This is a genomic window from Microbacterium sp. SL62, from assembly GCF_026672635.1.
In the GTDB taxonomy this organism is placed as follows: Bacteria; Actinomycetota; Actinomycetes; order Actinomycetales; family Microbacteriaceae; genus Microbacterium; species Microbacterium testaceum_A.
In genome coordinates, this window is the sequence record NZ_JAPPRM010000003.1 from 1 (window position 1) to 54566 (window position 54566).

At 64.5% G+C, this 54566-nt stretch carries 64 protein-coding genes and 2 pseudogenes (1 of these 66 running past the window's edge); 29 read left to right on the plus strand and 37 right to left on the minus strand.

Translation table 11 applies throughout. From position 1 onward, the window contains the following. The coding region (locus tag OVA26_RS16855) for a hypothetical protein (protein WP_268105162.1) at positions 1-1078 on the minus strand (1078 nt) is incomplete at its 3' end. A gap of 688 nt (positions 1079-1766) precedes the next feature. Here OVA26_RS16855 and OVA26_RS16860 point away from each other — a divergent pair. Next, positions 1767-1973: a hypothetical protein gene (locus OVA26_RS16860; RefSeq protein ID WP_268105163.1), complete on the plus strand. Its 207-nt coding sequence runs from the start codon at positions 1767-1769 to the stop codon at positions 1971-1973. A 332-nt stretch (positions 1974-2305) separates the two neighbouring features. On the opposite strand, the gene OVA26_RS16865 is transcribed toward OVA26_RS16860, so the two are convergent. From OVA26_RS16865 to OVA26_RS16885, 5 genes are all read right to left on the minus strand, one after another. Continuing rightward, entirely contained in the window at positions 2306-2491 is a 186-nt protein-coding gene (locus OVA26_RS16865; RefSeq protein ID WP_268105164.1) for a hypothetical protein, read from the minus strand. Beyond that, positions 2492-3154: a BON domain-containing protein gene (locus OVA26_RS16870; RefSeq protein ID WP_268105165.1), complete on the minus strand. Its 663-nt coding sequence runs from the start codon at positions 3152-3154 to the stop codon at positions 2492-2494. Between the two features lie 298 nt (positions 3155-3452). Further along, entirely contained in the window at positions 3453-4025 is a 573-nt protein-coding gene (locus OVA26_RS16875) for a BON domain-containing protein (RefSeq protein WP_268105166.1), read from the minus strand. Between the two features lie 57 nt (positions 4026-4082). Continuing rightward, a complete protein-coding gene (locus OVA26_RS16880; protein WP_268105167.1) occupies positions 4083-4748 on the minus strand; it encodes a BON domain-containing protein in 666 nt (221 codons plus the stop codon). A 62-nt stretch (positions 4749-4810) separates the two neighbouring features. After that, positions 4811-6535, minus strand: a complete 1725-nt coding sequence (locus OVA26_RS16885) for a GAF domain-containing sensor histidine kinase (protein ID WP_268105168.1) — start codon at positions 6533-6535, stop codon at positions 4811-4813. 273 nt (positions 6536-6808) lie between these two features. Between OVA26_RS16885 and OVA26_RS16890 the strand changes: the two genes are divergently transcribed. The 5 genes from OVA26_RS16890 (at position 6809) to OVA26_RS16910 (ending at position 11650) form a co-directional block, all read left to right on the plus strand. Further along, entirely contained in the window at positions 6809-7681 is an 873-nt protein-coding gene (locus OVA26_RS16890) for a universal stress protein (RefSeq protein ID WP_268105169.1), read from the plus strand. 19 nt (positions 7682-7700) lie between these two features. Continuing rightward, complete coding sequence (locus OVA26_RS16895) at positions 7701-8246, plus strand: pyridoxamine 5'-phosphate oxidase family protein (protein ID WP_268105170.1); 546 nt, start codon at positions 7701-7703, stop codon at positions 8244-8246. Continuing rightward, the gene (locus OVA26_RS16900) at positions 8243-10141 is read left to right on the plus strand and encodes a heavy metal translocating P-type ATPase (protein WP_268105171.1); all 1899 of its coding nucleotides are present in this window, start codon (positions 8243-8245) and stop codon (positions 10139-10141) included. The genes OVA26_RS16895 and OVA26_RS16900 overlap by 4 nt, the downstream gene beginning before the upstream one ends. A 4-nt stretch (positions 10142-10145) precedes the next feature. Further along, positions 10146-10769, plus strand: coding sequence for a response regulator (locus OVA26_RS16905; RefSeq protein WP_268105172.1), 624 nt, complete (start codon positions 10146-10148; stop codon positions 10767-10769). A gap of 62 nt (positions 10770-10831) precedes the next feature. Next, entirely contained in the window at positions 10832-11650 is an 819-nt protein-coding gene (locus OVA26_RS16910) for a universal stress protein (RefSeq protein ID WP_268105173.1), read from the plus strand. Here OVA26_RS16910 and OVA26_RS16915 read toward each other — a convergent pair. After that, the gene (locus OVA26_RS16915) at positions 11627-12478 is read right to left on the minus strand and encodes a universal stress protein (RefSeq protein ID WP_268105174.1); all 852 of its coding nucleotides are present in this window, start codon (positions 12476-12478) and stop codon (positions 11627-11629) included. The genes OVA26_RS16910 and OVA26_RS16915 overlap by 24 nt on opposite strands. A gap of 165 nt (positions 12479-12643) precedes the next feature. Here OVA26_RS16915 and OVA26_RS16920 point away from each other — a divergent pair, with 165 nt between their 5' ends. Further along, a complete protein-coding gene (locus OVA26_RS16920) occupies positions 12644-13417 on the plus strand; it encodes an SDR family NAD(P)-dependent oxidoreductase (protein ID WP_268105175.1) in 774 nt (257 codons plus the stop codon). A 65-nt stretch (positions 13418-13482) separates the two neighbouring features. Then, complete coding sequence (locus tag OVA26_RS17455) at positions 13483-13893, plus strand: pyridoxamine 5'-phosphate oxidase family protein (protein ID WP_442786082.1); 411 nt, start codon at positions 13483-13485, stop codon at positions 13891-13893. Here the strand turns inward: OVA26_RS17455 and OVA26_RS16925 are convergent. Genes OVA26_RS16925 through OVA26_RS17460 form a run of 3 tightly spaced genes read right to left on the minus strand, consistent with a single transcriptional unit; the run spans position 13801 to position 15957 of the window. After that, positions 13801-14295 carry a DUF1003 domain-containing protein gene (locus OVA26_RS16925; RefSeq protein WP_326493382.1) on the minus strand — a complete coding sequence of 165 codons (495 nt, stop codon included), beginning with the start codon at positions 14293-14295 and terminating at the stop codon, positions 13801-13803. The genes OVA26_RS17455 and OVA26_RS16925 overlap by 93 nt on opposite strands. Beyond that, entirely contained in the window at positions 14292-15659 is a 1368-nt protein-coding gene (locus OVA26_RS16930) for an MBL fold metallo-hydrolase RNA specificity domain-containing protein (protein ID WP_442786078.1), read from the minus strand. Before OVA26_RS16930 ends, OVA26_RS16925 begins: the two co-directional genes overlap by 4 nt. After that, positions 15544-15957: a BON domain-containing protein gene (locus tag OVA26_RS17460; protein ID WP_442786083.1), complete on the minus strand. Its 414-nt coding sequence runs from the start codon at positions 15955-15957 to the stop codon at positions 15544-15546. Before OVA26_RS17460 ends, OVA26_RS16930 begins: the two co-directional genes overlap by 116 nt. A 234-nt stretch (positions 15958-16191) precedes the next feature. On the opposite strand from OVA26_RS17460, the gene OVA26_RS16935 reads away from it, so the two are divergent. After that, on the plus strand, positions 16192-16623 hold the full coding sequence (locus OVA26_RS16935) for a universal stress protein (RefSeq protein ID WP_268105177.1): 432 nt from the start codon (positions 16192-16194) through the stop codon (positions 16621-16623). A 161-nt stretch (positions 16624-16784) separates the two neighbouring features. Here the strand turns inward: OVA26_RS16935 and OVA26_RS17465 are convergent, their stop codons facing one another. Together OVA26_RS17465 and OVA26_RS16940 are read right to left on the minus strand one after the other, a co-directional pair. Then, positions 16785-16946, minus strand: coding sequence for a DUF6518 family protein (locus OVA26_RS17465; RefSeq protein ID WP_442786079.1), 162 nt, complete (start codon positions 16944-16946; stop codon positions 16785-16787). 290 nt (positions 16947-17236) lie between these two features. Next, positions 17237-17407: a chemotaxis protein CheY gene (locus OVA26_RS16940; RefSeq protein ID WP_268105178.1), complete on the minus strand. Its 171-nt coding sequence runs from the start codon at positions 17405-17407 to the stop codon at positions 17237-17239. A 504-nt stretch (positions 17408-17911) separates the two neighbouring features. On the opposite strand from OVA26_RS16940, the gene OVA26_RS16945 reads away from it, so the two are divergent. The 3 genes from OVA26_RS16945 (at position 17912) to OVA26_RS16955 (ending at position 21889) form a co-directional block, all read left to right on the plus strand. Continuing rightward, positions 17912-21082: an AAA family ATPase gene (locus OVA26_RS16945; protein WP_268105179.1), complete on the plus strand. Its 3171-nt coding sequence runs from the start codon at positions 17912-17914 to the stop codon at positions 21080-21082. A gap of 218 nt (positions 21083-21300) precedes the next feature. Then, the gene (locus OVA26_RS16950) at positions 21301-21687 is read left to right on the plus strand and encodes a hypothetical protein (protein WP_268105180.1); all 387 of its coding nucleotides are present in this window, start codon (positions 21301-21303) and stop codon (positions 21685-21687) included. Between the two features lies 1 nt (position 21688). After that, a complete protein-coding gene (locus OVA26_RS16955; protein WP_268105181.1) occupies positions 21689-21889 on the plus strand; it encodes a helix-turn-helix transcriptional regulator in 201 nt (66 codons plus the stop codon). A gap of 55 nt (positions 21890-21944) precedes the next feature. Here OVA26_RS16955 and OVA26_RS16960 read toward each other — a convergent pair whose 3' ends face one another. Then, a complete protein-coding gene (locus tag OVA26_RS16960) occupies positions 21945-22520 on the minus strand; it encodes a hypothetical protein (RefSeq protein WP_268105182.1) in 576 nt (191 codons plus the stop codon). 643 nt (positions 22521-23163) lie between these two features. On the opposite strand from OVA26_RS16960, the gene OVA26_RS17470 reads away from it, so the two are divergent. The 3 genes from OVA26_RS17470 (at position 23164) to OVA26_RS16970 (ending at position 26181) form a co-directional block, all read left to right on the plus strand. Beyond that, positions 23164-23358 (plus strand): DUF4913 domain-containing protein, encoded by a 195-nt coding sequence (locus OVA26_RS17470; RefSeq protein WP_442786080.1) that lies wholly within the window; start codon positions 23164-23166, stop codon positions 23356-23358. A 109-nt stretch (positions 23359-23467) separates the two neighbouring features. After that, on the plus strand, positions 23468-24688 hold the full coding sequence (locus OVA26_RS16965; RefSeq protein WP_268105183.1) for a GNAT family N-acetyltransferase: 1221 nt from the start codon (positions 23468-23470) through the stop codon (positions 24686-24688). 755 nt (positions 24689-25443) lie between these two features. Then, positions 25444-26181 carry a DUF3800 domain-containing protein gene (locus tag OVA26_RS16970; protein ID WP_268105184.1) on the plus strand — a complete coding sequence of 246 codons (738 nt, stop codon included), beginning with the start codon at positions 25444-25446 and terminating at the stop codon, positions 26179-26181. Between the two features lie 79 nt (positions 26182-26260). Here OVA26_RS16970 and OVA26_RS16975 read toward each other — a convergent pair whose 3' ends face one another. Next, positions 26261-26497: a relaxase domain-containing protein gene (locus OVA26_RS16975; RefSeq protein WP_326493383.1), complete on the minus strand. Its 237-nt coding sequence runs from the start codon at positions 26495-26497 to the stop codon at positions 26261-26263. A 72-nt stretch (positions 26498-26569) separates the two neighbouring features. Between OVA26_RS16975 and OVA26_RS16980 the strand changes: the two genes are divergently transcribed. Then, complete coding sequence (locus tag OVA26_RS16980) at positions 26570-27643, plus strand: M15 family metallopeptidase (protein ID WP_268105185.1); 1074 nt, start codon at positions 26570-26572, stop codon at positions 27641-27643. Between the two features lie 97 nt (positions 27644-27740). Continuing rightward, positions 27741-28316, plus strand: a complete 576-nt coding sequence (locus OVA26_RS16985; RefSeq protein WP_268105186.1) for a hypothetical protein — start codon at positions 27741-27743, stop codon at positions 28314-28316. On the opposite strand, the gene OVA26_RS16990 is transcribed toward OVA26_RS16985, so the two are convergent. Next, a complete protein-coding gene (locus tag OVA26_RS16990) occupies positions 28313-28501 on the minus strand; it encodes a hypothetical protein (protein ID WP_268105187.1) in 189 nt (62 codons plus the stop codon). The genes OVA26_RS16985 and OVA26_RS16990 overlap by 4 nt on opposite strands. 483 nt (positions 28502-28984) lie before the next feature. Here OVA26_RS16990 and OVA26_RS16995 point away from each other — a divergent pair, with 483 nt between their 5' ends. From OVA26_RS16995 to OVA26_RS17005, 3 genes are read left to right on the plus strand one after another with little or no spacing between them, the layout of a single operon-like run. Further along, entirely contained in the window at positions 28985-29398 is a 414-nt protein-coding gene (locus OVA26_RS16995) for a TIR domain-containing protein (RefSeq protein WP_268105188.1), read from the plus strand. Between the two features lie 38 nt (positions 29399-29436). Beyond that, on the plus strand, positions 29437-29871 hold the full coding sequence (locus OVA26_RS17000; protein ID WP_268105189.1) for a RipA family octameric membrane protein: 435 nt from the start codon (positions 29437-29439) through the stop codon (positions 29869-29871). Next, entirely contained in the window at positions 29868-30155 is a 288-nt protein-coding gene (locus OVA26_RS17005; RefSeq protein WP_268105190.1) for a DUF7701 domain-containing protein, read from the plus strand. Before OVA26_RS17000 ends, OVA26_RS17005 begins: the two co-directional genes overlap by 4 nt. A 172-nt stretch (positions 30156-30327) precedes the next feature. Here the strand turns inward: OVA26_RS17005 and OVA26_RS17010 are convergent, their stop codons facing one another. Then, positions 30328-31185 carry a phosphotransferase family protein gene (locus OVA26_RS17010; protein WP_268105245.1) on the minus strand — a complete coding sequence of 286 codons (858 nt, stop codon included), beginning with the start codon at positions 31183-31185 and terminating at the stop codon, positions 30328-30330. 191 nt (positions 31186-31376) lie between these two features. Between OVA26_RS17010 and OVA26_RS17015 the strand changes: the two genes are divergently transcribed. From OVA26_RS17015 to OVA26_RS17025, 3 genes are all read left to right on the plus strand, one after another. Further along, the gene (locus OVA26_RS17015) at positions 31377-31568 is read left to right on the plus strand and encodes a hypothetical protein (protein WP_268105191.1); all 192 of its coding nucleotides are present in this window, start codon (positions 31377-31379) and stop codon (positions 31566-31568) included. Positions 31569-32367: 799 nt separating this feature from the next. Then, positions 32368-32613 carry a hypothetical protein gene (locus OVA26_RS17020; RefSeq protein WP_268105106.1) on the plus strand — a complete coding sequence of 82 codons (246 nt, stop codon included), beginning with the start codon at positions 32368-32370 and terminating at the stop codon, positions 32611-32613. Between the two features lie 65 nt (positions 32614-32678). Continuing rightward, positions 32679-32948: a hypothetical protein gene (locus OVA26_RS17025; protein WP_143017933.1), complete on the plus strand. Its 270-nt coding sequence runs from the start codon at positions 32679-32681 to the stop codon at positions 32946-32948. 559 nt (positions 32949-33507) lie between these two features. On the opposite strand, the gene OVA26_RS17030 is transcribed toward OVA26_RS17025, so the two are convergent. Continuing rightward, entirely contained in the window at positions 33508-33738 is a 231-nt protein-coding gene (locus OVA26_RS17030; protein WP_268105192.1) for a hypothetical protein, read from the minus strand. 171 nt (positions 33739-33909) lie between these two features. Here OVA26_RS17030 and OVA26_RS17035 point away from each other — a divergent pair, with 171 nt between their 5' ends. Beyond that, positions 33910-34149 carry a hypothetical protein gene (locus tag OVA26_RS17035; protein ID WP_268105193.1) on the plus strand — a complete coding sequence of 80 codons (240 nt, stop codon included), beginning with the start codon at positions 33910-33912 and terminating at the stop codon, positions 34147-34149. 50 nt (positions 34150-34199) lie between these two features. Here OVA26_RS17035 and OVA26_RS17040 read toward each other — a convergent pair whose 3' ends face one another. Beyond that, the gene (locus tag OVA26_RS17040) at positions 34200-34373 is read right to left on the minus strand and encodes a chemotaxis protein CheY (RefSeq protein ID WP_268105194.1); all 174 of its coding nucleotides are present in this window, start codon (positions 34371-34373) and stop codon (positions 34200-34202) included. A gap of 761 nt (positions 34374-35134) precedes the next feature. Between OVA26_RS17040 and OVA26_RS17045 the strand changes: the two genes are divergently transcribed. Beyond that, positions 35135-35287 (plus strand): hypothetical protein, encoded by a 153-nt coding sequence (locus tag OVA26_RS17045; protein ID WP_268105195.1) that lies wholly within the window; start codon positions 35135-35137, stop codon positions 35285-35287. Positions 35288-35295: 8 nt separating this feature from the next. On the opposite strand, the gene OVA26_RS17050 is transcribed toward OVA26_RS17045, so the two are convergent. After that, complete coding sequence (locus tag OVA26_RS17050) at positions 35296-35805, minus strand: GNAT family N-acetyltransferase (RefSeq protein WP_268105196.1); 510 nt, start codon at positions 35803-35805, stop codon at positions 35296-35298. A gap of 106 nt (positions 35806-35911) precedes the next feature. Between OVA26_RS17050 and OVA26_RS17055 the strand changes: the two are divergent. Then, a pseudogene (locus tag OVA26_RS17055) lies at positions 35912-36016 on the plus strand (AAA family ATPase); the annotation flags it as partial. Between the two features lie 146 nt (positions 36017-36162). On the opposite strand, the gene OVA26_RS17060 reads toward OVA26_RS17055, so the two are convergent. The 3 genes from OVA26_RS17060 to OVA26_RS17070 form a co-directional block, all read right to left on the minus strand. Next, positions 36163-36603 (minus strand): effector binding domain-containing protein, encoded by a 441-nt coding sequence (locus tag OVA26_RS17060; protein ID WP_268105197.1) that lies wholly within the window; start codon positions 36601-36603, stop codon positions 36163-36165. Between the two features lie 101 nt (positions 36604-36704). Continuing rightward, complete coding sequence (locus OVA26_RS17065; RefSeq protein ID WP_268105198.1) at positions 36705-37103, minus strand: antitoxin HicB; 399 nt, start codon at positions 37101-37103, stop codon at positions 36705-36707. After that, the gene (locus OVA26_RS17070; RefSeq protein WP_210110524.1) at positions 37100-37306 is read right to left on the minus strand and encodes a type II toxin-antitoxin system HicA family toxin; all 207 of its coding nucleotides are present in this window, start codon (positions 37304-37306) and stop codon (positions 37100-37102) included. The genes OVA26_RS17065 and OVA26_RS17070 overlap by 4 nt, the downstream gene beginning before the upstream one ends. Before the next feature lie 114 nt (positions 37307-37420). Between OVA26_RS17070 and OVA26_RS17075 the strand changes: the two genes are divergently transcribed. Further along, positions 37421-37681, plus strand: a complete 261-nt coding sequence (locus OVA26_RS17075; RefSeq protein WP_268105199.1) for a hypothetical protein — start codon at positions 37421-37423, stop codon at positions 37679-37681. A gap of 209 nt (positions 37682-37890) precedes the next feature. Here OVA26_RS17075 and OVA26_RS17080 read toward each other — a convergent pair. Beyond that, positions 37891-38100, minus strand: a pseudogene (locus OVA26_RS17080) (glutaredoxin domain-containing protein); the annotation flags it as partial. 837 nt (positions 38101-38937) lie between these two features. On the opposite strand from OVA26_RS17080, the gene trpS reads away from it, so the two are divergent. Next, the gene (trpS, locus tag OVA26_RS17085; protein WP_268105200.1) at positions 38938-39972 is read left to right on the plus strand and encodes a tryptophan--tRNA ligase; all 1035 of its coding nucleotides are present in this window, start codon (positions 38938-38940) and stop codon (positions 39970-39972) included. Between the two features lie 91 nt (positions 39973-40063). On the opposite strand, the gene OVA26_RS17090 is transcribed toward trpS, so the two are convergent. From OVA26_RS17090 to OVA26_RS17105, 4 genes are all read right to left on the minus strand, one after another. After that, on the minus strand, positions 40064-40561 hold the full coding sequence (locus tag OVA26_RS17090; RefSeq protein WP_268105201.1) for an RES family NAD+ phosphorylase: 498 nt from the start codon (positions 40559-40561) through the stop codon (positions 40064-40066). Between the two features lie 16 nt (positions 40562-40577). After that, the gene (locus tag OVA26_RS17385) at positions 40578-40916 is read right to left on the minus strand and encodes an SH3 domain-containing protein (RefSeq protein ID WP_326493384.1); all 339 of its coding nucleotides are present in this window, start codon (positions 40914-40916) and stop codon (positions 40578-40580) included. Positions 40917-41106: 190 nt separating this feature from the next. Continuing rightward, positions 41107-41685: a leucine-rich repeat domain-containing protein gene (locus OVA26_RS17100; protein WP_268105202.1), complete on the minus strand. Its 579-nt coding sequence runs from the start codon at positions 41683-41685 to the stop codon at positions 41107-41109. A gap of 224 nt (positions 41686-41909) precedes the next feature. Beyond that, positions 41910-43352, minus strand: coding sequence for an MFS transporter (locus OVA26_RS17105; RefSeq protein WP_442786081.1), 1443 nt, complete (start codon positions 43350-43352; stop codon positions 41910-41912). 37 nt (positions 43353-43389) lie between these two features. Between OVA26_RS17105 and soxR the strand changes: the two genes are divergently transcribed. Beyond that, positions 43390-43848, plus strand: a complete 459-nt coding sequence (gene soxR, locus OVA26_RS17110) for a redox-sensitive transcriptional activator SoxR (RefSeq protein ID WP_268105203.1) — start codon at positions 43390-43392, stop codon at positions 43846-43848. Between the two features lie 1529 nt (positions 43849-45377). Here soxR and OVA26_RS17115 read toward each other — a convergent pair. The 10 genes from OVA26_RS17115 to OVA26_RS17160 form a co-directional block, all read right to left on the minus strand. Continuing rightward, complete coding sequence (locus OVA26_RS17115) at positions 45378-45827, minus strand: single-stranded DNA-binding protein (protein WP_268105204.1); 450 nt, start codon at positions 45825-45827, stop codon at positions 45378-45380. Continuing rightward, positions 45824-46564 carry a hypothetical protein gene (locus OVA26_RS17120; protein ID WP_268105205.1) on the minus strand — a complete coding sequence of 247 codons (741 nt, stop codon included), beginning with the start codon at positions 46562-46564 and terminating at the stop codon, positions 45824-45826. Before OVA26_RS17120 ends, OVA26_RS17115 begins: the two co-directional genes overlap by 4 nt. After that, positions 46540-47028 carry a hypothetical protein gene (locus OVA26_RS17125; RefSeq protein ID WP_268105206.1) on the minus strand — a complete coding sequence of 163 codons (489 nt, stop codon included), beginning with the start codon at positions 47026-47028 and terminating at the stop codon, positions 46540-46542. Before OVA26_RS17125 ends, OVA26_RS17120 begins: the two co-directional genes overlap by 25 nt. Next, positions 47025-47441, minus strand: a complete 417-nt coding sequence (locus tag OVA26_RS17130) for a hypothetical protein (protein ID WP_268105207.1) — start codon at positions 47439-47441, stop codon at positions 47025-47027. Before OVA26_RS17130 ends, OVA26_RS17125 begins: the two co-directional genes overlap by 4 nt. Next, a complete protein-coding gene (locus OVA26_RS17135) occupies positions 47438-49237 on the minus strand; it encodes a type IV secretory system conjugative DNA transfer family protein (RefSeq protein WP_268105208.1) in 1800 nt (599 codons plus the stop codon). The genes OVA26_RS17130 and OVA26_RS17135 overlap by 4 nt, the downstream gene beginning before the upstream one ends. Next, positions 49234-50472 (minus strand): hypothetical protein, encoded by a 1239-nt coding sequence (locus tag OVA26_RS17140; protein WP_268105209.1) that lies wholly within the window; start codon positions 50470-50472, stop codon positions 49234-49236. The genes OVA26_RS17135 and OVA26_RS17140 overlap by 4 nt, the downstream gene beginning before the upstream one ends. A gap of 230 nt (positions 50473-50702) precedes the next feature. Next, positions 50703-52211 carry an SCO6880 family protein gene (locus OVA26_RS17145; RefSeq protein ID WP_268105210.1) on the minus strand — a complete coding sequence of 503 codons (1509 nt, stop codon included), beginning with the start codon at positions 52209-52211 and terminating at the stop codon, positions 50703-50705. After that, entirely contained in the window at positions 52208-53230 is a 1023-nt protein-coding gene (locus OVA26_RS17150; protein ID WP_268105211.1) for a hypothetical protein, read from the minus strand. Before OVA26_RS17150 ends, OVA26_RS17145 begins: the two co-directional genes overlap by 4 nt. A gap of 1 nt (position 53231) precedes the next feature. After that, complete coding sequence (locus tag OVA26_RS17155; RefSeq protein ID WP_268105212.1) at positions 53232-53447, minus strand: hypothetical protein; 216 nt, start codon at positions 53445-53447, stop codon at positions 53232-53234. An 838-nt stretch (positions 53448-54285) separates the two neighbouring features. Next, on the minus strand, positions 54286-54566 hold the final stretch of the coding sequence (locus OVA26_RS17160) for a hypothetical protein (protein WP_268105213.1). Its footprint extends 868 nt past the window's final position; the window shows 281 of its 1149 coding nt (coding positions 869-1149); its start codon lies beyond the right edge, outside the window; the stop codon is at positions 54286-54288.

Here is a 54566-nt window from a genome sequence, read left to right on the forward strand (position 1 = left end):
CCTTCTCAGACATGCTTCGTCGTTTGGTCGAATCGAGAAGTTCGTCGAGGCCATCCAGTAGAACGGTGACCTTCCCGTGTCGGAGGGAATGTTCGATTAGACCCGCAGGCGGCGCGGGAAGTTCGTAGCGGGCTGAAATGGTCCGTTCGATGAAAGAAGCGATCGATTCTTCGCCCATTGTCTTTCCGTAGTCGCGGAGTATGACGACGAACGGGAGACTGCCGCTTGCATCAGTGGAGAGCAGGTGAGCAATTGCATTGGTAGCGGTAGATTTACCCCCTCCCGGATCGCCCAAGACGACGTGACGATCAAGTGAATCGGCAAGTTCTAGGACAGTCTGAGGTTCGTTCCCACGCTCCGGGTCGCCTTTAAGGCGACCGGGGACATATATGTCCTCGAGCGGAACAGTGGTTCGTTTGTTGTTATCGGGAGGGGTGATGTACCCGTGCCGCCTCGCGCATTGCGATCGGAACCGAGCCAGCCATTCCGTGTCTTGTGCCTGATTTCTCGTGCGGCGAACTTCCATCAAAGAGATGTCTTGCCTGATTGACTCTAGAGTTGCTTGCATCAGGACCGTTCGCGCCGCTTGCTCAGCGATAATGGACGCTTCCGCAGACGTCTTGATCTGATCTACCAAATTGGCAGAGACAGAGTGTATGGCGTCAACAATTACAGCGGCTTCTAATGCGGCAAGCGTCACGTTCTGCTCAGCAAAGGCTTGCTGCAGCAGGTGCGCAAAATCGTCGGCGTAGCTGTCGTACTCATCCAGGAAGCTAGCCGCGGATATCTGGCGAACGACGGTGCGAGACGCTGGCGAATGGAGCGACTTTCGAATGGTTGCTGCATCGGTCGAAAGAGATGAGAGAAGTGCTAGGCCGGGTGCCGTCGGAACGAATTTTGATAGATCGATATTCAGGTATTCGGCAGCCGACATTGACTTACCCGAACGGGTGGCAGTTTGTGCAACGTGGCGGATGACGCGCTGCGCAGTGTACGAGCAAGCGTCGACTACCAGACCTATCACCACTTGATCCAGAAGACCTTGGCCAGCGGCCTCGGACGCAGCTTCGGCCGTCATCGTTCCCCCTAGGTTCGTTCGCCAAGCGTATCGGCGTCTGGGCGCATTGGCGGAGCGTCGCGACCTCGCCGGCATCTGTCTCTTAGAAGGCCGTGCACAACGGGCCGTCTGACAAAGTTCCCGGTTGCGGGGTCCGGCAGAAGGTGGATTAGCACTTTCACACGCCTCGTGCCGGGTCCGCGAACCTGCCCCGCTGGACGCCAGCGCTCGAAGGCGCGCTGGCTCCTCAGGCGCCGGCCGCTTTTCGCCGAGCTGGGTGAGGCCCTTCATCTCACATTGACGGACGTGAGAACCATGATCGGTGTACGGGGCAGATGACGGGTCCTGTTTCTAAAGGCCATCACGTCGCGGAGATGGAATATCTCAAGAGACGGAAATAGCGTCATCTATCGGGGCGAACTCGTGCACCCCAACATCGCCTCGGATGAACACCACAGCGAGTGCTCGTGCATTTCTTGGGCGACCGAGTTGACCCAGACGAATGGGCCGCGAGCAGCGGTGGCTTGCGCCCCGTGCCTTTAGAGCACCGCGTCAAGGTCGGTGGTGCACCGTTCGATCGCAGATCGCGGTCATACGGATGCCTGGTCCACACGTCGGGATCGAACGTGCGGAAACGGTGAGATTTTCTGGTGAAGCGCCGGTGGGCACCGCCTACCCGCGCGCCTCGCGGCGGCGTACAGTCCGGAACATGGGCGATACGGAGAAGGATGACGACGTCGCCGCCGAGAATTGGGATGACGAAGGCGGCCACCTGGCTGCGCAGCGCCGCAAATCCCGCTGGGATCAGGCGACAGGCGAGCACTGGTACGGCTACGCGCCGACCGCCGAGACCCCGGCCAGACGGGATGCGGAAATCGAGCGCGATCAACAGCCCCCGGCGACCCGCGAGCCTTAAACGTTGACAACGAGGTAGACCAGGGTAAGGGCGTGAGTCAACCCCTCAGGTTGCGGGAACCCAGGCGATACCTTCCTGGTCGAGGCCCCCGCCGCCAGTAAGAGGGCATCAAAGGTGCCTGACGGCGGGGGTCTTCGCACAGTAGCGGGTATGTCCCCCAGATGGGGGGGTCGTATCTTCCACGCATTGAACCTGGTAAAAATTTCTGGTGCTCTCCCGTCGAAACTGAGCTACCAGACTCCTCTTCGACCGCCCGGCTACCGGGCTCAGCTGAGTGAGCGTAATGTCCAGACATGGACGGCAACTCGAAACTTCCCGACGACGAGGCCGCGCTAGAACACTGGGATGACGACGGCGGTACCGAACCTCGAGTCCCCGTCGACGAGGGCGCCTTCGTAGCCTTCGACGCGGAAGCTCTCCAGGTCGGTCACTGTGAAGTTGAGCCCGCGGGCGATCTTGGTGGCGGCCTTGGCGGCGACACGGTCGCTTTTGTCTGTGAGGGGCCCTCTCGCGTGCATTTAGTACGCCTGGACCACGATGTGATTGTCGACGTGAGTCACGTGGGGTGACGCCCACGCTGCATTCCCTGCTTGCGACTTTTCGGCCCAGGACTTGACGGTGCCGGTGAGCGTGATCTTCGTCCCGGCCGCGTTGACGTGAATCTTCGCTGCGTCGAGCTGAGCGTTACGCGTGAGCGCGTTCTTGATGCGTTCTTCGGTGTCTTCTGCAGATGGTTTGGCTTTCAGGGTGATCATGCTGTTTACGGTGTAGACCCCGCGAAGGTGCTGCACGGCTCGCTTTGCAGCGGCGCGCTGAAAGTCCCAGTCAACTTCCCCGGTCAGAGTGACATTGTGACTCTTCACTTCGGCTTGAACGGTGTCGGGAATGTCGCTCGCACTGCGCAGGGTGCGCTGCACTTCCTTAGCGATGTCGGTCTCAGTGATGGGCCAGTTGGCTTTGGGGTGGACTGCCAGGTCGTCTACGACAGTTCTCACCCCCCGAACACGGAAGGCGGCGTGCTTGGCGGCGATCCGTTCGGCGAAACTGTCCACTTCGCCCGACAGTGTCACTGTTCCTCGGTCTGAGCTGACGCCGATTTGTGCGGCGTCCACGTCCGGAGTCCAGGCGAGTTCGTCTTGCACGGCCGCCTGCAGATCGACGTCTGCGATGATAATGGTCATTTCGTGCTCCTTGTGGCGAGCGGCTTACGCTCACCTTCGTTCGGGCGAGGTGGGATCTGAGGCTCAGGGACTCGGCTGATGCCACTTGTCAAGGCGAGTGGAGATGTCGGTCCTGTGAGGCGTGTGCCCAGGGTTGACGGACGCGGGCGCCGCCTCTGGCGGGCGCGCCTCTGCGGAGATGAGCGACACGACGAGTCCCGTGATATCGATGGGCTGCGTTGGTGGGAGGTGCAGATCGGCCGGACCGACGACCGCTGATGCGTCCGCCGGCAGCGGCCGGCGGGTTAGAGGCACGGGGTCACCGTTTCCGTGACGTGGCCGGTTGTCCGGCGGGCGTTTGTGCAACTAGGTGAGAGTCAGAGTGAACCCGGTCAATGCTGGACTGCCCGGCAGGGGTGATGGCTTGCGATTCTGCGGCGCCCCCGTGTCCTGCAGCGTTTACGACGATGCGGTCATCGACCTGTTGGACGTGAGGCGACACCCACGCCGCGGCGGCTGCCTGCGACTTCTCGCCCCAAGAGGTCACGGTGCCGGTGAGTATCACTGCGCCGCCGCATACAGCAACGTGAACCCGCTCGGCAGACAAGCCGAGGAAGGTCTTTATGCGGTGGTTGACCTTCGCTGCCGACGGTTCGGTCTGAACAGTGATCGCGTTTGCGATGGTGTAAAAACCGGGACGGAGAGTGCGAACAGCGCGTTCCGCAGCTTGGCGTTGATAGTCCCAGTCAACCTCTCCCACGAGGGTCAGGGTGGCGCCAGTTACTACGGCGTGGACTGTGTCAGGAATGACAGCGATCTGACGCAGGACGCGCTCCACCTCCGTTTCAAAGGAGGATGCTCTTCCGATCACGGTCGGGGCGGTTGTGATCACGGGACGATCACCATCCGAGCCGGCACCGCGCCGCGCCCGACCAGGTCGTTGTTGCCCTCATCGGGACGCCACGATGATCTGATTCTCGACGGCGGTGATATGAGGTGAGCCCCATGCGGCGGCGCCTGCCTGGTACTTCTCCGCCCAGGACCTCGCCGATCCTGTCAGAGTCACTTTGGTCCCCTCGACGATGGCGTGAATGGTCTGCGAATCGATTTCCGCATTGCGGGCTAAGGCCTGGCGGATGCGCTCCTCTGTGTCGTTGGCCGAAGCACGCGCTCGAAGGGTGAGGTTGTCGATGACCTCGCTAACCCCGCGGAGATGCTCGGCAATGGCTATGGCACCGCGTCGCTCGTATTCCCACCCAATCTCTCCGCTCAAGGTGACGGCGTGGGCGTGCACGGTGGCTTGCACGGTGTCGGGCACGTTGACGGTGGCGTGTAGCGCGCGCACAATCTCTCTCGCGATGTCGACGTCGCTCGCTTGCCAGCCAGCGACTGGGCGGACTTCCAACTCGTCGACGAGGGCCCGCACGCCTCGAACGCGAAGGGCCGCCTTCGTTGCAGCCACATGTTCTGCAGCGCTCTGAACCTGCCCCGAGAGGGAGACGGTGCCGTTCTCGACGGCCACCCCGATACTTGCTGCGTCGACTTCCGGCGTCCACGCGAGTTCGTCTTGGACATCTGATTGCAGGTCGTAGTCCGTGTCGATGGGGATAGTCACGATCAACTCCTCTGTGTGTCGGAGCGTTTAGCATCGTGCGCGGTTCTGCCTAGAGGTGGGGCTTAGGTCCCGTCGTTGTCTGCGTGGTCCGTGCGTGCACTGGTGTCTCCCGGTGTTGGAACGCGCCAGAGCAACGTGAGCCCGCCATCAGTGTTCGGGCGAAGTTCGCTTGTTCCGCCACGCGCGAGTGCTCGTGAGCGCAGGTTCGCGGTGCCGCTTCGCGCCCCCGGTGCGTCTCGCAGCCCGACGCCGTTGTCTTCGATAAGGACGCGGATTTCGCTGCCTGTGGCGTTGATGGAGATCGCGCAGCGAGTTGCATGGGCGTGACGTGCAATATTGCTGAGACCCTCGCGTGCGACGGCGAGCACGTCCTCGACAAGTTCGTCCGTGATGAGGGAGTCGACGGGGCCATCGAAGTGAAGATGGGGTCGTATGCGAAGCGCGGCGGCCATTTCATCCACGAGTGAGAAGATCCGGTCACGGAGTTTTCGCTGGGTCCTGGCGGCTGGCGTTCGGATGGCAGAGATGGCGGTGCGGATGTCGGAAATCGCGGCGTCAATGTTCTCGACCTGTCGTCGCAGGATGGCGGCGTGTTCGGGAGTTGTCGCTGCGGCGTGCTCGAGCGCGAGCCCGGTGGCGAAGAGTCGCTGAATGACGGTGTCGTGAAGGTCACGTGCGATGCGAGCGCGATCTTCAAGCAGGTGGAGTTTTTCTTGGTCTTCTCGTGCCGCGGCGAGGGAGATGGCAATTCCTGCCTGCGCGGCGAAGTCGCCGACGATGTCGATCTCCTCGCCCGTGAACGGTGGGGAATGGAGCTCTTTAGACACGCACAACGCTCCGATGTTCCTACCGCGTGCGACGAGGGTCACAGCGGCGGTCGGGCCGAGGCGCACTTCTCCGGGAGGCAGATCGCGAATGGGAGCGTCGTCGGAAACGACTTCGCCGAGCTCCATCGCCCGGAAGGCGAGCGATTCAGCTCGAGCAAAGGTGGTGTGCAGGAGCGAGGCGGCGAGTGGGCCGCTTGCGACACGCACCCTCATCAGATGCGGATCGTCGTCGGGAACGACGACAGTGACGGCCACAGAGGGGATGACCGACGCGCACTGCTTGGCGATTACTTGCAAGGCATCCACGTCGTGCGGGTCAAGAAGCGCGCTACTGATGTGAGAAAGAGCGTTACTCAGCCGGCGTTGGCGACGCGCATCTTCGTAAAGTCGGGCGTTTTCGATGGCGATGCCAGCGGTAGCGGCGAGGGCTTCGATGATGCGTTCATCTTCTATGGAGAAGTTTCCGGGCTCCGGTTTTGTGAGGTAAAGATTGCCGTACACCTCCGTGTGGGTTCGCACAGGGACTCCGAGGAACGCCCGCATCGGCGGGTGATGCGCGGGGAGCCCCACAGACCGGGGGTCCTGTAGAAGGTCGGGCAATCGGATGGTCTGGGCGTCTCGCACGACGGCGCCTAAGAGCCCGCGCCCTTTGGGAAGTTGGCCCATTTCTTCCACTGCCTGTGGGGGCACGCCGACATGAACGAACTCCGAGAGAGAGCCGTTCGGACCGATGACACCGAGCGCGCCGTAGGGCACGCCCACGAGACGGGTGGCGGCGATCACGACTTCGCGAAGGACGGCCGGTAATTCAAGGTGCGAGGTGATCAGTCTGGATGATTCCAGCAAGGCGCGAAGCCGGTCTTCCGCCACCTGAACCCGGGCGGCGTGGGTCCGCAATCGACTCAGCGTGGCCTCCAGATCGCGCAGGGGGCTTCCATCGCTGTCGTTGTCGCCGTCCATCGCTATCTCCTTCCGGAGGTTGTCCTGAGGCTACGCGTGTTGTGGATATGTGTCAGCAGCCGCGACGGGACGAAAGTCTCTTCGAGGGCCGTGACCTTTCCATATCGTCTGTCAGTACGGGTCGCGCCCGGGCAACCGTTTCGTACGCGGTGAAGTCGACCACTGCATCGGCATGGCCGTCAGGTTGCGCAGCGGGAAGACGCGGGAACGTTCCTGCGTCTTCCCACCAAGGCTTTGCGTCGGCCCGCGTCGTTTCAGGTGAGGAGAAGGTCCGTGGAACACATAGTGGTGGGCTTTGACGGCAGTGAGGCGTCGGTGGCAGCCTTGGAGTGGACGGCGCAGCGAGCACAGCATGTGCCCTCACACGTGACGCTCACATCGGTTGGCGAGTTCTTCGAGTCAGAACGCGAACTGCGCAGCGTCAGCCACGAAGGCGCGGACATGTGTCGGCGGCTTGCCCCATCTGCGACGATCGACACAAAAGTCCTTCGCGGATGGATGCCCGACACGTTGCTGGAGAGTAGCAAGGCGGCAGACCTCCTGGTCGTCCGATCGCACCTGCATGCCCCGGTGCGGTCCATGCTCAAAGGGTGGATCCCGCTCCGCGTGAGTGTGAGATCCGCTGTCCCGTCTTGCGTTGTTCCGGCGGGATGGCGTCAGCGAACTGGACCGGTGGTCGTCGGCTACGACGATGACGGGTCCTCAGAGGCAGCCCTTCGCTTTGCCGCCTCCGAGGCGGCCCGTACGAAGCAGGAACTCCTGATCGTTCACGCGTGGCCGGAGAAAATGTTCCACTCGGGCACACGGGCCGAGCACGAGGCCGTAACTCATCGGGCAGCTCTCGCCGTCTCTCGCACCTACCCTGGCCTCCCCCTCGAGCAGGTAATGATGGCCGATGATCCGGCCTTGGTGTTAGAGGCTCTGGCGCAAAAGGCAGCCCTCGTCGTCATCGGCAGCCACCGCCACGGGGCCCTCGCGGGAGGGCTGTTAGGAACAGTCGCCTGGTTCGTCATTGGACAGATGACCGCACCGCTTTGCGTCGTCCCCCCTGACTCGCTCGCTCCCCTCGAACCGAGCGTTCAGCGTGGGCAATCGGTCGCAACGCCCGCGGGATGCGAGTCGGACCCAAGCTCGTCGAGACGGTGATGCCAAAGGAGAAGCGCCGATGACGTCAGAAACCCACGAAGGGCCGCAAGAGGAAGAGGGAGCTGTGCGCGTCCTCAGCCCTGCTGTGTGCTGGAACCTCTTGCGCACGCAGTCTCTCGGTCGTCTCGCGATGAACGGGGACAATGGCCATCCGGCGATTTTTCCGGTCAACTATGCCGTGTCCGGGCTGGGACTTTTCATCAAGACGGCCGCAGACTCGAAGCTTCGTCTGATCGCGAAAGATTCACGCGTCACCTTCGAGGTGGATGGTCGAGACGGCGCCGACTGGTGGAGCGTCGTGGCTGTGGGACTTGCGCATCAGGTTGTGCTCGACGCCGAACATCGTCAAGCGCGACACGCCATGCCCCTTTCCGCTAGTCCCGCCGCCAAGGTTTACGTCATCCGTGTAGAAGTCGGAACCGTCACGGGCCGTCGTTTCGCCGACGCGGGGACGGCCGAGACCCAGCGCGCACACGAAACCCAGCGCACGGCGCAACTTGCCGAAGAAATGGCGGCCTTACGTCCGTCACCGATTCCCCATACGCCCCCGCGCAGCCAGGAATGACCACTTTCGGTGAGCCTTCACGCAGTGGCCTCCTCGCTCCCTCACTCATCTTTGCTATGTCGGGGGTCGCCCTCGTCTTCACCGCATGGGTTGTCGGCAGGGGCGACGTAGCGCTCGCCTGCGCCGCCGGCTCGGCGGTAGTAGCTGGCGCAATCTCCGCCATCGAATCTATTCGCCGGCTCAGCAGCGGCCTCTTCGGGGTGGATGTCCTTGCGACCATCGCTATTGCCGCCGCACTGTTCTCTGGTGAAGTGTGGGCCGCATTCGTCGTCGGGCTCATGCTCGCAAGCGGTGAGACCCTCGAGAGGTATGCGAACTGGCGGGCACGGAAAGATCTTCGTCAGCTGATCTCCAGCACACCCACCCATGCCTTCATCGAACGCGTGGACGGTACGTCCGAAGAAGTGCGCATCGCAGACGTACACGTGGGTGACACAGTCCTGGCCCGTCAGGGCGAGGTCGTCCCCGTCGACTGCGTGTTGCTTGATGACGCCATCACACTTGATCAGACGTCGTTGACCGGTGAGAGCCTGCCGCAGCAGGTCACCCGCAACCAACCGGTGGCCTCGGGCGCCATCAATCTGTCGGGTCTGACCCGAATGCGTGCTGTCCGCGAGGAAGCGGACAGCCAGTACCAACGCATCGTGGCGCTGGCAACGCAGGCCGCCAACCAGAAAGCGCCAATGGTGCGACTCGCCGACAAAGTCGCCGGACCGTTCACTCTCCTGGCTCTTGCCATCTCCCTTGTTTCGGGCTTTTGGAGCGGCGAGTGGGCGCGTTCCGTGGCCGTGCTTGTCGTTGCCACCCCGTGCCCCCTCATCATCGCCGCGCCCGTGGCATTCGCGGGAGGTATCAGCCGCGCAGCGCGAGAGAAGATCGTTGTCCGCAGTGGCGCCGCGTTGGAGCTGCTGGCACGCTCGAGGACCATTGCGTTCGATAAGACCGGGACACTCACCCGGGGAATGGTCAGCGTCGCCAATGTCGTCTGCAGCTCCTCACTCACACCTGAACGTCTTCTGGCGCTGGCGGCAGCGGCCGACAGCGTCTCATCTCACGTCTACGCCGCGGCCCTGCGACAAGCCGCACCCATCCACCTCCTCCCCACCATTGCAAGAGAGGATCCCGGGCTTGGCGTGGAAGCTGTCGTTGATGGCCACAAGATCACCCTCGGGTCCGAAAGATTCGTGCGCCGCGATCTGTCGCAACAGGAAAACAACCCCGAGATTGCAGATGGAAACTCCGTCATCTACGTCAGAGTCGACGGCGGCGGGGTCGACAAGATCGTTCTGGCCGACTCGCCCCGACCCAACGCGCGAGCCGTCATCAACGTGCTCACGCAAAAAATGGGACAACACGTCCTGATGCTCAGCGGTGACGCCCGCGACGCCGCGCAACGCATCGCCGACGAGGTGGGAATAGATATGGTCCACGCTCCCTGTTCCCCCGCACAGAAAGTCGCCATCCTCGGCATGCAATCGGGGCGCCCTGTGGTGATGGTCGGCGACGGCATCAACGACGCTCCCGTTCTCGCCAGCGCAGATGTAGGCATCGTCATGGGCGGCAGCCGGGCAACTCTCGCCAGCGAGGCGGCAGACATCGTCTTGCTGAGTGACGACCTCGCCGACGTTCCCCGCGCGCGCCAGCACGCACGTCACACCGTAAGGGTCGCAAGGCAAAGCATCTTGCTCGGCATCTCTTTGAGCGTCATATTGATGCTTATCGCTGCGGCAGGAATGCTCCCGGCACTCGCTGGTGCATGGCTGCAGGAACTCGTCGACGTCGCGACAATTCTGTGGTCGCTCAGAGCGGCGACTGCTTCACACGAGGGGACGGGATCGTTGATGACGGCGAGCTCCTCCCCCCTCACCCAGCCTCAGCCCAGTGGAAGAAGGTGAGGACATGATCGGTGTCTTCCTGGTGGACGATCACGAGCTTGTGAGACGCGGACTGGCTGATCTGATCGGTCGCACCGCGGGCATGGAAGTGGTCGGAGAGGCGGCGACGGCGCAGCAGACCCTCAAACGCGTCGAGGCATGCCGCCCTGACATCGTGGTGCTTGACCTTCGACTCCCCGACGGTAACGGCATCGAACTCTGCCGGGATATCCGCTCACGCATGTCCATCCCGTGCATCATCCTCACCGCGTTCGATGATGATCACGCCGTGCACGCCGCGATCCTTGCCGGCGCCGGTGCCTACTCCCTGAAGACGGTGACAGGAAGTCGGCTGATCGAAGACATCAGGGCGGTGAGTGCCGGAAAGACGCGATTGAACGCATCCCGTTTGCCTGCGCTGCACGATCGGCGTGCATCGGAGAGCGATGATCCGCGCGTTGGCGCTCTCGGAATCCGGGAGCGGCAAGTGCTCGACGGTATTGCACGGGGTCTGACGAATCGCCAAATCGGATCAGACCTCGGCATAGCTGAGAAAACGGTGAAAAACTACGTCTCATCCCTTCTCATGAAACTGGGCATGACCTCACGCACACAAGCTGCGCTGTTTCAACGCGATCAACACTTGTGAAGTCGGGACTAATTGCTCCCGTCTCCCCCGCCGAACCTCCTACGGTGACAGTGGAGGGTCGCATGGAGCACATTGTTCTCGCCTATGACGCCAGTCCCGGTGCAGAAGCCGCCCTGGACTGGGTGTCGTGGCGGATCCAGAACGAAGCCGCCGTTGTTCACCTCCTTTTTGTGACCAACCCGCTCTGGGCAGAGAAGACGCAAGCGACCCGTAACCTCCATGCCGCTCGAGATCAGTTGCGGCGGCATAACCCCGCCCTCACCGTTCACCTTCTGCTTCTGGATGGTCGGAAGATTCCCACCCTTACGCGCGCCGCACTCGACGCGGACCTCCTGGTGATGGGCGCCTCGCAGCGGGCACGTGCACCCCACCAAGGCAGTGCGGCGCTTCCGTTACGCGTAGCGAACCGGGTGATCTGCCCTACCGTTCTCGTCCCCGAAGGATGGACGAGTGGGTCCGGGGAACCTCGGGTGATGGTGGGCATCGACGACGACTCGTCCTCTGACACGGCCGCAGCGTTCGCTGCAGACGAAGCCACACGTCTGCACGCGCCGCTGCACCTCGTGCACGCGTGGAAGACACTCCCATCCGCCCCGGGGCGCGTCCGCGACCAGGTCAGCGGCGACGCGGAGATCGAGGATGCCCACCGCCGACTACTCAACGAGGTTGCTGCTCGCATCCGGACGGGCTGGCCAGGCTTGCCCCTCGAGCTCACGTTGGTCCACGACAATCCGGTCAGCGCTCTCGCCACTGCAGCTCGCCACGCTGATGTAACGGTGATCGGCAGTCATCGGCGGGGCGCCATCACGGCGGTCATTCTGGGTTCGGTCGCCCAAGACCTGAGCCGCGACCTGCACTCACCGCTGTGCATTGTGCCGTGACAATCCTTCAGCCCTGGCGGTGGGAGGAACGACAACGATCGGGCATCCCGCCCGCCAGAACAGGTCGGCCCCGGTAGCCCCTACCAGTCCACCCTCGAGAACTCCGAGGCGGTGGGAACCGAGCACGATTAGCGATGATGAAGGCGCGTAGCTCAAAAGCGCTGCGGACGGCCGCGCGCTCGTCAGATCCGTTTCGAGCGCGACTCGGGGATATTCCCTGGCCATTGTGTGCCGAACGGCCTCCAGAGCATTGCGACGTTCCGCCAGAATCTGTTCCGGGCGGGCGAGAACGGCGATTGAACCATCAGTGGTGGGTTCGGGCAGATGCCACGCGTGGACGAGTCGAACCCTCCGCCGTGTTTTGCCGGCTTCCTCAGCGGCCCATTGCAGAGCGCCCCGCGCGGAACCGTCCAGGTCTACCCCCACCGTGATGGGGTCATCGCTCGGCCGCCATCCCGCGGGGATGACGGCCACAGGAACAGGTGATGCCGCGCACACCCGCACCGGCAACCAGCCGGTGAATGCCGCTCGCAGGGGGTGGTGCGGGTCAGCCCCCAGGACGAGCAGATCGGCTCCTCTGGCCAGCTCCGTCAGCACTCGGACGGGTCGACCACTCACGCGATGCGTGGAGACAGAATGAAGGCCGTCCCACCCGTTGAGCTGTCGTTCGGCGTACTCGAGGTCGGTGCGGACTGCTCGATCCGCCATCAGCTGCGACAGCTGCGAATGGGCGGAAACGAGATCAATGAGGGTAGGCGTATCACCCAACCAGTTCACGAGCCACTCGACAGCGGAGATCGAAGCGTCCGAGCCATCGACACCGATCACTATGCGATTCATCGTTCGACCTCCGCAGACGCTCCTCCAAACGACGTTAGGTAAGTCGTCCGGGCGCGATAAGTGCCAAAGGTCCCCCTTGTCGCCCCTTGCGCACAGGACTTAGGGCCCCTAACGCCCGCGAAACCTTCGCGAGGATGGCGTCGAGGTGATGTGATGAGCATTTACAGAGGTCGATTTTCCGCGCGGACAATCGTCGTCACAGGGGCGGGGTCGGGTATCGGCCGTGCCGTCGCGATGCGCCTGCTTGAAGAAGGGGGTCGCGTTGTCGGTGTCGATATCGACGCGGGGCGCTTGTCTTCACTGGAGCAGGAGCTTCGCGCCGTCGCGACGCCACCACCCGGAGACTTCATTCCTGTCGCCGGAAGCGCTGGCGACGAGACAACGATCGGCCGTGTCCGCGCAGAAGTGGGCGCACATGCGGACGGACTCGCCAACGTCGCGGGCATCATGGACGGCTTCGAACCCGCCGCAGAGATACAGAACGAGACCTGGGACCACGTGCTCGAGGTGAACGTGTCCTCACTCATGCGTCTAACGCGGGCGCTACTGCCCGAGATGTTGAGACACGGCGGCGGGAGCATCGTCAACGTCAGCAGCGAGGCAGCTCAACGAGGCTCCGCCGCGGGCACGCCATATACAACATCGAAGTTCGCAGTGAACGGGTTCACCCTCAGCACGGCGTTCTTCTATTCTCCGCATGGCATCCGATGCAACGCTGTCGCGCCGGGACCGGTGTTAACCAACATCGACGCGCGGTTCCACTCTGAGCATGCGCGCGCTCGCCTCTCCCCACTGCTAGCGACAAACGTGCCTCCACCAGCGCAGCCAGAAGAAGTCGCAGCCGCGATCTGTTGGCTACTCAGTGACGACGCATCCAATGTGTCCGGGGCAATCCTCCCTGTCGACGGCGGATGGGCGGCCGTGTGATGCTGCCAGAGAACAGGGCCCACCTGCCCGCGCACGCTTCCGCGCACCTGAGCGTCGGAATGACGATGGAGGACCTTCCCCTTCGTGAATGTTGGCGCCTGGCCGTGTCGGGGACCGAGGACGGGGTGGGACGAATTGGGTTCATCGCCCCCGATGGCGGCCCGGACATTGTGCCCATCAACTACATCGTCACGCGACGGCAGATCTACTGCCGGACGTCGCGGGGTACCAAGGCCACGGCGATTATGAAAAATCCCCAGGTCGCTTTCGAAGTAGACGGAACCGATGGGGTGAAGAGATGGAGCGTCGTCTTCCGCGGTGTCGCCTGGCGGATGGAGGATGAATCCGAGATCTACGACAGCGGCATCACGGGCGCGGACCCACTAGTCCCTCTGCCCACCACCGTTTTCCTGCGGATCGCTCCCTTGCGCGTGTCGGGCCGCCGGTTCACCGCGCGTGTCGAGAACCACTCCTGAGTGTTCAAGTCGACGAAGGATCGCCAGTTGCTCGGCGTTGATACGCGCAAGCTCTTCGATCTCAAATTTTGCCGCTCTATTCGTCTCGAAATCGTGCTGGGCAAGGGCGGCTGCGATCTCGTCCTGGCGCCGAGCGGCAATCAGGAGGATCGCGCCCTGCATGCCAGCCAACATACTCAGCATGAGGTTGAGGAAGATGTAGGGGAACGGGTCGAGCGCCTGGGCGGTGGTGTTGAGCAGAGCCCATCCCAACATCACCCCGCAAAAGCCGAAGATGAAGCCCCACGACCCCATGTGGTTTCGCAGCCAGTCCGCCGCCCGTTCACCAACCGTGAGGGACTGTGCATGCCTGTCATGCCAGTTGGTGAGCGGGCGATGGGGACGATGCACGCGCTCTGTCACGACGAGCGTGGCTCGAGGTCGACGCATTCGCCGAGGTCGGGCACCCGGGCCTGCCAGTGAAGCTCATGTGCAATACGTGCTCGGAGCACGTCCACAGACGACGGCTCCCCGTGCGTGACGAACACCGCACTCGGAGCGGATGGGCAGCTGCGTAGCCACCGCAAGATCTCATCGCCGTCCGCATGAGCCGACATCGTCGTGACCTGCACAACCTCCGACCTCACATGCAGGTCTTTTCCGAACAGACGGACGGTGCGCTCCCCCGCCGCTAAGGCTGCGCCCCGTGTCCCCTGCGCCTGGAACCCTGTCAGGATGATCGTGTTCCGCTCGTCGACGCCAAAACGCGCAAGGTGGTGAAGGATGCGTCCCCCACTCAACATGCCACTCGCGGAGATGATGATCATTGGCCCCGACTCGTTATTTAGCGCCTTCGATTCCTCAACGCTGTGCACCGGGCGCACGTGGGAGTACATGCGGTGGAGCTGCTCCTCAGGAAGCCGATGCTCATCAGGATGCCGGCCATACACGCTGAGGACATCCGTGGCCATCGGACTGTTCACATAGATCGGCACCGCCGGTAGCTGTCCCCGCTGGCGTAATTCGTCCAAGACAAGGAGCACGTGCTCAGTTCGCCCGACCGCGAACGCGGGAATGAGCACCACGCCGCCCCGGTTCACCGTCCGCGCGATCGCCTCACCGATGAGAATGAGGGGGTCGCCGACCGGATGATGACGATCTCCATAGGTCGACTCCGTGACAACGTAATCGGTCTCCGTCCGCGGCGCCGGCGGTTTCAGAAGCGGATCGTCGGCCCGGCCAAGATCTCCCGTGAACAGGACCGAGGAGCCCCCTGTCTCCACAAGAACCTGCGCCGCCCCCAGAATGTGACCCGCATGGAGGAGGGTGACCCGGATGTCTGTCGTCGCAGACACTTCCCGCCCGAACTCGACAGGTTCGAGCTGTCGGATGGTGTCGACGGCGTCCGAAGTCGTGTATAGAGGCTCAGGGTGCTCATGGATGGAGTATCCGTGTTTCTGCGCGTGGCGGGCCTCCTCCTCCTGCAGATGCGCACTATCCATCAACACGATGCGTGCCAACTCCATCGTCGCTGGGCTCGCAAAGATGCGCCCACGAAACCCCTCCCGAACCAACCTGGGGAGATATCCGCAGTGATCCAGATGCGCATGCGTTAGGACGACGGCATCTATGCTGGCCGGTGCGACGGGGAATGGAAGCCAGTTCCGTCGTCTATTTTTCTTCACGCCCTGAAACAGCCCGCAGTCGACGAGCAGCTGCTGCCCCTGCGGTCCCTCGAGCAGATATCGGGAACCGGTGACCGTGTCTGTCGCTCCCAAGAACGTCAAGGTGGCAGGCTGTACGGCGGTCGTAGCGATATGACCCTGGTTCGTTTCGGTAGCCTCGATCATGGCAGCTGGACCATGAGTTGACAGATCGAACTCCGCGAACCCGGAACGCGGATCTGAGAACTGCCTCTTTCTCCGCCTCGCTGTCCACCTCGCCCGTGAGACGCACGGTCGCGTCCTCAACAGCTACTCCCACACCCGCGTCATCGACCTGGGGGTCCCACTGCAGCTCTTCTTCCACGTCCTGTTTCAGGAATCCATCGGAAATCATGTCGGCCGCCTCCTCGCCACCCACCATGCGCCCAAACGATTCGCCGACGTGGGACCTAGGTCCCCGCCAGCGAGAGGACGAAGGTCCCGAGACAGGTGAAGCACCGCGCTTAGCGTCGACGGTGAGCACCCCGCGGACCGTGTCGGCGATTAGGGCTCGTGTTCACAGGCACTCGCGGGGTGCGGGAGAGCGACGCCAACGGCTTCGCGTCGCTCTCCCACTTCGCCGCCTGAGTGATGACCAAGACACCCGGGAGATCCCATGGACCAAAACAGCGGCGAAAGCATTGTCGTTGGCGTGGACGCCTCCCCGCCGGCCATTGCCGCTCTCCGGCTCGCAGCACAGCTCGCGGACGCCCTCGACGCACCGTTGCACGTGGTCACGTCATGGTCCTATCCACCCTTCTCGGAATACTCCGCCGTCTCTGTATGGGATCCGGAAGAAGACGCCGAGATCGTGCTCACCGAGTCAATCCGCGACGCATTCGGCGACGCACCGCCTGCGCGGATCACCCGCGAGGTGATTGAAGGAGCCCCCTCCCCCGCCTTGATTCACATCAGCGCGTCAAGCCGAATGCTTGTCCTTGGCAATCGTGGCCGAGGCGGATTCGCGAGCCTCCTGCTCGGGTCTGTGAGCGCCGCATGCGTTGCCCATGCGGCCTGCCCGGTTCTGATTGTCCACGCCAACGATTAGCAGCACAGGCTCAGATGCACCGTGACATAGCGTCGATTATCGGCCGATCTAGTGCCCAAGTGGGAAAACGATTTAGCCAGCAGAGCCAAGCGTCCCCAGCCACACGTAGAACGCCACGAATAGCGCGGAGCGACCGAGCGTCGCGATGACGCCGGGAGAACTCAGTGCGATGCAGCGAATGCGGTGGCCGCAATCAGAGCGACCCCGAGTACGAGTTGAAGGATCCAGTACACGGGATTCGTGGACGCGGAGACAACAGTCAGTCCGTATAAGCCCTCCCCAGTCAAGACTGCGGCGACGGGGCGACTGTGAGTGCTCTCCATGGCGAGGGCCCTGAGCGGACCAGGGTGGCCGACACCCCACGACAGGTCCCGCGAAGAGCGCGACGATCGTGAAGGGGTCTTGAAACAGCTCGACCTAATAGGAGCCTCGCCAGCCCATCTGCGCAACGGCTAGCGAGTGGGTCGACGGCACCATCGATGTGGCTCTCTTTGTGAGGTGTGGCGTACGCGTCCGTCATAGGGAGTGATGATGGCGCGGCGGGCCGAGGCGACCGCTCGTGTGCCCGGAGTGCGGGGTAGTCCCCCTGGAGGGGGGATCGTGCGATGCCGCCCTACTTCTCGGACCAGATTCGTTCCACGACGGGTCGATGGTTGGGGTGCAGGAAGAGGGTGTCGCGTCCGTGGTGGTAGCTGTCTGGCCGGATTGCGAAGGTGAACCGGATGGCGATCGTGGGCTGCTCGTTCAGGATCCGCTGAACGACGTCGGCGACTCGCTCTGTCATTGGTGCTCTCCCCCCAGAGTTTCCGGGGGCAGCGTAGTCGAGAGGGGCGCCGAAGTTGTAACTGCGCTCCGTTTACTTCGGTCGGGAGGCGTTTTCGTTTTCAGAGTGTGTGAGGTGTCCGGCACGCGCCGGCCGGGTCCGAGACACCACTGCAGCTCCGGCTGGAGGTGACTGCTGCGGCGGGGCGGTTTCGATCGTCAGCGCCGTGTAGGGGTTCTTGACGCGCTGTGTGAGCGGGCGCTCCATCCGCAAGATGACGGAGGCCAGCGAGCTCCAAGGGCGACCAAGGACTGTAGACGCTAGGCGGGCAACCCAGAGGAAAGCAATCTGCGAAGCCGCGACGCGCAGCGAGCGGATTGAGAGCAATGCACGCAGGCATCATTGATGCGCGGCGCTACGATTTGGGGTGTGCGTGGCGGGCTTGAGCGGTGGAAGCGCGGTGTCGGTGGGCGGGGTATCCGCCAGGCGACTGCGTATGCGCTGCAGGGTGAGTGTGATGCGCACGTGGAGTCGTTTACCGCGGCGGAGGGTATTGCGCAGGCGGAGAAGTACGCTGCGGATCGCACGTACCGGTTCGTGGTGGAGGACGGGCGGTTCTCGGTCGATGCGTTGGATCGGGGGCAGCTGCAGCGGTGGATTGCCGGTGATGACCCGATCGATGGGTCGCCGCGGGGAATGGATCGCACCTCCCCCGATGCGGACCTGCTGTTGGATGCGACGGTGAATGGGCCGAAGACGTTCAGTCTCGCTGCGAAGCTCGATGGTGAGCTCGAGGCGGCGTTCGAGGCGATGCAGGACCGGTTGCGGGATCGGGTTCTGTCGATGTGGCAGGCGGAGTTGAACACGCGCCGCGGTCGCAACGGTGTGCTCCGGGAGGCGCTGTCGCGTATCGAGGTCGTGGAGTTGAAGCACGAACGCTCGCGTGCACTGGATCCGCATAAGCACCGGCATTTGTGGTTGTCGATCAAGGTGCGTGGGGTGGACGGGAAGTGGTCCCGGGTGGATTCTCGGGTGGCGATGAAGTTTCAGAATGTCGTCAACGCTGAGGGGGATCTCGCCGCGCGCACTGACCCGCAGTGGGTGGCGGCGTTGGCGGCGAAGGGGCTCACGATCGATCCGGTGTCCGGGGAGATCGTGGAGCTCGCGCATTTGGTGCGGCCGTTGTCGCGTCGGGCTAATCAGATCGACGCGAACCGGCAGATGCGGCTCGAGCGGTGGCGGGGTGAGCATCCGGGGCAGGACCCGTCCCCGAAGGATCTCGCGGCGATCGACCGGTGGGCGTGGTCGCACAACCGGCCCGGGAAACCCGTCGGCTTGGACGAGGCGGTGTGGGCGGACACGGTGCGGGCGGAGATCGCTGCGATCGATCCGGGCGCGCTGCACCTTGGCGGGCCTGACGGCGGCCGGCCGGTGGGGGTGGGCGTGCGGGGGTGGGACGGTCCCCCGAACGTTGACCTTCTCGCGGCGCAGGCGGTGGTGGAGGCGGATGCCCGCGCCGCCGGATACGGGGGTCGGTTCTCGGCGTGGGATGTGCGGGCGGCCGCGGTTCGTGCCGTTGCTCGCGCGGTGCCGGCGGTGGAGCGGGCGGAGCTGGATCCGATTATCGAGCGGGTGCGGGAGGTCGCTGCGGAGCGGTTCCTCACCGACCTGGTGCCCGGGGAGGCCGCACCGGAGCACGTGAAGGTGTTCTTGTCGAAAGACGTCGCGACGATCAAAACGGATCTCGCTGAGCGGTTGGAGCGGCTGTCGGTGGCGGGGGTGCGCCTGTCGGCCGCGTCCGTGCAGAACGTGGCCCGTGACGTCGTCGATGAGGGGGTGGTCCTGGATGCGGGGCAGGTGGCGTCCGCGGGGGTGATCGCGGGGAGCGACCGAGTGGTGACCGTGGTGGGGCCGGCGGGGGCGGGAAAGACGACCATGCTGCGCGTGGCCGTGGCGGCGCTTGGGCGGCAGGGGCGGCGGAGTGTGGTGTTGGCGCCGACGAAGAAGGCGTCGAGTGTCGCGGGTCGGGAGGCGCAGACTGCGGCCGCGAGCGTGCACCGCTTCCTCCTGGATCACGGGTGGACGGCCACCACGGATCGTGCGGGGCGGACCCGATGGGTTCACACCCCCGTCGGCTCTCCCCTACCGGGGCATGATCAGCCGTACCCGGGTCCGGTGCGGTGGCCACTGCGCCCGGGCGATCGGATCGTGATCGATGAGGCCGGGATGCTCGACGCCGACACGGCCCGGATCGTCGCGGCGGTCGCCGAAGACACCGGCGCCGGCCTTGCTCTGATCGGGGACCCGTGCCAGGTGATGCCGGTCGGGTTGTCGGGGGCGATGGAGCTCGCGCGCCGCACCGCGACCGCGACCGCGGAGCTGGATTCGGTGCACCGGTTCCGCACCCCGGACGGGGCCGTGAACCAGGCGTACGCGGATCTGACGTTGCGGATGCGTCAGCCCCGCGACCGGCGGGACGCCGAAGCCGTCGCGTACGCCCTCGTCTGCGGGGTCGAGGGGGCGGTGGTGACCGCGGCCGAGTCGACCGTGGCGGCGCAGCGGATCGCTGTGGACCGGTGGTGTGAGACCACCGCGGCGGGTGAGGCGGGCGGCCGGGGGAAGACTGTCGCGATCGTCACCTCCACAAACGAGCAAGCCCAGACCCTCAACGAGGCGATTCAGGCCCGGCGTATCCAGGCGGGTGAGCTGGATGCGCGTGTGAGCGCGGAAGGCCTTCAGGGGCAGCTGCTGCTGCGCGGGGATCTGGTGCAGACCCGGCAGAACTCCACCGAGCTCGGGGTGGAGAACCGGGCCCTGTGGCGGGTGCTGCGCATTCACGACAACGGGGCGATCGATCTCATCGCGACCGATCACGGCAGCGTCACCCGCACGGTTCCCGCGGACTATGCCCGGGAGCACGTGCACCTGGCGTACGCGTCCACCGTGCACGGGATCCAAGGGGAGACGGTGGACGCGTCGATTGTGATGCCGGGGGTGGATGCGGCGGGCTTGTATGTGGGGATGACCCGCGGCCGCGAGGTCAACGAGGTCATCACGCTCGCATCGACTCGAAACGCCCAGGTGGAGGAATTGGCGTCGACGATGCTCCGCGGTATGCCGGAGGCGTCCGTCGGCGATGCGCAGACGGCGGCGCTATCGGATCTGCGGGCCGCGGCCCGGGCGCCGGAGCCGGCTCGGGCGCCGCTGCAGGTGCCGCGCTGGGATGACCCGGCCGCCCGTCCTTTCGGCCGCGTCACGGATCTGCCGGCGCTGATCGCCACGGTCCGGGGGGACCTCGAGCGCGCCCGCACGGAGATGTCTCACGCGAGTGATCAGTTGCACGCGCAGGAGCAAGCGCTGGTGGATTTGGAGCGGCGGATCGCCCACGACGAGGCCCGGGCGCATGCTCGCGTCGATGACGTGGAACTCGACCGGGCGCGGGAGCTCGCGACAGTGCTCCGAGCGCGTCTCCGCGCGGCGCAGGAGGAAGCCCGGACGGTCAACCGTGCGTACGGGCAGGCGTTGGCGCGGTGGGAGTACGCGCAGACGGAGGCTCGCGTCCGCCAGGACCTTCCTGTGGAGCTTCGGCACGAGGAGGAGCGGGCGCGAGTCGCCACGCGTCGGTCGGAGGACGCCGGGGGTCCCCTCGTCGCGCCGGCGCACGGGCCCACCGCATCCGGTCCTCGGCTCGGGTGAATCCCGGGAGCCAGCAACAGTGCTCCCGGCGTCATCCGCGGGGACGAATGGTGGCGGGCCCGGTGCGTGAGCGGGCTCTGCGCGGCTGTTACGAATCAGGGCGTCGACGTGGTCCGGGTGCACCGGGTGGCGCGGTCAGACGGGGCGCCCCTTGCGAATGTCAGATCGATGCGACATCGTGGAGTGACAAGCACGTTTGACATTCGAGGAGAAGGCTCATGAAACGCTTCGCACCTGTGGTGATTCTCGCCGCCGGAATTGCCCTGATCGCCATCCTCCTGGGGGTGGCGCAGGCCACCGGCACGGAGTGGCTGCGTTACGCCGCTTTCGCGGTCATCCCCGTGGCGGGGCTCGCCGTCGTGGCGGTGCGGAAAAAGCGTGAGGCGGGCACCCGATCCTTCGCGGAGGAGGGCGTGGAGGCTGACCTGGACCGCAAGGCGCGAGCCTCCGCGTTCCGCGACCTCCTCGTGGCGGCGCCCCTTCTTCTTCTCGCCGCCGTCCTCGTCACGGACGTCGCGGGCTGGCTGTGGCTCGCGGGACTGCTGATCATCGCCCTCGCGGACTATTGGGTCCGTATCGCCATCACTCGGCCGAGGAGCGCGTGAGGTGAAAACCGTCAACAGTGTCCGCGCTATCCGCCGGGAGCGCGGGCTTACCCAGGAGGCTCTCGCGGCGCTGTGTTTCGTTTCCCGTCAGACCATCGTGTCTCTCGAAGCGGGGCAACACGATCCCTCGCTTGTGCTGGCCCTCCGCGTGAGCGACGCGCTCGGCGCTTCCGTTCACGACGTCTTCCGTCTCAACGACTGAGCCGGGCACCGCTGGTCACGGTGCCCGGCCCGGGCGGTTGCGCGTGGAATGCGGCTTAGGTCACGCAGGCGTACTGCGGCTCGTCCCGTGCACGGTTGAGGTAGATGCGGAACTCCCCCTTGCACTTGCCGTTGTGCGCGAGAGCGACCGCCGCGATGGTCAACGCGGCGGTGATCGCTGCGCAGCTGACCCAGCCCACGGCCGGGATCGCGCACGCGGCGAGCCCGATCGCTGCCGCACCACCGCTGATGACGAGGTCCTGGTCGAACTGGTTCAGATCCAGGTACGGGCCGTGCTGGTTGGAGCCGCCGGCCAGCATCGGAACGATGGCGCCGTCGTCGTGGACTTCGACGGTGTAATCCATCACGTATCCGGCCGGTACGCCCTCACCCTCGGGAGTGAGCTCGAACGAATAGCGGGTGACGCCGTTTTCTTCCGTGACGGTGCGGGGCAGGTCGCTGGCGACGAGGGCCTCCACCTCCGCCTCCCATTCCGCTTGCGTGGCCCCGACGGATTCGAGCACCGTGTCACCGGAGGACGCCGGCGTCGTCGATGACGACGCATCCTCCACGGGCGGGGCCGCAGTTGCAGGTGTCGCCGTGAGGAACGAGGCGACGAGGGCGGTCAGCATTGCCCCACCGGAAACAGACAGTAACGATTTTGTTTTCATGAATGATCTTTCACTTCGGTCTCAATAGATATGGTCACGCGCGCACAGTGAGAGGTCGGGGCGCGTCGTTTCACGGTATGCGAGGAGGCTGCAGCCCGTAAGTGATGTTCGTGAACCGGCCGTCGCACCCGACCTTTCGTAGTGCGCTCCTTGGGGCGAGATGACGGTCGCATTGTTGCCTTGTGTCGGGTGCTCGTTCTGTGGCGCTGCCGTCGCAATCCGGCCCGTCACGTCGGCGAGCCCGTTACGGTTGGGCGCACCTGGACTGCGCCCAACCGCCCCCAGGACGTCAAGGTGTGCTTACTAAACCGGTACTCGTGTCCCTCGGAGTCGATCATGGACACCCGCGACGTGGACTCCCTCAGCCTCGGTGGGACGATCGTGTTCGCCGTAGGACGCCAAACCCACGCTCGTGCGGATGCGGCCCTTCGACAAAAACAAGCGGTTGCCCATGGTCGCGGCGATGACCCCCATCAACGAGTCGGTAGGGAGCACGTCGAACGTCTGACGAAGACGAGTACGACGCAGAGGTCGTCGTCAACGATGATGGCGAGCAGCTCATGGTGATGCAGCTGCCGCTGTCTCACCCCTGCCGGCCGCGTTGGTGGAGTTCGTCGACCGTCCGCTCATGGAGTACTTTTTCGGCGGGGCTCGCGACTTGGAGAATAACCAGTGGTGCCCGCGTTGGGTGGAGCACCCGGACGCCGTGCACCGCCTCGCCGCAATTTACGACGAAGGGGTCTTGCTCGCATCGGCGGAGACGGAGCGCCCCGGCTTCACGCGGTTAAATGCGACGTGATCGACTACCACCGCCCGCACCTGACCAGTGGGGACGGTGTGCTCTCCCGCTGCGGCCGCGATGGACACGTTCCGTATTCACCCGTTGACCACGGAAACAGGAGGGTGTGATGGTGCAACGCACATCACGACAGGCAAAAGAACAGCGCGCGAGAGCGCAACGTGAGGCGCGAGCGTCCTATCTAGCGCAGAAAGCGGCGCTGGCCCGGAGTACCTACTGGCACGGCGGAGTCCCCGGGCTGAAAGTGGGAACAGTTTTGCTGTCCCGGGCAGAGGCTCGACGCACAGGGGTCGACCTCAACGCTGACGGACTGCGCAACGGCCAATCGGAAGACGTAACCCATCCGGAGCGCGTGTACTTCTCAACCGAGAAGGAGTTCGCTCGCGGTTTTGCCGCGATGCATCAGATCGCGGAACACACGACCGGGATCGTCTACGAGCGCGGCACGCTCTACGAGGTTGAGCCCATTGGCCCCGTGGAGACGGACACCGATTTCCGCGTCGGAGGTGTGTCGTGGTGCGCTCCCGCAGCGCGTGTGACCGCGGTTGCTGAGGTCAACGTTCAGCTGAGCGCATTCGAGGCGAACCAACGAACCGGTCCATACATGACATGGCAGGACGGTTCGCCTATCTACACCCCCACGGGACGGTACATCCCGAGCCCCGAGCAGAAGGCTCAGATGAACGCAGCCGATTTGGCGCTGCTGTCCGACACCCTTGTTCCGTGGACACCTATTGAGTTGATCAACGGGTTCCTCTCGCGCCAGCCGACGCTCTACCGTCCCGGCCCCGAAACACACCCAGGTGTGCAGGTCCAAGGGGCCGACCCGGTGGAGGTATGCCTGAAACACCGCCACCGAGCGACACAGTTTTCAAAACTCGGCGTGCAGGTAACGAACGATTGGGCTCCACACCGAGCCGCGATCAACGAGCTCCTGTCGCACGCAGGACACACGAGAGTGTCCGATAAAGACACTCGAGGTGTAGCGGCAGCGGTCGATCGCCGCGGCGACGTCATTGGAACAGTCGTGGTGACCGCGGTCGACATTGCGGGGAAAGCCGTGATGTTGATCGACGCCGTTTCGGTAAGACCCGAGTGGCAGCGGAAAGGAATCGGCGCGGTGCTTCTGCTGAGCGTGCAACAGATCATCCCTGAGGCCGTCTATTTCGCGGCGGGGCACTGCGCTCCTGAGGTCGCCGGATTCTTCGCCGAGATGGGATTTACCGTGCTAGCAGAGGGCACTCCGCTGCTCATCCCCTCGAGGAGCGAGCCCGAGCCGGTCGGACTGTCGCCTGGCCATGTCTGGTTCTACCGGATGGGGCCGGTGTGACAGGTCTCGACTGAAAGCTATTCGCCGCGCGCCCCGTTACAGTTCGGGCCCGCGGGGCACGAGGGTGCGTGGGGCTTGATCCGGAGTCGGGACGGGCGGAGTCGGAGGGACTTTGCGGGGGCTATGGTCGTGCCCGACAGCAAAGTGCCGTAACGAGAAGCGAGTTGGAGCCGATGGATATCAATTGGACGACGTTGATCCTCGGAGGCCTCTCACCCGTTGCAGCTCTCAGCGGCGTTTTCCTCACCCTCTACTTTCAGGCGCGCCGTGATCGCGTGGGCGCAGGCCTTGACCTCGCCACCGATCTTCTCGTGAGCGCCTCGCCACCGATCTTCTCGTGAGCGCCGACACGTACTACTACGCCGTCAAAAGGTCAGCGAGCGACGTCCTCCACCGGGAGCTAAACGACGAAACAGTGTCCCGGAAGCGAACGGCTCTAGATGCGGAAGACGCCAAAAATGCTTCCAGGCGCTGGGACGAAGCAGCTGCCCGCGCCAGCGTCTTGATTCGGTCCCGGCGGCTTCGATCTCAGATTGAGACCGTGACGACGGCCATAGGGCAATTCGAGCGTGCTTACTTCTCGGTAGAGAGAGACTCGCGACGCCGGGGCGTCTGGGCTGAGTTTGAAACGGAGCGCCAGGCGGCGAGGGCGGCCATTGACGAGCTGAGGCGCATGTTGCGCCGACGTCTAGCACGAAGGTTCTGAGGTCGTCGCTTTCGGGCGCCGCAACGTAGACGTTCCCTCAGGAGGGGGAGTGTCCGTGGTTCTCGTTACGATTAAGTGCGTGTTGCACGCCTACATTGACGAGTCCTATACGGACGCTCGCTACTACATTGCGGCAGCACTCGGTGATGCCGCGGGGTGGGCGTGCTTCTCGGCCAAGTTGACCTCCATCCGGGAGAGAAACCATGCCGAGCACGGGCTACCCCTGGACATCGAGTTCCACGCCGATGAGCTTATGAACGGGCGCAAGGACTGGGCACCGTTGAAGGGCAAGCATCGTGAAGCCGCCGGCATCTATGCCGCCGTCCTGGACGCCGCCGTTGGCTGTGGAGTACGTGTGATACTCCGTGGCCTGGATATCCCGCGGCTGCACGCGCGCTACAGGTACCCCGACCAGCCTCACAAGGTCGTTCTCGGGCACACGCTGGAACGTATCCACGAGCGCGCCCGAGACTTCCACTCTGGTGAGCGTGTAACGGTCGTCGCCGATGAGATTGCAACACAGGCGCAGCACCTGAGGCAGTTCGAGGGGTACCAGCAATGGGGTACGCCGGGGTACCGGAGCTCCACGCTTTCGACCATCGATGCCCCGATGAGTTTCGCTTCGTCGAAGCAGGTCGATGGACTCCAAATTGCGGATTTTGCTGCGTACCTTCACCGTCGACGCTCAACCCATGTCGAGACTCATCCTCAGTCGAGACGTGTGATGGCCCGCCTGTCGGGAAAACTCGACGCAATGGTCGTCCACAACCTCACGTGGGTGCCGTAGACGCTGCCGCAAAAAACTAGAGCCCCGCATCAGCGAGGCCCTAGGCGTGCAACGTTCCGGTATCCGGCCCGTCGCTGCATCAATTGTATCGCTTCCATGCAATAGGCGCACCACCCGCGGCAGGGTGCAGCCGGTCACAGTTCAGGTCCGCGGGGCGTGATGGTTCGTGGGGCCTGTTCCACGGTCGGCGCAGGCTGACGGGCGGTGCGGTGTGCAGCCCGCGCCATTGGCCCTCCGCGAACACGCGCGTTCCCCACTGCATGTGCACGTGGCGGTGCGGGTCGCCGGCACGGGATGACCGGTGCACGACGGCCACGGATTCGATGCGCTCACCGGCACCAGGCGCTGCTCTCCGCGTGGTCCGACGCGGGTCACGGAGTTCTGCGCCATGAGTGTCACCCTCATCGTGGGCCTAGTGGTCGGGCTGACCATGAGCGCGAACGCGTGTGGTCCGAGCGTTGCAGCCAACGCCTCCGCCACCTCTGGCAGCGTCGCCGGCTACAGCGGTGACCAGCTGCAAAACGCGGCGACCATCATGAACGTCGCCACACAGCGCAAGCTCCCCACGCAAGCGCAGATTGTCGCCGTGACGACGGCCATTGGTGAGTCGTCGTTGCACAACATCGGCTACGGCGATTGGGAGACGAACGGCGTCACCAATCCTGACGGCTCCCCCACCACCTCGATCGGGTTGTTCCAGCAGCAGGACTCCTGGGGCACGCGCGAACAGCGCCTCGACCCCGCGACTGCCGCCGGCTTGTTCTATGACCGGCTCGTGGCCGTGCCCGGGTGGGAGACGATGACGGTCACCCTCGCCGCGCACAAGGTGCAGCGCAACGCCAACCCCGACCACTACGCCAAGTACGAAGCCGCCGCTCGAGAAATCATCACGGCGCTGTCCGGCAGCGACCCCGGCGCGTCGGCCGCGTCGTGTTCCACCGGTTCCTACCCTCCTGCAAACGGACAAGAACCCGGCCCCTGGGGCGGGTACGAAAACGGTCGCCTACCTACCAACCTGCTCACCCCGATCCCGTGGGCGTCGAACTACACGCTCCGCTCCGACGCGACCGCAGCTCTGATCGCGATGAACAGCGCCTACCGGCAGCAGTACGGCCGGGATCTGTTCATCAACGACGGCTATCGCGACTACGCCGGCCAGGTCGAGGCGAAACGCATCTACGGCGGCAACGCCGCCGACCCCGGGAAGTCGAACCACGGGTGGGCCATGGCGATCGACATTGGCGAACCCATCGGGGGCGCGGCGATCGGATACGACAGCCCGACGTATCTCTGGCTCACCCTCAACGCCGGCCGCTACGGGTGGGCGCATCCCGACTGGGCACAGCCGGGAGGGCGCGGACCGCACGAAGCGTGGCACTGGGAGTACTACGGCACCGCCCAAGCTCCCACGGCAGAGGGCATGGCCGTGGACAACGCCTCTCGGTGGGACCTCGCCGCATGACTCGCCCAAGGGAAGTGCGCTAGTGGGCCGCTCGGCTGAGCGGGGCCACGTTCCCGGGAACCCCGCGCCCGGGTCTCTGTGGGCCGACGTCGAGTGGGTGCCGGCAGACGAGCGCCGACGACTGAAAGTCGGCATGGCGGCGGTGATCGGGATCATGATCGTGGGTATCGCTGTGGATCTCACCGGGATGGTCCTGGCGCGAACGGGTGTCGGTGTTCCGCTCATGCTGGTCGGCATTGCAATCGTGGCTTTGTCGCTGCCGGCAGCGGTGGTCATCAACTCTTACCGTGGCGTTGAACCGGGCACACATGGGCCCCTGCGAATTTTCCACCTCTCATCAGCCGAGTGGGAACCGAAAGACATCGTGACCCTCGAAGCCTCGCGCAGTCGCGGCCGACAGTTCCTCGTCGATCACGGCAAACGGCGTCGTCAGTACAAGCGAATGGTCTTCTTCTTTCCGCAGCGGCCGACGTCAAAGCACATGCGAGAGCAACGCCTCGCCGGCAAGAAGGCGCAGCTGTACTTGTACGAACTGGAACCGCTGACACCCATTGCCCGGCAGTACCAGCGGGGCTCCGCGATGGGCGTCCCTCACGACGTCACCGCCCGCGTATTGAACCGACAGCCCCTTCCCCGCGCAAGCCGTTCCCGGCTTGCGCGGGGTGGGCGTTAGGCGTTGGAGCGTCGGAAGCTCCAAGAGACCCACGCCGTGATCAGGCATCCCAGCCCGCTCCCGAGTCCGAGGGTTCCGACTAGGAGGACGGTGGTGGTGTTCCAGGTCAGGATGCCGAGAAGTGCCGTGATCGCGAGAAGGATCGTGCCGGCGATGATGCAGCTGAGTTCGAACTTCTTGGACATGGTGTGAGTCTCCTTGGCGGTGGTCGGTGCGAAAGCAGCGAGAACGAAGCGGAGAAGCGGAGTGACCCGTCGTAGCGGTAAGCGGACTGAGGAGCGCAGCGACGAGGGAGCATTAAGGAGCGGAGACGTGGCACGCAGCGCCGGAGCGTAGTTATCGTCGCGCAGCACCGAACCACCGGCGAGGAGACGACCACGCTGACCAACGACGGGCGCGCCGTCACCGTGTGCCGGTCTTTCGGGCCTGAGGCCGCCGAGGTAGATCCCGAAAGCGCAGCGTGGCGCTCGGGCGGGGCTGGCGGCCTGGCGGCCCGCGATGAGCGCGATCATGCATGTTGTCGGACGTATCGCCCCTTCCATGTCATGCTTCACTTCCATTTGGGGTGTACCTCAGATGGGAGCGTCGGAAAAGTGGGCACAGCCGAGAACGTGAGCCAATGTCGGTGCCGCCTGCTATAGATGAGGCAACTACCCGAAGGAGCAATGATGCCCAACCCCCGCGCTTTCCTTAGCTTCGACTTCGACCACAACCAGGAGTCCAAGATCCTGTTCGCTGGACAGGCCGATTCGAAGTCCCCGACTCCGTTCACCGTCGAGGACTGGTCGAGTAAGACCGCACTTCCGCAAGCCGTATGGGAGCAGCGGATCAAGGAGAAGATCGCACGAACAAACATGCTGATCGTGCTTGTCGGTCGATCCATGGGGACCGCCTCCGGCGTAGCAAAGGAGATCTCGATGGCCACGGCGCTCAAGGTTCCCGTGTTCGGCGTCTACGTCGACAACGCCTCGTCTACGTCCACACTGCCCACCGGTCTCTCCAGGAACCGTGTAATCACGTGGACGTGGCCAGGCGTAGGCGCCGCGATCACTCAAATGATGGGTGAGGGCAAGAACGCGTGATGCCCAGTCGGCGCCGCACTGCGGACGCCCCTGCGGACGTGCTTGAGCTCTACAAGCTGACAGTGGAGATGGCGGACCGCATCTCTGCGAGACGCGGGCAAGCCAATCAGTTCTACCTCGCTTTGCAGAGCACGCTCCTCGGCGTGCCAGCCATCTTCAGTTTCTTCGCTAGGGATGAGTTCGATCCCCTTCGAGTAACAATCCTCGCTGCCATCGGAGCCCTCACCAGCATCACCTGGTGGCTTCAGCTGCGGTCGTATCGCGACCTGAACCGTGCGAAGTTCAGTGTCATCAACCGCATCGAGCGAGACCATCTGCCGGTCCAACCGTTCAGTGACGAGTGGTCGTCGCTGAAACAAGACCCACTTCCGAAGTGGCAGGGTCGCTATGCGGAACTTGGCACAGTCGAACGGTTGGTCCCGCTTGCGTTCCTTGTTCTCGAGGTGCTCGTCGGCGTTACCGTGTGGCTATGAACTACTTGGACTCTTTGGCAGGCCGGATCCGAAAGGAGCTAGCTCCCGATCTGCGGCCGGAGGCGCGGGAGGATGAGCTGTATCGTCTCTACGCCCTACTCGTGCTGGTCATGGGCCACCGCTGCACACTTGAGAACGTGCACGACGCTTGGTCCACGTGGATGACGGCTGACCAACCTGAGCACGAAGCGTTGATCCCCTTCGATCAGCTCTCACATGAAGCGCAGCTCAAGGACATGCCTTACCTGACAGCGATTCGCCGGGTAGCCGCGTCTCGACGCTGAGCACGGCTCATTGTCGGCCTGCAGGCAGGGTCACGACTGCGCGTCCCGCGGCTCACGGCGGCTACGCGGTTGCGCCGTGGAGTTGGGTGTGTGTCGGTGCCCGGCGCCCCGGGGCGATGTCCGAACCTCTCCCTAGACTGGAAGCAAGCCAATGGCCCCCACATCGTTTCCGTCAGCCCAAACGCGTCATACGTGCGTTGGCCTTCTCCACTGCGCGTTGCACCTCTTGCGCCGGGCGGTCATTGACGAGGGCGAAACAGATCAGCTGAAGCGGGAACGTCGCGGCGATAATGCGCGCCCGCGCCACGATGTCCGCCGTGCAGGCTTTCTCGAGCGCATCCCATCCATGCCACACGGCCAACGCTGCGACGTCCTCAGCCGGGTCGTCAGCGCTTGCAAGGTCCCAATCCAACACGCCTACGACGCGCCCGTTCTCCCAGAGAACGTTTTCGCCGGCGAGATCTCCATGGATGAGGGATGTCGCGTGGCCTTGGAGAGCTGCGAGGCTGTCCGCGGCGTCACGGGCCGCGCGTCGAACTGCCGGGTCGAGTCGCGGGATTGCTTCCTCGACCATGATCGAGTGCCAGCCCGCGCCGCCCATGAACGCGTGAGACTGGGCGAGGTGCTGCTTGAGTGGAGCGACGGTCACGGCCTGCAACGCCTCGAGCAGTTCTGCGATGCTCCGCGGGTCGCCCTCGCCCGGTCGGTGCGCTGCCCCAGGGATGCGGTGTTGCGCGATCGCGACGATGCCGCTCTCGGCGATGGGTTCTGCGAGCGATCGGGGTACGGCGAACGGCAGCTCGGGAAGCGAGTCGATTACTTTCTGGGCACGAAGGGCAACGGCTGCCGCGTGGGGGCTCCGACTCACGCGCACCGCGACGCTGCCTGCGAGAACAACCAGGTTGGAGGAGCCGTGGTTCACAAGCTCCCAATGCGACGGCGGGACGCGAACGCCTGATCCTTGCAGCGCGGCAGTCACCGCCGCGTCCACGATCTCTCGCTCCGGCGCGATGTATGTCGGACATTCCATGGCAATCACGATAACGACGCGCTACCTGACCGCGTCGGAGGCAGGGAGCTCGTTCAAGCCCCGGAGTTAGGCGTGGATCACGGGTCTCTCACTCAGTCGCGATGAGGCCGCGTTCTCCGCCAATTCCTCATCAACAGCGGAAAGACTGGCTATACGATCGTCTTACCAAACTCGATCGAAAGGAAAGAAGCGTGTCCTCCGAGAACTCGCTTCGGTCTTCCCGTCTCGTGGCCGCCGCTGTTCCCGTGGCCCTTGCCGTCGGAGCGGCCCTGACTGTCATCCCCGCGGTTTCCGCCGCGGTCGCCCCCGTCACCGTGCAGGCGGAGGTCGTCCACTACCGGCCCTCGCTGCCGATCGCGAACGGTCCGTCCATTCATTTCTGACGCGAGCCCATTTCTCGCGCGCTCCCGATACCTGGCCGGCGGACGCGATTGGCGATCCTCGCCAGTCCCCTGACGGTGCGGGCCTATCCCATTTCCCTGCCGTGGTCTACGATCCCGGCTAGGCCGGAGGTTCCTGATCAGATCCCCTCGGCTAGGCCCGGCGGTGAGACCGCCGGGCCGCTCGCCTTCTACGCGTCGACCGCTTGGTTCTGTTGGCGCGAATTACGTTCTCACGGCCCATATCGGTGCAATACTCCATCTCATCGGAAACGCAAAGGAGCGACTCATGTTCCGAGCGGGAGGTTTCACCACGCAGCCGAATTGGAACTGCGTGGAAGACGACTTCGTGCTCGGGGCCTGCGCCCATAGGCCCTTTGGCTTCATCAGTCGAAGTCCCACCGGCGTGTGGACAGCCTTCAATAGCAACGCGCACCCCGTCGGCGAATTCGACACACTTTCCGACGCCCAAAGCGCTTTATGGGCCACACACCAGCCGACTCACACTATTCGCTGCATCGGAACACAGCGCTCGTGGTTGAGCCTCTGCCGACGTGGTGGGCGTCGAGGTAGTGAAGGGGTTGTCAGCTGAGCGGACCCGCCGCGATACGAGGTCTCGTGGGCGGCCGCCCTTCGTCGGCCCGGTGTTTCGCTCCCCGTCCAGCTCGCTTCCTCCCGCCACGTGACTCGATAGGTTCGACTTGTGACCATCCCCCCACTGCCGCCCACCCCGCAGACCGCCCAGACGGCCTCCGTCCGCCCCGCCTGAAACGGTCTCGCGACCTCGGCAACAGTCCTCGGAGTGGTCGCTCTCGTCTTCACGGCATTCAACATCGTGCCGCTCCTGGGGCTCTTGTTCCTGCCGTTGGCCATTCTCAGCGCGATCGCCGCCATACTCCTTGGCCACTTGGGGTTCAGCGCCAGCCGCCGGGTGGGCGTCGGCCGGAAGCTCGCGATCGCCGGCCTCGTAACGGGGTACATCGCCGCGGCGGCTCTCGTGTGGTACCTGGTCTCGTGGGCGGTCGGCGTCACCACCGCATTCGGATAGGCGTTGCGAAACGACTGCTGCCTCGACAGGATCGGTGTCAAACCGTTTCCAGGGGGGACAACGAAATGAACCGTTTCAAGAAGAAAATGGCCGCAGTGGGATTCGCAGGCGCAGTCGTTATGGGATCCGTCTTGGTGGCTTCGCCGGCTCAAGCCGCGGTGCCAAACGGATGGGGTTTCAGCACCCCTTCGCAGGTCATGTGCGTCGCCAAGACGGCCTTGAAGGAAGCGGCGGTGGCTGCGGAGGGAAAGAAGATGCTGAGCAGCTCCACCCGTTGCGTGAAGAGCATCCGAAAAGGCATGGCCTACTACGACACGCGCCTGTGGTGGAACTGAGCGAGTCGCGACTCTCGCGCACATAAGCACCACCAGCGCCCGCGCACGCATAAGGCGTGGGCGTGTCAGCGAAAACGACCGGTCCCACACCTTGACTAGTGGGACCGGTCGCGGCTTTGAGCCCAGGGCATGACCCCGGCGATGAGCGTAATGGCCTAGTGGCATCAGTAGCGGCGGGAGCTGCGGCGCCGCGTCAGCCGAACGGATAGCGATCCCCGGGTGGTCACCTGGACCTTTCCCGTTCCCTCCCGCTCCCCCGGATTTCACGCTCAGCAGGCGCGACCAACACGCCACCAGTCGGCGGGCTGCCACGCAGCGTTTTGTCCATCGCGACGAATCTCGAGGAACCGTTCCGCGTGATCACGCGGCTCTTGTTGCTCAGCCCCATCTCACTTCACCCCCCTGCCACGAAGGCCTCGATAGTTTCGGTTATCAGGACTATCGATCGAGACTGGGGAGGAATCGGTGTCTTGGCCGCGGAGATTGAGAGAGGTCGACCTGGAAAGACGAAGCCCCCGCCAGCCGAGAGGCAGCGGGGGCTTCGTCGTGTGCGCCGTCGCTAAACGACCGTGTAGTTGAGCGTCCTGCAGGCTTCCAGGATGACTGGATCGCACGCCGGGTCCGTGAGCAGTTCGTTGAAGTCGGGCCGCTTGGGAAACGAGTCGTTGCTCCGCTGGAACAGGGTGATCATCAGCTCGTTGTCGACCGACGAGCGGTGAAGCAGCCCGTCATCCCCAATGCGTTGCGCGGTGTGGGTCTGGCCCTTGTCTATCCGTGCTCGGACGACCAACTACTCACGCTTCACAATCTCTGCCACAACGGATTCATAACTGCGTCCTCAGAATCTATCGACGCGAAACGCCTCCGGCTAGGTTGAAGTCATCGGCGAGCCGATCGCCCGCTGCCGGTTCGTCTGGACGAAGGAGATGCTGTGACTGTTGTTCGACGTTTCACTACCGGAGTGGTTGCGCTCTCGCTGGCTGTTGCCGGGGCGATTGGAGTGCCGGCGGCGGCCTCCGCCGCGACGACTCAGCACCACTCCGTTGACGGTATGCAAACCAAGGCCATATGCGAACGTGTGCAGAGTCTTAACCAGGCGCACGTCGTCCGCAAGGGCGGCACCCTCATTTCCGGATCCGGCTGCGGTTGGCTCGGGGCCAAAAAGAAGTGGGGCTACGACTTCTACTACGTTATGCGTTGACCGGGTCGGTCTCTTCTCCAAGAGATTGATTGGGCGAAGTGGTCTAGGAGTCAACCGTCCGCTGATCGCAGCTCGTCGATGAGCTGTCTGTGCGTGGGGTGAAGGAACAGCGGTGTTGCTCCTTGGCGGAACGAATCGGGCCGAATCGCGGGCGTGAAACACACCTCAATGTCCGGCTTCTCGCGTAACACCCGCCGCGCCGCGTCGGCCACGAGCTCCGTCATGTCGCCCCTGGCTCAGAGGATAGAGGGGTCGTCTCAAGGCAGCTACCGGTGGGCAGGTTTCTTCGCAACCTAGAAGCGGCGAGATGGCCCCCGTGCCACCTGTTGCTCACCCATTTCGCCGCGGCTCCATGATCTTGCGGTCTCCCTACGCCGCGCGCTGGCGAACCATCCATCCCTCGCTCGCACAAATCGAACACATGTTCGATACTTTCGCCATGCATGAGGACGGACCTCGCTGGCATCCATAGTTGCTCGCCCGGGAGTCTCCCCCGGCGCACTGGTCGATGCTGGATCGTCGCGACCGAGTCGTGGGCATCATCGAGCTGCGCCGGACGCCGGACGGTCTTCGTTACCGGGTCGAGCACCGCGGTGAGTTGATCGGGTGGGCGACGTCATTGAGCGTCGCGGCAGAACGACTTCACCGGGCGATCATCGCCTCCGCTGCACCTGGCGGTGGCAGCAGCTTCTGCCAGAGACCCTCACCGGGCGAAGCGCTACCTCGAAGCAGGAGCAGATGGCATCTTCGTTCTCGGAGTCAGCGATGTCGCCACGATCGGAGCGTTGGCGAAAGCAATCGCCGACGGCGGATTCTCAGCGCAGTTCTGATATCGACCAAGCCCTAGGCGCGTCTCGCAGGCTCATGGGTCACCGGACGACCCCACATCTTCGGACCCTGCACAGCCGCATCGGGGTCTGTCCCGCGGGACCCGGTGCGACCGCGCCCTGGATCTCAACCACCGTTGAGGGTGTGAGATGAACTCATGCAGATTGCTCAACGGCTCTACCAGCGCCTCGGGTATCGAGCAACTGGCGAACAGCGCCAGGTGACTTACACCTACCTCGATGACCACGGCCACGAGCGACAGGCGACCGAGCTCGAGATCGCCCTCAACAAGACTGACCTGCCCCGGTAGAGAATCCTTCAGCGCGTGTGACTGGGTTCGGGCAGTTGAATCGAGAAGAGGACGCCCTGCCCACCGTCGAACGGCACCCCACGGAACTGCGCGCCCCGCTCGATCTCGCGAAAACCAACCCGCTCATGCAACCGGATTGAAAGTTCATTGCTCGTGTTGGTGAAGAAGTAGGCGCGCCGGTCGCGCTGCCTGATCCAGTCCAGTCGCACCTGCACCAGCTTGGTGGCGACGCCTCGTCGCCGGAACTCTGGCACGACCGTGATCCCCATCAAGTAGTACCCCGCGGGTGCGGAACCATCTGCATGGTCGAAGTAGCTGGTCATCGCCCAGGCGATCAGCTCGTCGTCGGCGGTGGCAACGACGAGCAGTGATGACGGATCCGCTATTGCTTGCTCTATGTGATGACGGAACCGCCGGGTGTATGAGCGCCCAGGCGAGCGACGCTGCACCTGGAGGACACCCTCGGTATCGGCAGGCACCCCCACGCGCACCACAGCTTCCGAGCCCTCGGTGGTCATGCGCCCCATTCTCTCGAGCAGTCTGGCCGGTGGTCGATAAGACGATGACGTTCGGCCCGGCACCCGTCCACGTCGCGCGGCTATCTCATTAGCCGATCGGCCATCGGTCCTACCACAGATCCAACGCGTCCTGAAGATCAACGAACTCGACGTCATCACCAACGACGTTGTCGAAGCCGCCCGCAGCACCCTCGTCATCGGCACCACCTGACCCGACACGGACCGCAGCGAAAACGACGACACGAAGCGAAGCTGCTCACATGAGACGGCCTCCGGGCGGAAGGGCGCAGAACGATCCGCGCGTCCGGGTGTCTCACGAGACGATCCCCATCCGGACGCCCGATGCGGTGGTCGCGGCTATCTCTCGGAGGCGATCGGCACGAGGCAGTCGACTTCTCCTTCGCGCCGGTAGTACTCGATGTGCGGCCGGCTTGGGTCGTGGTCGGCGCGCGCGAACAGCGTCTCGAACGCTGCGGCGATCTGGTCGTACACATCGGGCGCGGAACCGCGGAGTCTGAGCCGCAGATAAGCACCTCCGGGGATCACGGTTTCGGCATAGCCCAGCGAGTTGTCGCTGTCTCGATCGAGGCGCACAGTCGCCATGCGGTAGACGTTGTCGTCACCGTAGATGAGCCCCATCATCTTCCGTCCCTGTAGCGAGTCGAACGACGTCTCGAAGCTCGGCCATCCGGCCCGGATGGCGTCGGTGTCGAGCTGCACGTCGCGGCTCAGGGCGGGTGTGTCCGCCAGCGTGACTTGATCGATTCGGCCGAGCTCGTGCGGCGTGGAGGAGGTCATGGCTCCTGACTAGCCGATTTTGCGCCTATTTCTCAACGGGCAGAGGAGTGCCAGTAGCCGATCCCCAAACGAACAGCGGCGCAAACCACGCTGGCCTCTGGTTAGGACGCGGCTGCGGTTGCGGCTTTGTCGCTGTTGAGCTGGCTGATGCGTCCACGGCTCACGCCGAGCAGTGCGGCGGTGTCGGTCACACTGACGCCGCGGGAACGGAGTTCGCGCACAACAGTGCGTGCTTGACGAGCGGCAGCAACCTGGCGCTCTTGGGCTGCCGCAGTAGCCTCTCTCGCCTCCTTCACCAGCACTGAGACCCCAGCACCAAGGTCAGGCACCAGGTTCAGGCGGACGTCGCTGTGGTCGGTCGCAGGCTCGATGGTGTCGAGGTAATCACGGACCTGCTGCTCCGCACGGTCAAGGGTGCGCACTTGGGTCACAGGTTCGCCGTCGATGGCCAGTTCCCAGCCACCATCCCAGCGGGTGGCGGTCACGTCGATGGTGTTCACTGTTTCTGCTCCTTCACTGCGTCGATTGCGTCGAGCGCCTTCCTCGTCAGCCCCGGCGACACTTCCCGCGTCTGGGTAATGACTACGGGACGTGTAAGCCCAGGTCCGAACCACTTCTCGTGATCGCCTTTGCCCTGCTCGGGGACGAAGCCCGCATCCCTCAGTAGCTTCACCAGATCGCGGTACTTCATGGGTTTGACCATGAGTATAGTTTAGCCCCCCTATACCCACAATGTAAAGGGGGGCTATACATTGCTCGCGCTCACGCGGTGGGCCGCGCACACTTGCGTCGAGTAGAACAAAAGTTCGATACTGCTGTGGTGCATGATGATGGGCCTGGCTGGCATCCGGTGCTGCTGGCGCGGGAGTCTCCTCCGGCACGTTGGTCGATGCTTGATTCTCGGGATCGCGTGGTGGGGATCATTGATCTGCGCCGGACGCCGGAGGGTCTGCGTTATCGGGTTGAGCATCGCGGCGAGTTGATTGGGTGGGCGACGTCGTTGAGGATCGCGGCCGAGCGGTTGCACCGGGCGATTATCGCCACGGCCGCACCTGGCGGCGGTATCAACGGCTCATAAACGGGATGCCGGCGATCACGTTGCAGCCACTCCCCCGCGCCGGTTTAGCGTGGACGGGTGGGGGTATTCGGGTTACCCCTGCAGGGCGTCGAGGCGCGTCCGTCAGTGGGCGGGCCTCGCCCGTGAGACTGTCATCGTCTCCGCGCCTCGACGTCCCCCACGCAGGCCTAAACGTAACCACGTAACTGAGTAGTTACGTAAATGAGTAATTACGTGGTGGCGTGGAGTTTGGCGACGCGTTCGATGTGGTCGGGTCGCGTGTCGCACCAGTGGTCTTCGTCGTCGACGACGACAACGGGGGCGTTGCCGTAGCCCAGCTCGGTCGTGACGTACGCATAGGCGGCGGGGTTCTCGGTGATGTTCACTTCGGCGTAGGGAACGCTCGTGTCGTCGAGCATCTGTTTTGTCCAGGTGCACTTTCGGCAGCTGGGGCCGGCTGTCCACCTGTTACAGACCTACAGACCTACAGACCTACAGACCTACAGACCTACAGACCTACAGACCTACAGACCTACAGACCTACAGACCTACAGACCTACAGACCTACAGACCTACAGACCTACAGACCTACAGACCTACAGAGTTCGTCTTCGGTGTCACCACGGAGCGTTTCGCGCTGCTGCAGAAGGAGGTCGATCGCGACGCGGATCAGCGTGTTTCCGTGATGCGCGGGGTCCCCGTACGTTTCACGCGGTTGAGGCGGCGGGCTTTCTCGGTGAGGCCCGAGTATTGATCCCCGCGGAGACGCGTTTCTTTGCGCTCGAACGCTTTGTAGCCCGCCTGGGTGGGCTGCTCCTTCTCCGGCGAGCTCGCGGGCGCGGGTGAGGCGGGAGTGCTCGGGGCAACCGGAGGGGCGGGCTCAGTTGCGGCCGGCGGATTGGTAGGGGTTTCCTCGAGCTTTTCGAGCATGGCCGAGAGGCCTGCGCGTGCCACTAGACAGTCAAGCCTCCTTGAGGGTTGGGGTGTGGTTGACCCAGATCGCCATGAGTCTCAGAACCTGCGTCCTACGGAATCCAGACGATGTGCTCGGAAACGACGCCGCTCGGCAGATACTCCGTACCGTAACCGCGAGCCTCCGGACACCGAAACCCTCTGACGGGGGCTTCGGGAAGCAACTATTCTGGTGCCATGCGTTTCACCGTTTCATCGTGGTGGTGGCTGCACAGGCAGCCGTAAGCATTCACGCGCGGGCTGCACGGCAGCCCGCGAACGATCGCGGCCCAGGTCCGTGCAGCTCCCTCGATCTAGGAGCAGTCATGGATTCATTCACTGCCACTGCCGCACGCATGCCGGAGCTACGCGCACAGATCGCACAGCACCCCGACCGGTTTCGGGTACTCACCGGAGACCGCCCCACGGGGCGGCTGCATCTCGGCCACTACTTCGGCACAGTACGAGAGCGCGTCCGACTCCAATCGCTTGGTGTCGAGACGTTCGTCATCCTGGCTGATTACCAGGTCATCACCGACCGGGACGTCGCAGGGAACATTCGCGAAAACGTTTATGAAGCCGTGGCGGACTACATGGCCGCAGGTCTTGACCCGCGGTCGACGACGATCTTCACACACTCGGCCGTGCCGGCGCTCAACCAGCTCCTCCTTCCCTTTCTCAGCCTCATCACCGAGGCCGAGTTGCATCGCAATCCGACGGTGAAAGCCGAGCTGGCGGCCTCCGGTCGCGCACTGAGTGGGCTCCTCCTCACCTATCCCGTGCACCAGGCGGCAGACATTCTGTTCTGCAAGGGCAACCTGGTCCCGGTCGGGAAAGACAACCTCCCTCACATCGAAGTCACCCGAACGATCGCGCGCCGATTCAACGAACGCTACGGACAGCTTTTTCCTGAGCCGGCGGGCCTCATAACCGAAGCCGCCGAGCTGCCCGGCCTCGACGGCCGCAAGATGTCGAAGAGCTATGGCAACGCCATCGCCCTAGGCATGACGGCCGATGAGACCGCCGCCGTCATCCGTCGGGCACGAACCGACTCCGAGCGCACCATCACCTACGACCCCGAGAACCGCCCGGAGGTGTCGGGACTGCTGGCAACCGCCGCAATCGTTCTTGGACGCACCCCTACCGACATCGCGGACGAGGTAGGAAGTGCAGGGGCGGGCGCTCTCAAGCGCCTCACCACCGAGGCCGTCAACGCGTTCCTCGCCGACCATCGCGCCCAAAGAGCTGCGATCACCGTTGATGACGTGGCCGCAGTGCTGCGCGAAGGAAACGAGCGGGCACAGTCCATTGCGGATGCCACCCTGCACGAAGTGCGGGCTGCGATGGGAATGCTCTACTGACGGTGCGACCTTTTCGGTTCCGCAGTCGCTTGAATGGATTTTGCGAGGACCCAAGCCCCGGTCACGGACGGGCTCAGGCCTTGGGCTGGGATCAGCAGTGGGTGCCGGTTATCCGGGCGGTCGGTGCGCCGGCCTCGTTCCAGCGGAACAGCACCAAGTGCCAGAGCCCCGGGCTTTTGCGTGAGGGGTCGATCAACCCGTTCGCGCCAGCCTCCAGGAGACGGTCGCGCACCAGCCACGAGAGTGGCGTCCCTCCGGCAGCCGCGATGTCCTGCCAGGGAGCGACAGCGTGAGCGATGTCGATACCAGCCACTTCCAGCGTGCTCGCATCCCGCAGATCCACGATGCCAGATGCCTCGACGTCGATCTTGACGATCTCAAGCGCCGCCGATCGAGAGTCCTTGTGGGCGATCATTGCGGCCTCGACGCCGTCGACCGAGGAGCTCAGATAGAGCGTCGGTTCGTGTGCCCTCGAGTAGCGGCCTGCTGAACGTGATCCCACGATCGCGAACTCGCGGAAGTTCGGATCGATGGCGCGATAGAAGGTCCCTTGAATCGCGGGGGCAAAGGTCGAGTCGATGCTTGTCACGATCTCAGCATTTCAGTCAGGCACGAGCTAGAGCGCGGTGAGGCACCCAGCCCTGGCGGCCATCATCGTTGCGACACCAGGACCAACCGCTTTCCGGATCGTCCTCAAGGACGTGAACGCTTTCGCCGGAAACTGCGGGGAGCTCAGCGGTGTCGTACCCGACTCGCACAATGCCCACCGAACCATCGATATCTATGTGACGTGCGGGAACCCACCCCGTTCCGTTTGGCGCGGCAACGAACACGAAAGCAGGCCACTCCGTATCCCGTTCTCCGACCTGAACAACGTCGCCGGGCCTGACGACCAACGGAGGGCGATCGGGAATCTTGTGATCTGCAGTCAACACGTATCGCACAGATCAATTCTCCCACCAGCGCGGATACTCGCTACCTGTAGCAGGCAGGCACGAGACGCTCGGCACAGCAAACACGGGGACTCGCATCGCTTCCCTTAGGAAAGTGGAGAAGCGGGGTGCCCGGCGTAGCGGTAAGCGGCGGTATCGTGCCATCCAGCTCGAGGGGCCACGAATCGCCCGTGGAACAGCATCACTCATCGAGGAAATGGATGGCCAGATCGGCGCGATGCGCCAGAGCCATGAGGTGTGCGGATGCTGACCGTGAAACCACCAGGACCTGCAGGTCATTGAGTTCCTCCAGCGGACTGTAATCCCCTATAGGGGCGCCGGCCACCCCCACGGTCACCAGACGCTCCAAAGAGCGGACCGGTTCGAGGTCGGTAACTTTCGTCCCGTTTAACCACAGCTTCTCGAGGCGGTGGAGCGGGCGGAGGGGCTCAATATCCACGACCGGGGTATCGCCAAGCTCAAGGACAGTGAGCGACTGCAGGCCCGACAGGGCGCGGAGATCAGTCACGCGCGTATCGCTCAGCCACAGCTCTTCAATGTCTCGAAGGCCTGCGAGTGGGCGGAGATCGGCGACGTCCGTGCCTTCTAGCCCAATTTGTCGGAGACCGTGGAAGCGCTCAATGCCATTCAGCACCGTCGCCTTATCGACGACGATCTCACTTAGGCTCTCCGGGCCCGACCCAGGAGGCAACCCGCGCAGATGCTCCCGCACAGCCGCCTGCAGACCCGCGTCCCGCAGCGATTCCACCTCATCAACCACCCGACAATCCTCTCGCGCCCGCCGGCGAACGCGCTGACGGTCGCGAACTGACCGCAGCCCCTAGCCAGGGCGCTGACAGAAGGTGAATCAGGCAAGCGGGGAACGAAGACGTGGCGAAGAATTGAGGTTGGGTCGGCTGCGGGCTTTATCTGGTGAATGCGTTCTGGGCCTCACGGCGGGATCGGTCAGCCGAGGACGATCGGTTTTGGAAGCACCCGTACGGGCTATAGGTGGGTCGCTGGTTCGCAGCGTGATGCGATGCGAGGGCTGCATAGCCACCCAAGCGCGCAGAGCGCCCCCGCGAGGGCGAAGACCGCAGCGAATGAGGTCGAGGTCCCCGTGCCGCCGAACGCCGAAAACACGACTGCGATGAAGGCGAGCGCGATTGCCGATGCGGTCGCTTCGCCGATGGTGAGGGCGGAGCTGTTAAAGCCTTGGTTGGCTTCGGTCGAGTACCCGAGCGCGAGGACGCCTAGCCGCGGATAGATGAGTCCGATTCCCGCGCCGGCGAAGGCCCATCCGATGACGACGACGACCGGTGTGGCGCTAACGAGCGCTGCAACCACTAGGGACCCAACACCAATGCTGAGGCCTGTCGCGCCGATTCGCGCCGCTAGGACATGACCGATTTGTGGGAATCGGCCCTGCACCCACGAGGCTGCTGACCAGCTGAGTGCCCCAGCCGTCAGGGCGAGGCCTGCGAGAGCGGCAGATGCGCCGTAGTGCGTGATGAGGAGCAGCGGTACGTAGACCTCCGCTGCGAAGAAGGTGGCGGCGATGAGGGCGCGGAGAAGGACGACGCTGGGTAGCCCGCGGCGGGCGCGTAGCGTTCCGGCGGGCATGAGCGGGCGAAGCGCGATAAGCACGATGGCGGCCGCAACGATCGGCCCAACCGATTGCATGAGCCCGCGCAACTCAGCCGCGACGGCAATGACGAGCGCGGCGGCCGCAACGATCACGGCCAGACCGATCCGCACGACTTCTACGCGTCCGAGCGGGGAGTGATTCGCGGTTCCACGAACGGCGCGCATCGCCGGGACGACGATCAGCATCGCCAAAAGCACAAGCGTCACCACTCCAAAGAAAACCCAACGCCACCCGATCGTTTCGGCAAGCACACCAGCTGCAACCGGACCAAGAAGAGAGGGGATAATCCAGGCGGTAGCAAAAGCGGCGAAGACCTTCGCGTGCAACCTTTGCGGGTAAACCCTGGCGACGACGACGTACAGGGCCACAGTCACTGCCCCACCAGCGAGCCCGTGGACCAACCGACCGCTGACAAAAGCCACCATGCTCGGAGCTAGCGCCACGACGGCGAGCCCTGCGGTGAAAATAGCCACAGAGACAACCAACGCACTACGTGGGTTCCCCCGATCGCACCAGATGCCGGCCGAGACCATGCCGACCACACTCACCGCCATAGGCCCGGCGAACGCGAAGGGGTATAGTCCGGCACCGTCCAGTTCCTGACTGACCGTTGGCATGATCGTGGTCACCCCAAGTGCCACGAATGCGTCCAGCATCACCAGGAGGAACAGCCCGATGCTTACCCATCGATACCGCGAGCTAAGCACCCCCGGTTCCCCCGGAGAACCCTGAGACGGCCGCTCACTCGCGGCTGGCGGGGCGGTGTCGGGCAGAGCGTTTTCACGGTGTGGGGAGGTCACATCGTCACCGTAGAACCTTGACTAAAGTTGAGGTCAAATGACCACTCCGCCCGCACCGCTCCTGAGCGTCGGTGACGTTGCTAAACGGAGCGGCGTGGCGGTCTCGGCCCTACACTTTTACGAGCGTCAGGGCCTGCTCTCGAGTGAGCGCAGCGCGGGCAACCAGCGTCGATACCGCCGGGACGTTCTTCGCCGCATCGCCTTCATCCGGGTATCCCAACGCGTCGGAGTACCCCTCGCTGACATCCGCACCGCGCTTGAGTCCCTACCGGAAGGCCGCACCCCCAGCAAGAAGGACTGGGCGCGCCTGTCCCAAGTGTGGCGCGAGGAACTCGATGCACGCATCCGCTCTTTGCAACACCTGCGCGACGACCTGACCGGTTGCATGGGCTGCGGCTGCCTCAGTCTCAGAAACTGCGTCCTACGAAATCCAGACGACGTGCTCGGAAAGGACGGCACAGGCCCCCGCCGCTGGCAGGAGACCCGGCGCGACTAAGGCTAAAGACCCTTACGCATGCAGATGAGACCGCCAAACGATCAACGACCGGGCTGATCGCAGTTCGTCATCGAGCTGCCTACCCAGGCCCCCCACAGCGTGTGGTCATTTAGCAGGCAGCGCTCGGGGTTCAGAGTGTGCGGGGCAGCACTCGGCCATGGCGTGGGGCGCTGACCTAGTACCTCGACCTCTGCGGGGCAGCGTGGCATCCACCTTCGAGCCGCTGCGCCACCACTGTCCACTCTTTACGGTCGTCCATCAGCGCGCTGACCCGATGTGCTGCTGGGCATCGCTCGAGTCCAGGCTCTAGTCGATCGTGGACGTCACGGGTGAAGTGCTCTACAGTCGGGTCACATTGTTCACGCCAGCCCATCAGGGACGGCGCGACAGAAAAAAGGGGGGCTCAGATCATGAAAAACTCTTCCAGCCTGGCCACGCGTGGAATCGCGGTCGCCGTCGTCGCTCTTGGGCTGCTAACTGCCGGAGCGTCCTCAGCTTCGGCTACCACCGGGCCCGGTTGGACGCGCGTGTGGAACACACCCGCGTCCTACTGTCAGACCGTTCAAGGTCAATACGCCGCCAAGGGGTACCTCGTCGGCCCGTGCGTGAGCTATCCCGGCGGTGCCTACTTCGACTACCACCGGTAGAACTTCCCCCTCGCAGGTTCGCCGGGGCGTGCGTTAGCTGGAGGCGTCGACTCTTCGGTCCGCAGCCACAGTGCAGGGGCGGGGCGGCAGCTTGACCTTCGGTTGACCTGAAGCGCTGGCGGGCATCTCGGCAACGATCGCGAGCCCCTCAGCGGACGCGGCGGGGCGGTGACGTGCGTGCGGCGACTCAATGGACGATGAGCGTCGGAACCTGCGGGCACGCATCGCTCCACGTGCGCTGCGTGAGCGTCAGGCGAGCCCGCCTAAGGTCGCGCGCTCGGTAAGGGGCGTCTTTCCCACAGCGCCGTGAGGAGGCAACCTGCTTGAGCCGAGCCGAGCCCGCGGGGTCTCCGATGTCGTGCAGGAGGCTCCCCACTCCCACCCCGGCGGCGAATCAATCGGTGCAAGAGCGATCGGTTTGAACCGGTGCAGTTGAGCCGAGGTGCTCGGGCGTCCCCTCAATCGATGGCGACGCGAGACCAGTACGGCTATCCCCTGACGAACGTTCTCGCTGATGGTTTCCTACCGCCACGCGCGCCAGAGGCCGGTGATGACGCGGCCCACGCCGCGGCTTACAGCGCGCACCAGAGCCGCTTCCGGTCCGAATACATGGGAAAGGTCAGGCGCCGCCGTCCCGACCGGGGCTCAGATTCGACGGACGTTGAGTGACGGCAGCGAGGGGCGTGCCGATCTGGCGGGCGTCATGTACCCCCCAGCTCGGCGACATGGTCGACTTGTTCTCCCCGCGTCCAGGTGGGGGTCAAAAGCTCGCCCCAGAGATCTTTGAGCACGCTCTGATCCGGGCGTCGCGGACGTCGCTCGAGCTCGAGGGACGTGAGCGGGCGGGTAGCGGCTGCGTACACCGCCCGCTCACCTTGTGGGTCAGCGTGCCAGAGTCGCGCTGCTCGTGGATGCCGGTGTCGCTACAGGCCCCGAGGTGCTGTGCTGCATCGCAGGGCCATCAGCTTTTGGGGTCCGGTCCTCGTGCACCGCGTTGAACTGATGGGATGAGGCGACGTGGTCGGCCACGATCTGCCGGCCTTCCCGCTTCACGCCTTCCCCGTCCACGTAGGTGCCGAATGCCATGTCCCCGGCGACCAGGACGGTCGAGCCTTTCTGGATGGACGTGGCGGTGTGAACGGCCTGTTTTCCGAACACGACGACCCGGTGAAAGACGGCGTCCCCGTCCTCCCACAGCTTCGTGTCGTCGTTGAACCGGCGGTCGTTGACGGCGACGCTGAACCGGGTCCAGTCCTGACCGTTGGTCGCGACTCCCGTTTCGACGTCGCTGGAGACGTTCCCGTGGATGGTCACGGGGATCTTCGTTGTCATGCGTGTTCCTTCCTTTCTTCGGTCTCTCCCCGCTGATCGCCGGGGAGGTCTCTACGTGTTCGTGGGGCGGGTCCGTCCGCTCCGGCCTCGACGCCGAGGGTGATGAGGATGGTCGCGGCGGCGGATTGTGCGGTGGTGAGGGTGTCGAGGAGGTCGTGCCACCCGTCGATCGGGTCGTTAATGTTCCGACGCACCGGGATCAGGTGAGCGTCGGTGTGGTGCCCGAGAACCTGGGTGACGATGGCCGCAGCGGTCGCCGCCACGTGAGCGGACGGGGTGAGAGCCTTCGTGGCGGCGTCGATGAGGGCACGGTTCGCGTGCTCCGACCACTCGGCCAATCCGCCGCCGGTGTCCCCCAGGGGCGGGACAGGCTCGTGCAGCTGCTCGAGCAGCCCGCACAGTACCTCCGCACGGGACACCGGATCCGCATAGCCCGTGGGCCGGTACCCCCGCGGGGTGAGCCACACCGGGCGCCCGGTCAGCAGGTTGGCGTCCAGAACGACCCACGGGTCCTCGCCAGCGTCGGGCGCGCTGGTGAAGGTGAAGCGGCCCGGTGGGGGTGTGCGCTCGGTGTGCGCGAGGAGCGAGAACACCTCGGAGGGCTCCCGGTCCCACATCATTGCCTGGCAGCGCAACCACGCCTCACGGATGCGGGGGTCGGTGAACGCGTGCAGCAGGTCCACCACGCGTCGGCGCAACTCCGGCAGCTCCATCACCGTGCGATCCACCTCTCCCACTCCCCCTCGTCGACGGTGAGCGTGACGGTCGCGGTGTCCATATGGGTTCCGCGGGCGCATTCGCCCTTGTACGCGTACTTGACGATGCGTTCACGGGCGACGGCGAACCGTTCATGCCACCCGATCGGCCCCAGTCCCCCGTCCGTGTCGACGTCGAACGATGCCTCCCACGCCGCCCGCAACGCGGACAACTCCTCCACCAACGCCGGGTGGAGAAACCAGCACGGCGGGACCACGTTGCTCGCCAGGGCATACCGGCCGACCAGCCACTGCACAAACTCCCGCAGCTCGTTCCACGCCGCCGGGCGTTCCTCTGTCGGCAGATCCCGCCACCGGGTAATCCGCACCGCCTTCGCGTCGTCGCCGCCGGCTCGAGAGTCCAGGTCGACACCCAGCGGGGACAGGTCGGTACCGAAGTCCGCGGGGAGGCCGGCGAAGTCGCCGTCGCCGTACGCCACACTCACAGCTCCCCGCCTTCCGCGAGGAGCGTCTCCACGGTGCGACGCAGCCGTGCACGGAGGCGGGCGATCGCGGCGCGGCTTGCTTTCCGCCGGTCCGGCATCCGACGCAGCGCCGTATCCGAGTCGAGGAGCCGGTGCAGCCACTCGTGGCACCGCCGGTGACACGCGACCAGGTCGTCGTGCTGCTCGAGCGCGACCCACCCGCCGTCCCCCGCGGTGACACCGGCATAGCTGAGGTGATGCAACTCGACATGGTCCCGGGCGACGGGGCCTTCGCACACCGCACACTCCAACCGCCCAGCACGGGTGAGCTCACTGGTGATCCACTGCTCTCGTCGGGCGAACCAGACCCGTGAACGGAGGTACCCGTCCCGGTAGATGCGGGCCTTTCTCGCGGGTTTGCGGGCGTTGCTCATCGGTCCCTCCCCAGTGTGTGGGCGTGGGGGGCCGCGAACGCGGCGGCCACCTCCCTCGCGGCAGTGTCACGGTCGGCACGGATGCGGTCCGCATCGGCCCGATCGGTCCAGGACTGCAGGTTCAGCAGCACGCCGCGACGGTTGCGGTAGAGCATCAGGCCCATCGTTTCCGGCATACGGCGGATCTCGTCCGCCTCCATCACCGCCCGCCACGTCTCCTGGTACGAGTGGGAGGACCCGGTGTCGTTCCACGACCGGGTCTTCTGCTGCTGTTTCCGCTGGCCGAGGAGTTTCTCGACGTCGCTGAGGAAATCGGAGTCAGAGGCGCCACCGAGGACGATCTTCGCGGTCGCGGCCGCCCAGATCGTCAACGCGTCGGCTTGCGACCACACCTTCTCCGCCTGCGACAACGACTGCAGCACCACGATCGGTTGAATGCCGGACCCGCCACCGTCCGCCATCAGCTGCGGCAACGCCTCCCACGAGAACATGTTCACGATCTCGTCCAACACCAAACCCAACGGCGGGTCCAGACGCCCTTCGGGTTGGCGTTGCGCGGCTTTGCGGGCGTACTCGGTGACCCCGTCCATGAGGGCACTGAGAAACCCGCCGGCGGCGCCGGCGCCGGTCCCGGTGCCCAGGAGGTACAGGGTGTTGCGGTCGCGGACGAACCCGTCGATGTCGAATTCGTCCCCGGTCCGGGGGGTCATCGCGTCCCGCACCGTGGGGATCCGCAGAGGTGCGGTCGCGCTGGCCACACCGAACCAGATAGAGCTCAACAGTTGCGGGTCCCCGTTGATCACCCCGTCGAGATCCTCCGCCCACCCCGGGGACCCGTCATGGCGGAGAATGTCCACCGCGGTGCGCGCCATCACCGGGTTCGCGCCCCATTCGTAGAGCGCGTCAACGGTGCGCCCACCGACGGCTGCCGCGTGCAGGAGCGCGGAGAGCACCACCCCGGCGCGTTCCCCCCATTCCTGGTTCCGGTCGCTGCGCCCCAGAGCGGTGCCCCCGATGGTGGCTTGCCCGCGCTGCGCGGCGACGAGCGGGTCCTCACATCCGCTGATCGGGGACCACCGCACCGCGGTGCGCAGCCCTGACAGGTTCTGCGGGTCGAACACCGCCACCTCCCCCACGCGGGCTCGGGACCCGCGCGTCAACGTGAGGTTGTCGGGTCGCGTGGAGGTCGTCACCACCGGACCGGGGTAGTCCACGATCATCCCGACCAGCAGCCGCCGCCCCTTCCCGGACCGCGGCGGGCCGATCACCGCCACAGAGTCCTCCGCCGTGAGGTGCACGCTCGTGCGGCGGGCCGTGCCCACCCGCACACTGACGTCCGCCACGGCCGGAGACGACAAGGAGGGGCGAAGACGAGCCCCACGGGACACGGCGGCGCGAGGCCCGAACCAGGCCGCCACCTCGCTCCCTTTCGCGAAGCCGTTACGCAGCATCATCTCGCGCTCGAAGTGCCGGTCTGACTGGCGGTACCGCAACACCTTCCCCACCACCACCGCAGCGGCCACCATCAGCAGGAACAGGATGACGAGCGCGACCGTGCGCACCAGCGCGACCGGCGGGGTGCACACCGCCGCATCCCCTTGCCATGAGGACGCGGTGCCGGGGAACACGGTCTCCACACCGGCGAACACGTGCGCGGGGCTCGGCGTCGGTGCGCACACCCAGGAGGTCACCCACATGGTCAGCCCGGTCAGCCCCGCCGCCACGATCACCACCGCAAGGAACATGCACAGCAGCGCCCATTGCATCGCGCTTATCCCGTTCGCGGTGCCTTTCATGCGCGTTCGCCTCCCGCCGTGTCGGTCTTGAACACCTGCTCCATCCCCGGGGTCATGATGTTTTTCACCTTCGCGATCCGGTCCGGCCCGATCTGCCAGAGCCCCTCGCCTTTCTCGAGGCGGCGCACGATGCGGCGCATCGTGCTGTTCCAGCCGAGAACCTCCTGTGACCGGTCCAGCTCGCCCTCATGCTGGGCGTAACTGATCCGCGTATCGCAGTCCGCCAACAGGCCCAGCGCCTGCGAATGCAGGGCCGAGCCGCGGTCCCCGAGCGCGTCCAGATCCGCGATGCGGTGCAGCAGGTACCAGTTCGACACCCCGTCGTGGCGGGCGACTTTCTCCCCGGCGACTTTCTCCGTCAGCCCGCCGGCGCCTCCCCCGGTGACATCGTTGAGCAGTTCGACGGCGGCTTCCTCATGCACGATCACCCGCGGGTGACGGTGGCTGCCGGAGGTGGACCTTTTGATCCAGTTCGACGTCGCCAATCGCAGCAGCGCTTTCGCCTCAGGAGACGCACCCTTCAACGCGCTCGTGTCCACGACCATCATTGGCGCGGACGCGTCGAACGTCACCGTCGATTCCCCATCGAACAGGCCCTGCAGTTCCCCTTCGACGACCAGGCGGACCGTGTGCGCGAGGACCCGCGCCGCATGACGCACATCCTCATCTCCCGTCCACTCCTCCACCCGCCGCAACCGGTCGTAAACCATCGGCAGCACCACCGTGTCGTGGTGAGCCAGGTCGGTGAGGACCAGGTCGATCGTGGTGTGCTCGAACGGGGTCATCGGCGCCATCGCCCGCAGCTGCGACATCACCGTCTTCATCGTCCCGCGACGAAACTGCAGAACATCCGCCCGCCAGTCCTCTTCCGACAAGACCGCATCCCGCTCCCCCGGATCCAACAAGTTGATCCGCGTGCGCCGGGAACGGCCCACACTCACGGTCTTCCCGTCGACGAACTCCGCGACCCGACCCCACTCCCCATTCGGGTCGTGCGGAACGGCGACTCTCCGGCCCATCCGCATCAACCCGCACGCCCACGACTTCGCCAGCATGCTCTTCCCGGTGCCTTTCACACCGATGATCGCGGCGCTGTGAGAGCGGACCACCCCGGCTGCGTACGCCAACCACGGGTCAAACCCGAATGGGGAACGCGCCAGCATGTCCTCCCCGATGTACGGCCCGCGCAGGGTCTCCCCCGACGCGACCAGAAACGGGTACGCGGTGGCGAGCACACGACTCGTCGCCCGGTGAAACGGAATCTTCACCTCCAGCGTGGACCTCAGATTCCGCGGCCGTGCGACACCCTTCTTCGGAACAAGCGAGGGCGGCCACGCCCCCGAGGCATCCGCACGCGCCGCAGTTGCCATCGCCCTGAGTTGCTTCTCCCGGCGTTCTCGAGCGGCACGGTCCGCGCGAGATTCTCGCGCGCCGTGCACGCCAACGATTTGAATCCTCGAGGACGTCATTGCTTCTCCGTCATCGGTATCGGCAGCATCGTCCGCACGAACGCGGATGCTTGCTGCGCGTGGAGGGTCTGGATCACGAGCAACGCCCGGTGCGCCGCTGTCTCAATGTCGCTCGCACCGCGGGACAGATCGTCCATCGACGCCGCCGACGCGACCAGAAATCCCCGGAACCGGGCCTGCGCGTGACCTTCCACGAGGTCGTTCTCCCGCAGCTCCACATCCTGGTGTTCCCGTTCCTGCTTCTTAGAGACGCGAATGCCGATCTTCTCTTGCAGCTCCGCCGCCAACTCCATGTCGGTGAGGGTCTTGCCCGCCTCTTTCATCGCCTGGTGGGAGGCGCGCGGGATGATCTGCAGCACCACCGTCCGTGACGACGAGCCGGACATCAACAACGGCTCGAGGAACCCCGTTGTCGCCTTCTTCCGCGGCCATTCCGCGATCCAGAACACACGGTGCACGGACTCGTCCGCGCGAATCCACGACCACCCCTCCTCGATGCCCATCACCGGCGCCGCCTCAAGCAACGTGTGACCCTCCGCACGGTGACGTGCCGCGGCGACCGGGTCCCACGCCGCTGTCACGGCACGTTCGAGCTCCGCACCGGTCAGCCACGCCTTCACCCGCACGCCCATGGTCGCGGCGTTCTCCGTGAGCGCCGAGACACGCTCCTCCAAAATGTGCGCGACCCCGGGAAGTCCGCCGCCGGCGTCCTTTATCTGCCGCATCACGTGATCGACCGCGAACGTCACCGTGAGGGCACTGCTGAACGCGAAGGCTCGCCCGGCACCGTCCTCGATCAGTAACGCATACTCCGCTTTCAGCGCCTCACTGGCTCGCGGGTCGCCGAACTCCTCCACAAAATCGGCCAGTTCGGTCGATGAGCTCCGGTCCGCGCGAATACGGATCGTGGCGCCCACCATCCCAGTGATGTGCTCAAGACCGTTCAACCACGCCATGAACCCCTCGACCGCGGCAGTCTGCGCATCAGGGTCCTGCAACTGCCACGACCGGGACTGCACCGCCAGCGTGACGGCGACGCGCTTCGACCGCCGATCCCACACAAACCCGCCCGCGTGATCAATATCGAACAACTCCATATCGCCGAGAGCACCGGGCATCTTCACCGTGCCCCGCGCCGTCACCGTTCGGCCCGCGCTCGAGGCGGGTGCATACACGGCCGGCGCCCACGGCGTCTCCCACACGTCGCGCGCAAACGAGTGCTGACCCGTCAGCTTCCGGCGAGCGAAACCCACCTGGGTCGCCACCATCGAGACCACCGGCTCGCCCCGAAACCGCCACACGGTGACGACCGCGACGAGCACGGACACCGCCCACACCGGCCACGCCCAAATCTGCAGCAGCAGCAACGACAGGAGACACAGCAGGACGAGACCCGCCAAGACCCACACCTGAGTGCCCGTCAGCCCCAGGAAACTCCCCCGGCGTTCCTGCTGACCAAAACGAACCGGGGGCGACTCGCGTCCCTCCATCACCACGTCGGTCATCGCGCGAGCCTCCGAACCATCGACCCGACACCACGCCCCACCCGGGACACGGTCTGGCTCCCCTGGCGTTGCGTCCACTGCGAGTGGCTCAACGCGGTGCGCACCTCACCCGCCGCGAACTCCACAAACTTCACCGCCCACAGCGGTGAGAACGCGGCAACGAAGATGATCCCCGCCGAGGTCAGCAGCAACCCCATGCTCGACGAGGTCGTCGACGCCGCAATGTTCGTCGCCAACAGCAAAATCCCCGCCGCGAGAGGCTCCGCAAGCAGCAAACCCAACGCAAGCTGCCCCCACTTCATCGCCATGTCCTTCATCCGCGGCTGCCCGTAGAACATCAAGCCGAGCGGTGCGAACGCGACCAATGCGATCAGCCCAAACGTCCGCAACGACATCGCCACAAAAAGAAGGAAGGCGGCGAACGCGATGACGCCAAGGGCCGCCAGCGCGAGCAACAGAGGGCCGATTACGTTGACTCCGCCAGACGTAACGGTGGCAATGCTCCAGGTCGGGGAGGCGCTTTGTATCTCGTACCCGACTCCGTTGGGGCCTTGACCAAGGCCCAGAACGTTGAGGATTGCGGCCCCGATACCTGCTTCTCCGTTCAACCCAGCGGTCAGCTGGCTGGTGATACCCGACATAGCGGTCACGATGGTCGGCATCCACTGCAGCGAGAGGACGGAGAGGATGACCCCAGCGACCATCCCGGCCAGGACCTGAAGAACCCGTCCAGGTTGTTGAAGGATCACCGCGACGCTGACCTGCCACGCGCCGATTCCGACCACGAGCATCGAGGCAACGGCGGCCCAGAACCAGAAGTGCGAGCCGGCGATATCCCAGTCCCCGGAACTTGCCTGTGCGCCGAGAAACGAATTGGTGAGCATGTCGCCGATGAAGTTCCCCGCAGCTTTGCAGGCCTGCCCGATCAGACGTGCGACGCCTTCTTGCCCATAGCACACCCAATCGTTGAACCCGCATCCCAAACTCGGGGTGAAAGGGTCCGTGCCGTCAGCTGCCATCTCACCCTCCGAAAGCGTTGAAGACGAAGTTCAGGACGACGACGATGACGCCGCAGACAGCCACCCCAATCAGCGCGCCGACCAGGCCCCCGAGTCCTCTGCTCTGCAGCTGCCCGTTATCCATGACCTTGCCGAGTCCGATTGCCGCGCCGGACACGAGGCCGCCCAGCACGCACACGACCAAGCAGATGGCGAACACCCACCCCAAGACCGTCATAAGTCCACTCAACCCGGGCCCATCCCACCGAGGGGTGGGAGCCGGAATGTTGGCGAGAATGCTCGCTGCGCCAAATGCGGGAATCACGTTTCTTTCCTTTCAATCGCCGGGGTTGGCCGCGTACATCAAGTCGATAACTGACTGCGGAACGGGAACGTCGAGCGAGGTCTGTATCGGGGTGTTCGTCCATCTCGATCCCTTCGATGGCACCTGCAGCGTGAGTGTTAAGCTCACCGCCCCCCGTGGAACGTAGACACTCAAGAGGAACGACCGGCGCTCTCCCCGGGGGAAAATGGATGGAGACTGCACGGAAGCAAATCCCCATGCGGCTCCGACCGGATTTGTTGGACGGGCTTCACCCTCAGGCGCCACAATTGGCGCCGGGGCTCCGGGGCCCCACGATGGACTCAGAGTCATTTCTGACGCGTTGAATCCGTCGTCCTTTGCCCAAGATGGGCTGGAATATAGGTCGACCTTGATGGTCCAGGCCACCGCGCCTGAGGGGTAGAGCTCGGCGGTTTCACCGGGTGCGCTGCACCCGCAACCTTCCTGGGACTTCCACGCCTCGACGTCCCAGATGTCCATGTACACCGGGTAACCCACTCCCTGCGTCGTAGTCGAAGCGAGTGGGACGTCCTTGCCCGGGGACGGCGTGGGCGACGTCGTGGGTACCTCCGAGAAGGTAGACGTCGGAGCCGGCGTCTCGTCTGCGGTTGGGGGCGCACAGCCTGCCATGAGGGCGCAAAGCAGGCCCCCTGTCGCGGCCGTCACGGTCAGTCTCTTCATCCGATTCCTCCTCGTCAGGTGATGGTTCGGCGCTCGTGTAGGCGGCAGGGCCTCACTGCCCCGGCTGGGAGATCGTCAGTGGCGCTTCGGACAGCGGCAGCTCGATATGCAGGTGGTTGCACGAATCGGGGAATTGTCGAAGCCCCGGAGTCTTGAGGCTGTCGCCGGCAGAACTTCGACAGTTCGACTGCCCGATCCCTGCACCCTGAGGGAGGACGGGGATCAGCCGCCGGATGAAATCAATGGACCGATCGTCTGCACCGCTGGATGGTGTTCCGTCGAGACTGATGAAATCCACCGCGAGATCCGGTGACTTGCAGTGCATCGAAAACA

Bases quoted from the DNA above. Each gene is read 5' to 3' on its own strand.
- OVA26_RS16860 (WP_268105163.1), top strand. From the start codon at position 1,767: ATGGGCGATACGGAGAAGGATGACGACGTCGCCGCCGAGAATTGGGAT.
- OVA26_RS16865 (WP_268105164.1), bottom strand. From the start codon at position 2,491: ATGCACGCGAGAGGGCCCCTCACAGACAAAAGCGACCGTGTCGCCGCC.
- OVA26_RS16870 (WP_268105165.1), bottom strand. From the start codon at position 3,154: ATGACCATTATCATCGCAGACGTCGATCTGCAGGCGGCCGTGCAAGAC.
- OVA26_RS16885 (WP_268105168.1), bottom strand. From the start codon at position 6,535: ATGGACGGCGACAACGACAGCGATGGAAGCCCCCTGCGCGATCTGGAG.
- OVA26_RS16895 (WP_268105170.1), top strand. From the start codon at position 7,701: ATGACGTCAGAAACCCACGAAGGGCCGCAAGAGGAAGAGGGAGCTGTG.
- OVA26_RS16900 (WP_268105171.1), top strand. From the start codon at position 8,243: ATGACCACTTTCGGTGAGCCTTCACGCAGTGGCCTCCTCGCTCCCTCA.
- OVA26_RS16905 (WP_268105172.1), top strand. From the start codon at position 10,146: ATGATCGGTGTCTTCCTGGTGGACGATCACGAGCTTGTGAGACGCGGA.
- OVA26_RS16910 (WP_268105173.1), top strand. From the start codon at position 10,832: ATGGAGCACATTGTTCTCGCCTATGACGCCAGTCCCGGTGCAGAAGCC.
- OVA26_RS16920 (WP_268105175.1), top strand. From the start codon at position 12,644: ATGAGCATTTACAGAGGTCGATTTTCCGCGCGGACAATCGTCGTCACA.
- OVA26_RS17455 (WP_442786082.1), top strand. From the start codon at position 13,483: ATGGAGGACCTTCCCCTTCGTGAATGTTGGCGCCTGGCCGTGTCGGGG.
- OVA26_RS17460 (WP_442786083.1), bottom strand. From the start codon at position 15,957: ATGGTGGGTGGCGAGGAGGCGGCCGACATGATTTCCGATGGATTCCTG.
- OVA26_RS16935 (WP_268105177.1), top strand. From the start codon at position 16,192: ATGGACCAAAACAGCGGCGAAAGCATTGTCGTTGGCGTGGACGCCTCC.
- OVA26_RS17465 (WP_442786079.1), bottom strand. From the start codon at position 16,946: ATGGAGAGCACTCACAGTCGCCCCGTCGCCGCAGTCTTGACTGGGGAG.
- OVA26_RS16940 (WP_268105178.1), bottom strand. From the start codon at position 17,407: ATGACAGAGCGAGTCGCCGACGTCGTTCAGCGGATCCTGAACGAGCAG.
- OVA26_RS16950 (WP_268105180.1), top strand. From the start codon at position 21,301: ATGAAACGCTTCGCACCTGTGGTGATTCTCGCCGCCGGAATTGCCCTG.
- OVA26_RS16960 (WP_268105182.1), bottom strand. From the start codon at position 22,520: ATGCTGACCGCCCTCGTCGCCTCGTTCCTCACGGCGACACCTGCAACT.
- OVA26_RS16965 (WP_268105183.1), top strand. From the start codon at position 23,468: ATGGTGCAACGCACATCACGACAGGCAAAAGAACAGCGCGCGAGAGCG.
- OVA26_RS16980 (WP_268105185.1), top strand. From the start codon at position 26,570: ATGAGTGTCACCCTCATCGTGGGCCTAGTGGTCGGGCTGACCATGAGC.
- OVA26_RS16990 (WP_268105187.1), bottom strand. From the start codon at position 28,501: ATGTCCAAGAAGTTCGAACTCAGCTGCATCATCGCCGGCACGATCCTT.
- OVA26_RS16995 (WP_268105188.1), top strand. From the start codon at position 28,985: ATGCCCAACCCCCGCGCTTTCCTTAGCTTCGACTTCGACCACAACCAG.
- OVA26_RS17005 (WP_268105190.1), top strand. From the start codon at position 29,868: ATGAACTACTTGGACTCTTTGGCAGGCCGGATCCGAAAGGAGCTAGCT.
- OVA26_RS17010 (WP_268105245.1), bottom strand. From the start codon at position 31,185: ATGGAATGTCCGACATACATCGCGCCGGAGCGAGAGATCGTGGACGCG.
- OVA26_RS17025 (WP_143017933.1), top strand. From the start codon at position 32,679: ATGAACCGTTTCAAGAAGAAAATGGCCGCAGTGGGATTCGCAGGCGCA.
- OVA26_RS17040 (WP_268105194.1), bottom strand. From the start codon at position 34,373: ATGACGGAGCTCGTGGCCGACGCGGCGCGGCGGGTGTTACGCGAGAAG.
- OVA26_RS17045 (WP_268105195.1), top strand. From the start codon at position 35,135: ATGCAGATTGCTCAACGGCTCTACCAGCGCCTCGGGTATCGAGCAACT.
- OVA26_RS17050 (WP_268105196.1), bottom strand. From the start codon at position 35,805: ATGACCACCGAGGGCTCGGAAGCTGTGGTGCGCGTGGGGGTGCCTGCC.
- OVA26_RS17060 (WP_268105197.1), bottom strand. From the start codon at position 36,603: ATGACCTCCTCCACGCCGCACGAGCTCGGCCGAATCGATCAAGTCACG.
- OVA26_RS17070 (WP_210110524.1), bottom strand. From the start codon at position 37,306: ATGGTCAAACCCATGAAGTACCGCGATCTGGTGAAGCTACTGAGGGAT.
- trpS (WP_268105200.1), top strand. From the start codon at position 38,938: ATGGATTCATTCACTGCCACTGCCGCACGCATGCCGGAGCTACGCGCA.
- soxR (WP_268105203.1), top strand. From the start codon at position 43,390: ATGACCACTCCGCCCGCACCGCTCCTGAGCGTCGGTGACGTTGCTAAA.
- OVA26_RS17115 (WP_268105204.1), bottom strand. From the start codon at position 45,827: ATGACAACGAAGATCCCCGTGACCATCCACGGGAACGTCTCCAGCGAC.
- OVA26_RS17130 (WP_268105207.1), bottom strand. From the start codon at position 47,441: ATGAGCAACGCCCGCAAACCCGCGAGAAAGGCCCGCATCTACCGGGAC.
- OVA26_RS17135 (WP_268105208.1), bottom strand. From the start codon at position 49,237: ATGAAAGGCACCGCGAACGGGATAAGCGCGATGCAATGGGCGCTGCTG.
- OVA26_RS17145 (WP_268105210.1), bottom strand. From the start codon at position 52,211: ATGACCGACGTGGTGATGGAGGGACGCGAGTCGCCCCCGGTTCGTTTT.
- OVA26_RS17150 (WP_268105211.1), bottom strand. From the start codon at position 53,230: ATGGCAGCTGACGGCACGGACCCTTTCACCCCGAGTTTGGGATGCGGG.
- OVA26_RS17155 (WP_268105212.1), bottom strand. From the start codon at position 53,447: ATGACGGTCTTGGGGTGGGTGTTCGCCATCTGCTTGGTCGTGTGCGTG.